The sequence below is a fragment of the Roseiconus nitratireducens genome (assembly GCF_008629675.1).
In the GTDB taxonomy this organism is placed as follows: domain Bacteria; phylum Planctomycetota; class Planctomycetia; order Pirellulales; family Pirellulaceae; genus Stieleria; species Stieleria nitratireducens.
On sequence record NZ_VWOX01000017.1, the window covers coordinates 57,672 to 115,342 of the forward strand.

The 57,671-nt window shown below is 59.3% G+C and carries 40 protein-coding genes (2 of these 40 cut by a window edge); 21 read left to right on the forward strand and 19 right to left on the reverse strand.

Going from position 1 to position 57,671, the window contains the following annotated elements; all coding sequences use genetic code 11:
- Together FYK55_RS23325 and FYK55_RS23330 are read right to left on the reverse strand one after the other, a co-directional pair.
- Positions 1 to 1,323: the 5' portion of a mercuric reductase gene (locus FYK55_RS23325; RefSeq protein WP_150079034.1), read on the reverse strand. Its footprint begins 222 nt before the window's first position; the window shows 1,323 of its 1,545 coding nt (coding positions 1-1,323); the start codon lies at positions 1,321 to 1,323; the stop codon falls past the left edge of the window.
- A 79-nt stretch (positions 1,324 to 1,402) separates the two neighbouring features.
- Positions 1,403 to 2,485 (reverse strand): succinylglutamate desuccinylase/aspartoacylase family protein, encoded by a 1,083-nt coding sequence (locus FYK55_RS23330; RefSeq protein ID WP_150079035.1) that lies wholly within the window; start codon positions 2,483 to 2,485, stop codon positions 1,403 to 1,405.
- A 228-nt stretch (positions 2,486 to 2,713) separates the two neighbouring features.
- Here FYK55_RS23330 and mgtE point away from each other — a divergent pair, with 228 nt between their 5' ends.
- The 10 genes from mgtE (at position 2,714) to FYK55_RS23380 (ending at position 19,945) form a co-directional block, all read left to right on the forward strand.
- Entirely contained in the window at positions 2,714 to 4,090 is a 1,377-nt protein-coding gene (gene mgtE / locus FYK55_RS23335; protein WP_150079036.1) for a magnesium transporter, read from the forward strand.
- Between the two features lie 166 nt (positions 4,091 to 4,256).
- Positions 4,257 to 6,278: a redoxin domain-containing protein gene (locus FYK55_RS23340; RefSeq protein WP_150079037.1), complete on the forward strand. Its 2,022-nt coding sequence runs from the start codon at positions 4,257 to 4,259 to the stop codon at positions 6,276 to 6,278.
- On the forward strand, positions 6,275 to 8,650 hold the full coding sequence (locus tag FYK55_RS23345; RefSeq protein ID WP_150079038.1) for an efflux RND transporter permease subunit: 2,376 nt from the start codon (positions 6,275 to 6,277) through the stop codon (positions 8,648 to 8,650). The genes FYK55_RS23340 and FYK55_RS23345 overlap by 4 nt, the downstream gene beginning before the upstream one ends.
- A 152-nt stretch (positions 8,651 to 8,802) precedes the next feature.
- A complete protein-coding gene (locus FYK55_RS23350; protein WP_150079039.1) occupies positions 8,803 to 11,295 on the forward strand; it encodes a PVC-type heme-binding CxxCH protein in 2,493 nt (830 codons plus the stop codon).
- A 175-nt stretch (positions 11,296 to 11,470) separates the two neighbouring features.
- Positions 11,471 to 12,913, forward strand: a complete 1,443-nt coding sequence (locus FYK55_RS23355; protein ID WP_150079040.1) for a PhoX family protein — start codon at positions 11,471 to 11,473, stop codon at positions 12,911 to 12,913.
- 16 nt (positions 12,914 to 12,929) lie between these two features.
- Positions 12,930 to 14,759 carry an APC family permease gene (locus FYK55_RS23360; RefSeq protein WP_150079041.1) on the forward strand — a complete coding sequence of 610 codons (1,830 nt, stop codon included), beginning with the start codon at positions 12,930 to 12,932 and terminating at the stop codon, positions 14,757 to 14,759.
- A 272-nt stretch (positions 14,760 to 15,031) separates the two neighbouring features.
- Positions 15,032 to 15,673 (forward strand): hypothetical protein, encoded by a 642-nt coding sequence (locus tag FYK55_RS23365; RefSeq protein ID WP_150079042.1) that lies wholly within the window; start codon positions 15,032 to 15,034, stop codon positions 15,671 to 15,673.
- A 99-nt stretch (positions 15,674 to 15,772) separates the two neighbouring features.
- Positions 15,773 to 17,539: a HEAT repeat domain-containing protein gene (locus tag FYK55_RS23370; protein WP_150079043.1), complete on the forward strand. Its 1,767-nt coding sequence runs from the start codon at positions 15,773 to 15,775 to the stop codon at positions 17,537 to 17,539.
- Between the two features lie 220 nt (positions 17,540 to 17,759).
- Positions 17,760 to 19,007, forward strand: coding sequence for an alpha/beta fold hydrolase (locus FYK55_RS23375; RefSeq protein ID WP_150079044.1), 1,248 nt, complete (start codon positions 17,760 to 17,762; stop codon positions 19,005 to 19,007).
- A 284-nt stretch (positions 19,008 to 19,291) separates the two neighbouring features.
- A complete protein-coding gene (locus tag FYK55_RS23380; protein WP_150079045.1) occupies positions 19,292 to 19,945 on the forward strand; it encodes a BON domain-containing protein in 654 nt (217 codons plus the stop codon).
- Positions 19,946 to 20,078: 133 nt separating this feature from the next.
- Here the strand turns inward: FYK55_RS23380 and FYK55_RS23385 are convergent, their stop codons facing one another.
- Positions 20,079 to 21,338, reverse strand: coding sequence for a dockerin type I domain-containing protein (locus tag FYK55_RS23385; protein WP_161604699.1), 1,260 nt, complete (start codon positions 21,336 to 21,338; stop codon positions 20,079 to 20,081).
- 627 nt (positions 21,339 to 21,965) lie between these two features.
- A complete protein-coding gene (locus FYK55_RS23390) occupies positions 21,966 to 22,448 on the reverse strand; it encodes a cytochrome C (protein WP_150079047.1) in 483 nt (160 codons plus the stop codon).
- A gap of 297 nt (positions 22,449 to 22,745) precedes the next feature.
- On the opposite strand from FYK55_RS23390, the gene FYK55_RS23395 reads away from it, so the two are divergent.
- Positions 22,746 to 23,168, forward strand: coding sequence for a CBS domain-containing protein (locus FYK55_RS23395; RefSeq protein WP_150079048.1), 423 nt, complete (start codon positions 22,746 to 22,748; stop codon positions 23,166 to 23,168).
- 43 nt (positions 23,169 to 23,211) lie between these two features.
- On the opposite strand, the gene FYK55_RS23400 is transcribed toward FYK55_RS23395, so the two are convergent.
- The 4 genes from FYK55_RS23400 to FYK55_RS23415 form a co-directional block, all read right to left on the reverse strand.
- The gene (locus FYK55_RS23400) at positions 23,212 to 24,018 is read right to left on the reverse strand and encodes an HpcH/HpaI aldolase family protein (RefSeq protein WP_161604700.1); all 807 of its coding nucleotides are present in this window, start codon (positions 24,016 to 24,018) and stop codon (positions 23,212 to 23,214) included.
- A 101-nt stretch (positions 24,019 to 24,119) separates the two neighbouring features.
- A complete protein-coding gene (locus FYK55_RS23405) occupies positions 24,120 to 24,566 on the reverse strand; it encodes a nucleoside deaminase (RefSeq protein ID WP_150079050.1) in 447 nt (148 codons plus the stop codon).
- A gap of 194 nt (positions 24,567 to 24,760) precedes the next feature.
- Positions 24,761 to 25,597: an alpha/beta hydrolase gene (locus FYK55_RS23410; RefSeq protein ID WP_161604701.1), complete on the reverse strand. Its 837-nt coding sequence runs from the start codon at positions 25,595 to 25,597 to the stop codon at positions 24,761 to 24,763.
- A 143-nt stretch (positions 25,598 to 25,740) separates the two neighbouring features.
- Positions 25,741 to 27,381 (reverse strand): pectate lyase, encoded by a 1,641-nt coding sequence (locus FYK55_RS23415; RefSeq protein WP_161604702.1) that lies wholly within the window; start codon positions 27,379 to 27,381, stop codon positions 25,741 to 25,743.
- Between the two features lie 403 nt (positions 27,382 to 27,784).
- Between FYK55_RS23415 and FYK55_RS23420 the strand changes: the two genes are divergently transcribed.
- Entirely contained in the window at positions 27,785 to 28,795 is a 1,011-nt protein-coding gene (locus tag FYK55_RS23420) for a DUF1214 domain-containing protein (RefSeq protein ID WP_150079053.1), read from the forward strand.
- A gap of 188 nt (positions 28,796 to 28,983) precedes the next feature.
- On the opposite strand, the gene FYK55_RS29815 is transcribed toward FYK55_RS23420, so the two are convergent.
- The 3 genes from FYK55_RS29815 to FYK55_RS23435 form a co-directional block, all read right to left on the reverse strand.
- Positions 28,984 to 30,354, reverse strand: a complete 1,371-nt coding sequence (locus tag FYK55_RS29815; protein ID WP_235908928.1) for a hypothetical protein — start codon at positions 30,352 to 30,354, stop codon at positions 28,984 to 28,986.
- Between the two features lie 106 nt (positions 30,355 to 30,460).
- On the reverse strand, positions 30,461 to 34,003 hold the full coding sequence (locus FYK55_RS23430) for an efflux RND transporter permease subunit (RefSeq protein WP_150079054.1): 3,543 nt from the start codon (positions 34,001 to 34,003) through the stop codon (positions 30,461 to 30,463).
- Positions 34,004 to 34,337: 334 nt separating this feature from the next.
- Positions 34,338 to 36,536: an efflux RND transporter periplasmic adaptor subunit gene (locus FYK55_RS23435; RefSeq protein ID WP_150079055.1), complete on the reverse strand. Its 2,199-nt coding sequence runs from the start codon at positions 36,534 to 36,536 to the stop codon at positions 34,338 to 34,340.
- Positions 36,537 to 37,280: 744 nt separating this feature from the next.
- Here FYK55_RS23435 and FYK55_RS29240 point away from each other — a divergent pair.
- Positions 37,281 to 37,418, forward strand: a complete 138-nt coding sequence (locus tag FYK55_RS29240) for a hypothetical protein (protein WP_161604703.1) — start codon at positions 37,281 to 37,283, stop codon at positions 37,416 to 37,418.
- Positions 37,419 to 37,636: 218 nt separating this feature from the next.
- The gene (locus FYK55_RS23440) at positions 37,637 to 39,241 is read left to right on the forward strand and encodes a TolC family protein (RefSeq protein ID WP_235908930.1); all 1,605 of its coding nucleotides are present in this window, start codon (positions 37,637 to 37,639) and stop codon (positions 39,239 to 39,241) included.
- Between the two features lie 17 nt (positions 39,242 to 39,258).
- Here FYK55_RS23440 and FYK55_RS23445 read toward each other — a convergent pair whose 3' ends face one another.
- The 8 genes from FYK55_RS23445 to FYK55_RS29820 all read right to left on the reverse strand — a co-directional run bounded on the left by FYK55_RS23445 (position 39,259) and on the right by FYK55_RS29820 (position 52,027).
- A complete protein-coding gene (locus tag FYK55_RS23445; RefSeq protein WP_150079057.1) occupies positions 39,259 to 39,813 on the reverse strand; it encodes an RNA polymerase sigma factor in 555 nt (184 codons plus the stop codon).
- A 288-nt stretch (positions 39,814 to 40,101) separates the two neighbouring features.
- Entirely contained in the window at positions 40,102 to 44,154 is a 4,053-nt protein-coding gene (locus tag FYK55_RS23450) for an efflux RND transporter permease subunit (RefSeq protein ID WP_150079058.1), read from the reverse strand.
- A gap of 6 nt (positions 44,155 to 44,160) precedes the next feature.
- Entirely contained in the window at positions 44,161 to 46,503 is a 2,343-nt protein-coding gene (locus FYK55_RS23455) for an efflux RND transporter periplasmic adaptor subunit (RefSeq protein WP_150079096.1), read from the reverse strand.
- A gap of 71 nt (positions 46,504 to 46,574) precedes the next feature.
- Positions 46,575 to 47,459 carry an anti-sigma factor family protein gene (locus FYK55_RS23460; protein WP_150079059.1) on the reverse strand — a complete coding sequence of 295 codons (885 nt, stop codon included), beginning with the start codon at positions 47,457 to 47,459 and terminating at the stop codon, positions 46,575 to 46,577.
- 255 nt (positions 47,460 to 47,714) lie between these two features.
- Positions 47,715 to 48,884: an FAD-dependent oxidoreductase gene (locus FYK55_RS23465; RefSeq protein ID WP_150079060.1), complete on the reverse strand. Its 1,170-nt coding sequence runs from the start codon at positions 48,882 to 48,884 to the stop codon at positions 47,715 to 47,717.
- Positions 48,885 to 48,983: 99 nt separating this feature from the next.
- Positions 48,984 to 50,231: a sulfate reduction electron transfer complex DsrMKJOP subunit DsrP gene (gene dsrP, locus FYK55_RS23470; protein WP_150079061.1), complete on the reverse strand. Its 1,248-nt coding sequence runs from the start codon at positions 50,229 to 50,231 to the stop codon at positions 48,984 to 48,986.
- Positions 50,232 to 50,235: 4 nt separating this feature from the next.
- Positions 50,236 to 51,195 (reverse strand): 4Fe-4S dicluster domain-containing protein, encoded by a 960-nt coding sequence (locus FYK55_RS23475; protein ID WP_150079062.1) that lies wholly within the window; start codon positions 51,193 to 51,195, stop codon positions 50,236 to 50,238.
- Positions 51,182 to 52,027, reverse strand: a complete 846-nt coding sequence (locus FYK55_RS29820; RefSeq protein WP_150079063.1) for a cytochrome c3 family protein — start codon at positions 52,025 to 52,027, stop codon at positions 51,182 to 51,184. Before FYK55_RS29820 ends, FYK55_RS23475 begins: the two co-directional genes overlap by 14 nt.
- A 112-nt stretch (positions 52,028 to 52,139) precedes the next feature.
- Here FYK55_RS29820 and FYK55_RS23485 point away from each other — a divergent pair, with 112 nt between their 5' ends.
- The 7 genes from FYK55_RS23485 to FYK55_RS23515 all read left to right on the forward strand — a co-directional run.
- Positions 52,140 to 52,415 (forward strand): hypothetical protein, encoded by a 276-nt coding sequence (locus FYK55_RS23485; protein ID WP_150079064.1) that lies wholly within the window; start codon positions 52,140 to 52,142, stop codon positions 52,413 to 52,415.
- The gene (locus FYK55_RS23490) at positions 52,412 to 54,850 is read left to right on the forward strand and encodes a molybdopterin-dependent oxidoreductase (RefSeq protein ID WP_150079065.1); all 2,439 of its coding nucleotides are present in this window, start codon (positions 52,412 to 52,414) and stop codon (positions 54,848 to 54,850) included. Before FYK55_RS23485 ends, FYK55_RS23490 begins: the two co-directional genes overlap by 4 nt.
- Complete coding sequence (locus tag FYK55_RS23495) at positions 54,847 to 55,650, forward strand: diheme cytochrome c precursor (protein ID WP_150079066.1); 804 nt, start codon at positions 54,847 to 54,849, stop codon at positions 55,648 to 55,650. Before FYK55_RS23490 ends, FYK55_RS23495 begins: the two co-directional genes overlap by 4 nt.
- 160 nt (positions 55,651 to 55,810) lie before the next feature.
- Positions 55,811 to 56,461 carry a 4Fe-4S dicluster domain-containing protein gene (locus tag FYK55_RS23500; protein WP_235908931.1) on the forward strand — a complete coding sequence of 217 codons (651 nt, stop codon included), beginning with the start codon at positions 55,811 to 55,813 and terminating at the stop codon, positions 56,459 to 56,461.
- On the forward strand, positions 56,458 to 56,790 hold the full coding sequence (locus FYK55_RS23505) for a hypothetical protein (RefSeq protein ID WP_150079068.1): 333 nt from the start codon (positions 56,458 to 56,460) through the stop codon (positions 56,788 to 56,790). The genes FYK55_RS23500 and FYK55_RS23505 overlap by 4 nt, the downstream gene beginning before the upstream one ends.
- A 257-nt stretch (positions 56,791 to 57,047) precedes the next feature.
- Positions 57,048 to 57,341 carry a GYD domain-containing protein gene (locus tag FYK55_RS23510; RefSeq protein WP_150079069.1) on the forward strand — a complete coding sequence of 98 codons (294 nt, stop codon included), beginning with the start codon at positions 57,048 to 57,050 and terminating at the stop codon, positions 57,339 to 57,341.
- Positions 57,338 to 57,671, forward strand: partial view of a cupin domain-containing protein gene (locus FYK55_RS23515; RefSeq protein ID WP_150079070.1) — the 5' portion only. 2 nt of this gene lie beyond the right edge of the window; only the first 334 of its 336 coding nucleotides appear in the window; the start codon lies at positions 57,338 to 57,340; only part of the stop codon is in view: it crosses the right edge, with 1 base visible at position 57,671. The genes FYK55_RS23510 and FYK55_RS23515 overlap by 4 nt, the downstream gene beginning before the upstream one ends.

Below are 57,671 nucleotides of genomic sequence, written 5' to 3' on the forward strand. Positions count from 1 at the left end.
CTTGTCGGTTCCCTGTCTGACGTGCACGCGGACGAAGCCGATGGACTGTCCCTCCAGGACCGCTCGATCCACGTCCGACAGAGGCTGGGTGAAGGTGTCGATCTTGATCCGCTGCTGCGTGGCTTGTTCGGCGGTGATTCCCACGTGAGCCACTTCGGGCGAAGAATAGGTGCACCAGGGAACGAGCAAGGAGCTGAGCTTGGAACGACCATTGAACAATGAGTTGCCGATGACGGTGCGGGCCATGAAATCCGCCGCGTGGGTGAACTGCATTGCACCGATCACATCTCCGGCGGCGTAGATTCTGGGATTCGTGGTTCTGAGCCGATCGTCAACTTTCACACCGCTTTGTGGATCGAACTGGACACCCGCCTGCTCCAATCCCATTCCCTGAACGTTCGGGGTGCGACCGGCACTGACCAGGATCGCGTCGCTTGCCAATTGCTGTTCGGATCCCTCGCATTCGATCCAGGTGATGTCTTCATTCCCCCGACGCTCAAAGCGTTTCACGGTCGCTCGCATTCGGAATTGCACGCCGTCGCGACGTAACTGATCGTGGACCAGCTCGGCCGCTTGGGGATCGTCACGGTGCAGCAACCGGTCGCCCTTTTCGATCAAGGTCACGGCGCTGCCGAACCGGGCCATCGCCTGGGCAAGTTCCACTCCGATCGGGCCTCCCCCGATGACCGTCAATCGTCGCGGAAGCTCGGTCAGCGAGAAGACCGTTTCGTTGGTCAACGGCTGAACCTCGTCCCACCCCGGAATCGGCAACCGTGCGGCTCGCGCGCCGGTCGCGATCAGAGCGCGTTGAAAGACGAGAGTCTGGCCGGCGACACGCACGCGGTCGTTTCCGACGAAAGCGGCACTGCCCAAAAAGACGTCCACGCCCAGATCGCGAAAGCGGGCGGCGGAATCATTCGGGCTGATGTCGGCTCGCAGTTTTCGCATGCGTCGCATGATCGCGGGAAAGTCCACTTGGGTGGATCCATCAACGCGAACCCCAAACTCGTGAGCACCCCGAACGGTCGCTGCGATGCGGGCCGCGGCCAGCAGAGCCTTGGACGGGACACAACCGACGGTCAAACAATCGCCGCCCATCAAGCCACGCTCAATCAACGCGACCTTGGCCCCCATCCCCGCCGCGCCGGCAGCGGCGACCAGGCCCGCAGTCCCGGCACCAATCACCACCAGGTTGTATCGACCCTCGGGAATCGGATTGACCCAATCCGCCGGATGAACCTGGTCCGCCAGTTCCCGGTTGTGCGGATCCAACGGCTGCAGCGCCGGAAACGCTTCCGGGTCGGGATCGGGCGTCGTGCTCATGAAATCGGATGATTGGCCGCAGAGGAAAAAGGCACGATCGGGCGACGGCGAAGGGGCGTCAGGCTTCGTTGGACCGACGTTACGGAGATTCTTCCGGGATCACAAACGGTTCAACCACCTGCACGCTGGTGGAAAGGTGTTCTTGGGCGGTCCGTTGGACGTCGTCTCGCAAAGCGTGTTTCTCGACGCGGCGGGCCGACTTGCGATTGGTCAGCCGTCCCAAGTGCACGACCGGTTCACCGGGCTGGGCGGCCGGCAGTGTGGTCATCCCAATGACGATGCCGGCAAACGGAGAGCGCAGAACGCTGTGGTCTTCGTAAACGAGCGTGCTGTTGGTGGCCAGCGGTTGTCCGGAGGCGACGATGGAACCGGGCGAGACGTGCATGTCGAGAAACCCGCCACGCTCGGCACGAATCCACTTGGTGGTTCGGATTTTGACCTGCTGCTCGGGCTTTTCCAGGTCGCCCTCCATCATGTTCAACTCTTTCAAGATATTGTTCACACCCCGCGTCATGCATTCGACAACGGACGGTTCCACCTTCCAGACCTCGCCGCCTTCGACCACGATCGTCGGACACCCGGCATTGGTGGCTTCGCGGCGAAAGGATCCCTTGGGGCCGCGGCCGTCCAAGATGACGCCGGCGCCGAACGCCTCGGCCAGTCGCATGCATTCGGCGTTTTTGAAGTCCGTGCGAACGTTGGGATAGTTCGTACGGCGAACCGCCGCGGTGTGAAGGTCGATTCCGTAATCGCAGCGGGTCACGATTGCGTCAAAAATCACGCGTGCCATCCGCATCGACATGCTGCCGGAGGCGTTACCCGGAAAGCAACGGTTGAGGTCACGTCGGTCGGGTAAGTAGCGCGAATGCCGCTCAAACCCCAACACGTTCAGCACGGGAACCATCACCAGGGTACCGGCCAGCATCTGCCAATTCTGGTCCGCAATCAGGGACCGAATGGCACCGGTGCCGTTGAGCTCATCGCCGTGGAGCGCGCCGGTCACGAAGACCGTCGGACCGTCCTGCAGGCCCCGAACGACGCGGATCGGGATCGACACGTTCCGGCTGCTGTAACTTTCCGAAATCTCAAGTTCCGTGTTGACCGAACCACCCGCAGCGACTTCCGCGCCGAACCATTCGTGACGCTGGGCGTTCGCTTCCATGGGCTGAGATTCTGCAAAAAATTGGGAATTGCGACACTGGGGTGCTGGCCCACCAGTCTTTATCTTACCGTGCGTCTGCGACCACGCGAAGGCGAGGAGCCGGGGGGCGAGCACGGCCCACTCTCGACGCTTTCGGGACGCCCTGGACGCACTTGCCGGCATCGAGCGATCGCCGGGCAGCACGACCGACAACTGACGATCCACCAAGCTCCCACTGCAGGATGCGACATGTCACAGGAACTTGACGAATCTTCGCCGAACACTTGGGAGGAATTGGTCGATACGGCGCAGCAGCAGGACCCGATTGCGCTGGCCGAAAAGATCGAGTCGTTGTCGCCCAGCGACCAGGCTTTTGCGTTCGCCCACATGACGGACGAGCAGACCGAGCAGGTGCTGGGGACGTTGTCTCCCGATGATGCCGCGGATTTGATCGCCGGCTTGCCGGAGGCTCAGGCCGCCCACGCGATCGCCACGCTGGAAGCCGACGCGGCGGCGGCCATCGTCCGCGAACTGACCAGCGATGAACAGGCGGACCTGATCGGTGACCTCAGCCCGGAGGACGCCGAAGCGATTCTGGGTGAGCTCCCGTCCGACGCGGCTAACGACGTCCGCAATCTGACCCGCTACGCGGACGACGTGGCGGGCGGTTTGATGGTCTCCGAGCTTTTCAAGTTTCCCGTGACGGCGACGATTCGCGATGTCGTGGATCAGCTGGCGGTCGACTCCGAACGCCTGGGGGATCGCAACATTCGCTATGGGTACGTCATCGACGAAGGCGGCCGGCTGGTCGGCGTGTTGCCCATGCAGCAGTTGTTGTTCGTCAAACGGTCGACTCCGATCGTTGACGTGATGATCGGCAACCCGTTGTCCGTTCCCGTCACCATGGACCTGTTCGAATTGATGGATGTCTTCGATCGGCATCGCTTTCTGGGAGTTCCGGTGGTGGATGCAGAGGGGCTGCTGCGGGGCGTCGTTCACCGCGAGGCGGTCGAGCACGCGGTGACGCTGGCCAGCGAAAGCGATTATTTGAAAAGCCAGGGGATCGTCGGCGGTGAAGAACTGCGGAACATGCCGCTGTGGCTGCGCGCCCGGCGACGGCTGAGTTGGTTGAGCATCAATATTTTTTTGAACTTGGGCGCCGCGTCGGTGATTGCGATGTACCAAGACACGTTGCAGGCGGTCATCGCCCTGGCCGTGTTTCTGCCGATCATCAGTGACATGAGCGGCTGCAGTGGGAACCAGGCTGTCGCGGTCAGCATGCGTGAACTGGCCATGGGACTGGTCCGTCCGAACGAGCTGTTTCGGGTGTGGAGCAAGGAAGTCACCGTCGGCCTGGTCAACGGCGCGGCACTCGGGTTGTTGATCGGGATCGTCGCCACCATTTTTGATGGCAATCCGTTTTTAGGTTTGGTCGTCGGTGCCGCCTTGTTCCTGAACACGGTGCTGGCGGTTTCCATCGGCGGCCTGGTCCCCCTGCTGTTGAAGCGATTGGGGTTTGATCCGGCGGTCGCCAGCGGTCCCCTGTTGACCACCATCACTGACATGTGTGGATTCTTTCTGGTGCTCGGCTTCGCCTCGGTCACCCTGAATCGTTTGGTCTCCTGACCGTTCGGTCCGAAAGCCGCTCAGCCACCACCGTCTGGCGACGGTGGCGACGGTGGCGACGAAGGGCCCGCTGCGATGAAATGGGGATCGCGACCGAAATGCACCGCATCGCGATCAGGGAGCACTTTGGTATGATTGGGTTTTGCCGACGGAAATGAGGTTTCGAATGGTTTTCCGAACGACGGGTTTCGCTTGGCTGTTCGCCATCACGGTGGTGCACATCATCGGGCTGTCTTGCGACGTGCAGGCGGCGACTCCCAGCGCCGATCCGGTCTCACACGCCTTCTCCCTGCCCACCGTTGGCGGGGCGACGGTGGACGTGGATTCCGATGACGACGCCGAATTGACGGTGGTTTTCTTCCTAAGCACCGAGTGCCCGCTGGCCAAGCTGTATGCCCCCCGGTTGCAACGGTTGGCCGATGAGTACGCCGATTCGGGCCTGGCCGTCGTCGGCGTCGCCAGTAGCGCCCAGGATTCCGTCGAAGACCTCCGCGCGTTTGCTGACGAGCACGAGATTCGCTATCCGATCGCCAAAGATTACGGCAACGAAGTGGCCGATCAATTCCAGGCCGAGCGAACCGCCGAAGTCGTCTTGTTGGACGATCAATTGCAGGTCCGGTACCGCGGGCGGATCGACAACGATTTTCAACCCGGCGTCAACCGCGCCGGTGAGACGCGACACGATTTGAAGCAGGCAATCGACGAAGCCCTGGCCGGGAAGGAAGTCTCGGTTGCAAAGACGACGCCGGTGGGATGCTTGATCGGCCGCAGTCAGCGAGGCGAAGCCACCACCGATGTCACGTTCGCCAAGGAGGTTTCGCGGATCCTGAATCAACACTGTGTCGAATGTCATCGGCGTGGCGAGATTGGCCCCTTCGAGCTGACCGACTACGACGAAGTGGTCGGTTGGGGGCCAATGATGATGGAGGTCATCGACCAGAAACGGATGCCGCCATGGAATGCCGATCCCGAAGTCGGGAGTTTTCGCAACGCGCGACAGATGCCGCGGCGAGACAAAGAAATCTTGCGGGAATGGGTCGAAGGCGGCATGCCGTTCGGGGACGCAGCCGATTTGCCGGATCCGAGTTCACCGACGCCCGTGGCGACCCAGCGCAACACGCCGTGGCAGCTTGACAGTCCGCCGGACCGCATTCTGGAAATGTCCGATCGACCCTTTCAAGTTCCCGCGGACCAGACGGTTGAATACCAGTACTACGTCGTCGATCCTCAACTGGACCACGACGTCTGGATTGCCGGAGCCCAAGTGATTCCGGGTAACCGCCAGGTGGTCCACCACTGCATCGTCTTCATCCGCCCGCCCGACGGATTCAATGCACGCGGAATCGGCTGGCTGACGGCGTATGTTCCAGGGCAACGGGGGGCGGCATTTCCTGACGGCTACGCCCGCCGCATTCCCGCCGGCTCAAAGTTGGTGTTTCAAATGCACTACACGCCGACCGGCCGTCCCCAGGAAGACCTCACGCGCGTCGGCCTGTGGTTTGCCGAACCGGAAACCGTGTCACACGAAGTCGTGACGTTGACGGCGATCAATCACGATTTCGAGATCCCGCCCCACACGGCCGATCATGTCGTGACCGCCTCGCGGGACGGTTTGCCGGATGACGGGATCTTGCTGGCGGTGGCACCCCACATGCACCTTCGCGGCAAGAGTTTCGAATTGTTCTCGCAGCGTGGTGCGACCAAGGAAAAGCTGTTATCGGTGCCGGCCTACGATTTTAACTGGCAGCACGTGTACGCGTTCGAAGAGCCGGTCCAATTGTCAGCGGTCGACCGGCTGTCGTTTCAAGCCAGCTTTGACAATTCGTCGGACAATTTTGCGAATCCGGATCCGTCGGCACACGTGTTTTGGGGAGACCAGACGGATGAAGAAATGGCGATCGCATTTTTTGAAGTTGCGATCCCTCGCGATGCCCAACGCGGCGGAAAGCGACCGGCATCCACGGGGGAATCCGCCCCCGCAAACCTGAATCAGCAGTCGAAACAGGTGAAGGCGTTTGTCGACGACTACTTTGAAAGGTTCGATCAGAATCGGGACGGCCACGTCGATCGCATGGAGCTTCCCACCAGCGTTGATTCTTTCGGGTTCAAGGACCTGGACCTGGACGGCAATGGAACGCTGACGCGCGCGGAAATCGCAAGGGCAGCATCGGTACGACTGGCTCGATGACGCGCAGACTTGCGAATTTCCTGCGCCGGACCAGCGACCATCCGGTCTGGGTCACCCTGTTCGTTCTGGCGATGACGGCGGTGGCAATCGTCGGTTATGCGCGTCCGCACGCCCGGACATCGGTGACCCAGGTCGTGTCTCGGTCCGACAAGGCAAAAGAGAAGAATCCGCCGGCGGAGGTCGCGAAGCCTGACTCGACAGAAGCTGCGGAGCCGTCTCCGCCGAATAAGATCAGCCTGACGAACTCCGACGTGGTGCTGATCGTCCAGGGAGGCTCGTTCTTCACGCCACGCGCCAGCGAGGCGGTTCGAGATGTCGTCGCATCGCTCCGCGACTTACCCGTCGTGGAGGACTTGTTCTGGCTTGACGACGCGCCGCCGATCAATCTGTTCAGCTTGCGGCAATCAGCATTTCCCAAAAGCTCCGCGTCGCCCCGAAAGTTCCAGCGAGCGGAGGCCCAGGCCCTTGCCAACCCGTTGATCGGCGGCCAACTCCTTTCGTCGGACGGGCGGACGATGCTGATGTTGATCGATCTGGACTGGTTGTTCGTGCAGGACGACCGTCAGTGCACCGAACTGTTGCGCGAGACGGCCGCCCAAGCCGCCTCGACGTATCCGGACGTCGGTCTGTCCTTTCTGGTCGGTGGCCGCGTGCCGACGTTGTTGGCAATCGATGAAACCCGCAATCGGAACCAAACACGGTTCCAGTTGATCGGGTACTCGATGGTTCTGGTGATGGGCTTGATCTTGTTTCGCGGATTGAAAGCCGTGTTAGTGGTCGCGGCGGTTCCCGCCCTGGGAGTTTTCTGGACGCTCGGCTGCCTCCGCTACTTTGACCTGCAGAACAACCCGTTCAATGACGTCGTGCTGCCGGTTTTGATCAGCCTGGTCGCGTTTACCGACAGCGTCCACCTGATGATCGAGATTCGTCGCCGTCGCGCCGCTGGAGATTCGCCGCGTGAGGCATCCTCCGGCGCGATCGGCAAAGTCGGTGTGGCTTGTTTTCTGACGTCGTTGACGACCGCAATCGGTTTGGGGGCGCTCACCCTGGCCAACCACGAGGCGGTCCGCGAGTTCGGACAAAGCTGCGTGATTGGCGTGTTGCTTTCCTTCCTGGCGGTCGTGTTGGTGATCCCGCTGGTGTGTTCGACGCGGCCGATGCAAAACTTGCATTTCGGCCACGGTCACGGCGTCGTCGACCGCAGCCTGGCTCGGATCGGGCTGATCGTTGATTGGACCTTGGGACGTCCGAAGCTGATGAGCTGCGTGGCGATCGTGGGGACATTGCTGTTGTTGGGCATTTCGCTGCAGCTACGTCCTGACGAACGCGTGCTCAGCTACCTGCCGGACGATTCGGAGGCCTCGCGGGCGTTTCAAGTGATGGAGGACACGATGGGCGGGACCTCCGTTTCGCAGGTTCAGATTCGCTGGACCGGCAATGAGGATCCCGACGAGACACTCCAAGTGATCTCTGGGGCCCAGGCGGCGCTGGATCGACATGAACTGATCGGGCACCCGATCTCGTTAAAAAGTTTTTTGGATGTGCTGCCGGGTGACCCGACCGCGTCCGACCGCATGTCGCTAAGCGAATTATTGCCGACGCCGCTGAAGACGGCCTTCTATGATCCCGCCATCAGTGAAGCGGTGATCAACTTTCGCATCCGCGACGTCGGCATCGCCGCCTACGCGCCGGTGTTCGAAAGCGTGCAACAGGATTTGCGTCGGCTGCAGCGGGAACACCCGCATTATCAGATCTGGATGGAAGGCGGTGCCGTCCGACGCTGGCAAAACCTGTATCAGGTCGTGCTGGATCTGATCTACAGCCTGGGAAGTGCGGCGGTGGTCATCTTCGTGGTCTTAACGCTGGCGTTTGGATCGCTGCGAATCGGTCTCATCTCGCTGATCCCAAACTTGTTTCCGCTGGCGTTTACGGGAACCTACTTGTGGCTGACCCATGAGCCACTGGAGATCGCCAGCGTTTGCGCCTTCACCGTTTGCTTGGGCATCGCGGTCGACGATACGATTCACTTCCTGACGCGATACCAAGAGGATTTGCAGGATCACGATCAATTGGATGCCATCCGATCAGCCTTCGTCGGCACCGGGGTGGCGTTGATCATGACCACGATCATTTTGGTCGTCGGGATTTCCACGGTCGTGTTCAGCGGTCTGCGGGAGCAACGGATCTTTGCCACCATGGCCTGCCTGACCATCGGATCGGCACTGGTCGGCGACCTGCTGTTCCTGCCGCCGCTGCTGGCCTTGTTTCGTGGCAAGCGTCGCAAGCCTTCGACTTCCAACGACGCGGCATCCAATGACGCGACGGCGGAGCAGGCGGGATCGCCAGACGAAGTGCCGGCAGAGCACGTTTGAAATCTAGCTGGCGCGTTCCAGCGGCAAATCTCTTGCGTGTTTGTATTCCATTTCGCCGAGTCGGACCGGGACCGTAATGATGCGGAGCATCCTGCTACACTCAACGCGGCACGTTTCTGTCAGCGCTGTCCACGAACCTGGAGTCGCTATCAATGAGATCCTTCCCCGCGCGCTTGTTTCTATTGCTCTGGATCGGGGTACCGTCCGTTTTCGGCACGAATGTCACCATCGCGGAATCGCCGCAACCTCCCAAGGTCTTGCGGGACGGTTGGTCGATTGAATTGGTGGCCGCCGAACCGGATCTGGTGACACCGGTCGCTTGCTGTTTGGATTCTCGGGGAAGGCTGTTGGTGATCGAGTCGCACACGCACTTTCCCCCGGAAGACTATCCGGGGCCAAAGACGGATCGAATCCATGCCTTCGCCGACACGGATTCCGACGGCACGTTGGATCAACAGTCCCTGTTCTACGAGGGCGGGAGAGCGACGATGGGGTTGGTGTTGCTTGCCGACGATTGGATTGTCGTGGCCACACGCAGTGACGTCGCCCGGTTGCGCGATGAGGACGGTGACGGCGTTGCGGATCGGCGGGAGGTGTTGCTGCGGTTGGAAACAAAGGCCGAGTACCCACACAACGGGCTGGCGGGAGTCGCCGTCGGTCCGGACGGCTACCTGTATGTCGGACAAGGAGAAAACTTTGGTGAGCCGTATGAGCTGACGGCAGCCGACGGGTCGCAGCAAGTTGGCGGTGGCGAAGGAGGCAACATCTTTCGATTGCGACCGGACGGATCCGATCTGCAACGCGTTGCCACCGGTTTTTGGAATCCGTTCGGGATGTGCTTCGATTCCAGAGGCCGATTGTGGACCGTCGGAAACGACCCCGATGCGATGCCGCCGTGTCGCCTGCTGCACGTCGTCCCGTCCGGAGATTACGGATTCCAATTCCGGTTTGGCCGTGCCGGCACACATCCGCTGCAAGCCTGGAACGGCGAACTGCCGGGGACCTTGCCGTATGCCGCGGGCACGGGGGAAGCTCCCTGCGCCGTGCTACCGGTCGGCGACCGCTTGTGGGTGACCAGTTGGGGTGACAACCGAATCGAGTCCTACCAGCTATCGCCTCGCGGAGCCAGTTGGAGTAGCCGGACCGAAGTGGTGGTGCAGGGCGACACCAACTTTCGTCCCGTTGGGATGGCGCAGGCGGCGGACGGTTCGATCTACTTCACCGACTGGGTCCGCCGCGACTATGCGGTCCATCAAACCGGCCGACTGTGGCGGTTGGTGCCACCGGATCGATCACAAGCGTTTGAATCATCGATCGCTGCGAAAACGCACCGGGAACATCGTGCGGACGCCTTGCGGTCGTCGGAGTCTGTCTCCCAGCTGATTGCCGCGCTGGATCACCCGGATCCGTTCATCGCTCAAGCAGCAATTGCTGCCCTCGCCGACTCCGACCGTTTGGGTTCCCTGACGCTGCAAAACGTGCCCAGCGATTTGGGGCGATCACGACTGCTTGCCGCCTGGCGGTGGCGATCGATGTGTGATCCGCAGTCGGTGCAGCCGTCACGTCGTGACGCGTTGATTCATGCGGCGCTTTCGACGCACGGGGAGCAGACACGTTTGGTGGCCGTCCGCTGGGCAGCCGAACTTCAGCAACCGCAATGGCTGGAGGCCTTCGAGACGCTGCTTCAAGACGACGATCTGACGCCCCGGTTGTTTTCCGCGTGCGTGGCTGGGATCACGCATGTGCGCGATGAAACGGCCCCACGCGGCGTCCGTGACCCGGCACGCGAGAAACTGCTTGACGAGATCGCGTCCGATGCATCGCGATCCGCCGCGATCCGCGCGCTGGCGGTGCAGATGCTACCGGCCGAGAGCAAGGAACCGACCGACGACGAACTTGGATCTTGGATTCGATCTGACAGCGAGGGCAAGCTCGCCCGAGAGTCGATTCGTTTGTTGGCCGATCGATCCAGCCAGAGCGCGGTGGAAGTTTTGCAATCGGTGATGACGGATTCGGACGTGCCGTCCGATCGGCGTGCCGACGCCGTCGCCGCGCTCGCGGCCGGCGGGCGCACGGAGATCCTGCTGCCCGCGGGAATCGATCAAGACCGCATGCCCGCCGAAGTCCAAACCGAATTGGAACGGGTCAACGCATCCGCTGAATCCGTCACGGGAGAAACGCGCCCGGCGGCTGAAGACATCCAGGCCTGGATGCAATTGGTTGGCAGCGGAGGCAATGCGGACGCGGGCAGGCGGGTCTTCATGCGAGCAGGCTGCCAGAGTTGCCACACCCACTCCGGACGCGGTGCAGCGACCGGTCCCGAGCTGACGTCGCTGGCGGGCCAAAATCGGCAGCGCGTCTTGGAATCGATTCTGAAACCCAGCCGAGAAATCGGACCGCTGTACACGCCATGGAAGATCTTGACCGTCGACGGCGACGTCTTGAACGGGCTGAAAACGCCCACCCCAGGCGTCGGCGGTAAACTGGCCTTCCAAGGCACCGACGGCAAACGGTTTGAAATCGCCTTGGAAGACATCCAATTCCACTCGATGAGCGATCAGTCGATTATGCCCGAGGGACTGGAAAAAACGATCAGCATCAACGAGCTACGCGACCTGCTGGCTTTTCTGACGCCGCAGCCGTGACCCCGAGTGACACGCCGCCACTGCAATTCTTTGCAGACCGTGATGGGACCGATTTCGGTCGGGCAAAACGGAAAGGAACAGCCGGTGAAAGTCAATCGATTACAGATTGATTCTGGCGGGAAATCTGCTCGAATCTCCGGCCCAGGTTCTTTCCCTTCCATCCCCAGGTTGACCGTTGAGATCTTCAAACCGACGTCAGTTTCTGAGTGACAACTTTGCCGCAGCCACTTCGTTTGGGATCGCGGCCGCATGGGCCCAGCTGGGTGGTCGGTTCGCGCATGGCGAATCTGTCAGCCGGTCAACGGCGCTGGTTGAGGTTGCCGACGAAACGACGGGTCTGCCGCTGTTGCGAGTCCCGGAAGGCTTTCGCTATCGCACGTTCGGTTGGACCGGGGATCGGATGAGCGATTCGGCCCCGACGCCGGCCGCCCACGACGGCATGGGCGTGGTGTCGGTGGAAGGGGACGTCGTGACGCTGTGCCGCAACCATGAGATCAGCGACGACGGGCCCTGCCTGTCACATCCCGGGGGCAAACCGTTTGACGCCTATGCCCGCGGTGGTTGCACCAACCTGCGATTCGATCTGGCCAAAGGAGAATGGCTGGACAGCTGGGTCAGTCTGTCGGGGACCAGCCGCAACTGTGCCGGGGGAATCACCCCCTGGGGCACCTGGCTGACGTGCGAAGAAACGGTGCTGGGTCCCAATGACCGCGATCCCTACAAGCTGCAGCAGAAACGACGCTTTCAAAAGGAGCACGGTTGGGTCTTTGAAGTTTCTCCGGAGCGGTCGGCGAATACGGGCACACCGCAACCCATCCCGGAAATGGGACGCTTTGTCCATGAAGCGGTGGCCATCGATCGCAAGACCGGGATTGTCTACGAGACCGAAGACCGCGGCACGGCGGGGTTTTATCGCTATGTTCCTGACGTTCCGGGAAAACTTGCCGCCGGCGGCCGGTTGGAAATGGCCGAGGTGGTCGGGCAACCGGATCTGCGCGGCGGCTTCGCTAGCGGGACAACCTTTGACGTTCGCTGGCACACGATTGATGACCCGACCCGAGCTCACTCGCCGGGCAGCGAATCGCAAGTCTCCAAAGACAACCCCGTGCTCGGTGATGAGCTGGGTGTTTTCAAACAGGGCCAAGCCAAAGGTGGGTCGATGTTCTCACGTTTGGAAGGTTGCTGGTATGGCAACGGACTGGTGTACTTCGATGCGACCAGCGGAGGCGCCGCATCGGCCGGCCAAATCTGGCAGTACGATCCCGCCCACGAAACGTTGACGCTGCTCTTTGAATCGCCCAGTAAGCCGGAACTGAACATGCCCGACAACCTGTGCGTCAGCCCGAGAGGCGGGCTGGTGCTGTGCGAAGACAATGACTACGGGGCCAACGAGTATCCGCAACGGATGTTTGCGTTATCACAGGACGGGCAACTCTCTTTGCTGGCGGAGAACAACGTCCGGCTGAGAGGCGAACGCAACGGAATGGAAGGCGACTTTCGCACCAAGGAATGGGCCGGGGCAACATTCAGCCCGGACGGAAAATGGCTGTTTGTGAACATCCAGACGCCCGGAATCACGTTTGCGATCACCGGCCCCTGGGATCAGACCTTGGTGTGAATTGAGGAGTTTAACTTTGTCAGACAGCGACGCGCCAACGGAAACCAAACCGCATCGGCTCGGTCAGCTTGCCTCCACCGCAATCTGCGGAAATGACATCACGTCGTCCTGTCTGTACGTGTCCGCGCTTGCGATCAGCTATGCCGGACGGTGGGCTCCGGTTTGCTTGTTGCTGGTGGCGGCGACGCTGTATCTCTTTCGGTCGATCTACGCCGAGGTGGTTGGGGCAATGCCGCTTAACGGCGGGGCCTACAACGCATTGCTGAACACGACCAGCAAGTATCGGGCGTCGATTGCCGCTTGCCTGACCGTGCTTTCCTACATGGCGACCGCCGTCATCTCGTCCAACGAGGCGATGCACTATTTGGAATCGATGTGGGAAGCGCTGCCGATCATTCCGGCAACCATCTGCCTGCTGGCGTTCTTCATGGTGCTGACGGCGATCGGGATCACCGAATCGGCTGTCGTGGCGATCGGGATCTTCCTGTTTCACATGACGTCGATGGGCCTGCTGTTGATCCTGGGCGCCTTCGCGATCTTTACCGTCGGGACCGACGTCCTGATGCAGAACCTTGCGTCGCCAGTTCCGGGCGGCGTGGCGCAAGCATTGTTTTTCGGATTCAGTGCCGCGATGTTGGGCATTTCCGGATTTGAATCATCCGCCAACTTCGTCGAAGAACAGCAAGACGGCGTCTTCCCGAAGACGCTCCGAAACATGTGGCTGGCGGTCACGGTGTTGAACCCGGGGATGGCCATTCTGGCACTGGCGCTGGTGCCCGTCGCGGAGGTCCAGCAGGTCTACCAGACCACCTTGTTGTCACACATGGGCGACGTCGCAGCGGGAAATTGGTTTTCCTGGTTGATCAGCGTCGATGCGGTCTTGGTGCTCAGCGGTGCCACCTTGACCAGTTACGTCGGGGTCACCGGTTTGGTCAAACGGATGACGCTGGACCGCTGTCTGCCCAGTTTTCTGTTGGCGGAGAGTCGATTCGGCACGCCCCACCGGATCATCATCCTATTCTTCATCCTGTCGGTTTCGGTGCTATTGATCACCGGCGGCGACCTGCAGTCCTTGGCGGCCGTTTACACGCTGTCCTTTTTGTCGGTGATGGCGTTGTTCGCCATCGGCAACTTGCTGTTGAAGGTCAAACGCGCTCGGCTTCCGCGGCCGATCCGCGCCAGCTACCTCACGGTGCTGGTCGCCCTGACCGCCGTCGTCATTGCGCTGCTGGGCAACGCGCGGCTGAACAAAGCCTACCTGATCGTATTCCTGGAATACCTGGTGCCGGCCGTGGTGATCGTGACAATCATGTTGATGCGTGATCCGATCTTGGAACTGATTGTGTTCTTCGTCGACGAGGTGCGCAACAAAGTGCGTCGCCAGAAGCATGAAGCGATCAAGCAGAACGATCGCCCGACCGCGGCTTGGTGGACCCGGATCGCCAGACGCGTCAATCAATTGGACGAGAAAGTGCACAAGCTGCTGGACCGGATCCGGGCGCAACAGTTCGTCTTCTTCACCCGCGGCGACAACGTGGAGAACCTGAACCGTGTGATGCTGTACATCAAGGAAAATGAACACACCAACCGCGTCAAATTCGTGCACGTCCACCAGCCCCAATCGGAATTACCCCCGCGGTTGTCAGAACACATCCGTTTTCTGGACGAAGTGTACCCCGACATCGATATCGAGTTCGTGGCGATCGAAGGCGAGTTCACTCCGGAATTGATTGAACAACTTTCGGAGCAGTGGGACATTCCGACGAACTTGATGTTCATCGGTTCGCCCACCGGCCATCTGAACTACCGGGTCGCTGATCTGTGCGGTGCTCGGCTGATCATCTGAGCCGCCGCCGCACACACCGTGCGGTTATCGTGCCGCTGTGATTTCACGCTCCTATTCCAGAGAAAGTCGAACGTCTTCGAGAGAAGCACCGATCACGATCGGTTGAGATCGGATGCTGGACGCGAACCGGGCGGCCGCGAGGTCGACGGACCGGGCCGATTTGACAGGCTTGTTGCAGGCATTTATCGTTTCTAGAATGCTGACCGGTCGCCAGCGCGCCGGTACAGCGGCCCCTGATCGCTGCCCTTCTCTCTACAACGGGTTCTGTGGGTATGATTCGCTCTCTGTTACTAGCGTCGCTTTGGATCTTGCCGTTGGCGGATCAGGCATTCTGTCAGTGGTACGGTGGTGGGTACTACGGAGGTGGCTATGCCGGCGGCGGGTATCACCATGCGTCGACGGCGGCCGAGGGCTATGCCCGCGGCATGGCCGATGTGATCCGCTCGCAGGGCGAAGCGAACCTGGCGAACGCCCAAGCGCTCAGCGGCTACGAAGACGCCCGGGCCAAGTACATCGACAACCGCAACAAGGCGACGGCTGCATATTACGAGCGTCGCAAGCTTCGCGACCAATACAAGGCAGCGGAAAAGGAAGAGCGAGCGTATTATCGCGCTCGGAGAACGTCGGAGCTGACGCCGTTGACCGCCGAGGAACTGGATCCTTCCAGCGGAAAGATCACTTGGCCTGAATTGCTGCAGGATCCGCAGTACGACCAGTACCGCGAAGTCTTTGACAAAATCTTTGCCCAGCGTGCCGCCGACGGAATCGCCACCAACAATGACTACGTGATCGCGGTGAATACCTCCAAGGAATGGCGACAGGTGTTGACCGAGAAACGCGACGAGTACGTGTTCAACACGTTGCGTGACTCGATCCTGTTCATCCGCCGACTCGAGAACGATCTGAGCCTCTGATCGGAACGTGAGTGGCAAGCCGTCGGACGGCCTGCTCTGTTTCGCTTCCGAACGGATTCGCCCCGCCCTTCCCGATGCGCACTAAGAGATACTCCCGGCATGTCGCCTCAAATGATCGTCCGCCGTCGCTGGATCGCCGCCCCGTTGTTGGCCCTTTTCTGCGCCGCACCCGTCCATGCTGACCAGCTGAACCCGCAGCAACTGTTGCAAGACCTGAAGCAGGGTACCGCGACCGAAAAATGCATTGCCGCCGACGGCGTCACCACCTGTGAAGCCCCGTCCTCATTGTTCGCCGACGCCCTGTTGGCTGGATTGTCGGACAAGGACCCCGAGGTCCGCTGGCACTGCGCCCGTACGATCGGAACCTTGGGGCTGGATGACGCCGCGATCCGACGCCAACTGACTGCTTTGCTGGCCGATGAGAACGCCGTGGTGAAAGCTCAAGCGGCACGCACGTTGGCCCGCTTGGGGAACCCCTCAGAGGAAACGATCCGAGGCCTGGTCAAGCTGGCGACCGATTCGGACGCTCGAGTGGCTCGTGTCGCCGTCGCGTCGATTCGGCAGCTGCAGGTTGACCGCAAACTGGTCGTCGAAGCGCTGGTCGACGTCTTGGACCACGAAGACCAGTCGGTTGCCATGCATGGGGTCGACACCATGGTCGAGATGGGCGAGCAGGCCGTTCCGTTCTTGCAGGAAGCACTCGCCAACGACCGAGCCGCCTATTGGGCCGCAATCGCTGTAGAGCAGATCGGACCGCCCGCGAAGGAGACGCTTCCCAGCCTGGTCAAACTGATTCGGTCAGACTCCGATCCCCAACTCCGGATCCAGGCGATGCTGGCGGTTGCCTCGTTAGGTGAAGCCGACGAACCGGCGTGCCAGGCACTGACGACGGTTCTGAACGACTCCGGATCACAAGACGTGACCCGCGCCGCCGCCGCGTACGCCATCGGTACCACTGGGTGCACCGGCGCGACGGACTCGCTGCGAACCGCCGCGGGCGATGACGACGAATTACTATCAATGGTCGCTGCTTGGGCCCTGGCAAAACAGTCACCCGACAATCCTCAGGCGATGCAGACGGCTGTCGAAAAGCTGATCGCCGGGCTGAAAAGTGACAAAGCCATCATCCGATCGGCTGCGGCCAGGGGATTGCATAAGCTGGAAGCACCGCCCGAGTTGGTGGGGCCGGCATTGATCGCCGCATCGAACGATCCCGATCCCTCCGTGTTCGCGAACGTGATTGACGCCCTTGCCAGTCTGGGGCCTGAGGTTTTGGATCACGCCGTCCCCGCGTTGCAAAAGCCGGAATACCGCGAGGTTGCCATCGCCGTGTTGACCAAACTCGGTCCCGAAGCCGCGCCGGTGGCAAATGATCTGGTCAGCGCCTTCAACGACGACACGCCCGAATTCAATGCCGAATTGCAGTTGGCTTTAGCGGAAATCGGCGCAGCGACGCCTGAAGTCATCCGTCGACTGACGCAGTCGCTGAGTTCTGATCAGGAATCCGTTCGCAATAGCGCGATCTACGCCCTCGGCCGACTCGGTCCCAAAGCGTCCGATGCGACCGGAGCATTGCAGAAGCTGGTTTCGTCCAGTGACGCGTTCGATTCAACTTCTGCCGCCTGGGCGCTGGCCTACATTCACCCCGACGATCCGGAAGTGGCCAAGCTGGTGGTTCCGGCGTTGATTCGCAGTCTGGGCGCCGACCGCGAGATCATCCGCTTTCAGGCCGCCGATGCCCTCGGCAAGTTGGGGGCTGAAGCCAAGCCGGCGGTCCCGGCTTTGAAGAAACGGCTCGCCTCGGAAGAGTCCGCAATGGTTGTCAAACAGGCAATCGCTGAGGCTCTTGAGGCGATCGGGCAATAGCGGGGCGTCGCGCCGAGCGCTCGCGACGCCTCGCTTGAAGCCCAGCCGGAACGGACGCCTGCTGTTGGCGGCCCCGCCGTTGCCAACCTCCCCGACGCAGCTTCCACATTTGCGATCCCCTGGCAAGCACCATCTCCGGATGGTGTCACTGTTCCACAGACAGTGAAGCCCCGCGTCAGCCTGCTTTTCTACTTTTCTCGTTTTCCGCCGGAGGTGGATCGTGCATCCACAAAGCATTCGCCTGATCGTGGTCGTCGCGCTGTTCGGTTCTTTGGCGACAGGGATGCGCCCGGCGACGGCGCAACCGGACGGGGGCGCACCCTTTCAACCGCCGGTCGAATCACCGGAGGTCCAAGACGACGGATCCGTCGTCTTTCGAATCCGCGCCGACAAGGCTGAAACGGTGCAATTGGCCAGCAGCGACTTGTTTGCCTTCGGACAATCCGCCGAACTGAAAACCAATGACGCGGGCATTTGGGAAACCACGTTGAAAGAGACACCCGCGGGAGCCTATCGCTATCGTTTTGATATCGACGGCGTATCCGTGATTGATCCGGCGAACAACTCGACCAGCGAGGTCAATGCCGGCGTCTGGAGCTTGTTGCACATCCCCGGGGCAACCTGGATGGATGCCGGGAAAGAACGCCACGGGGCGGTTGCGGAAGTGCACTACTTCTCGACGCCGCTGGATCGAATGCGCCGCATGCACGTCTACACTCCGCCCGGCTACGCGATGGACCCGCAGCAAGATTATCCGGTGCTGTATTTGCTGCACGGGGCCATGGATTGTGACGATTCCTGGTCGACAGTGGGCCGTGCCGGCTACATTCTGGACCAGCTGATCGCCCGCGGAGAGGCGGAACCGATGATCGTGGTGATGCCCGCCGGGCATACCGGTCCATTCCGATTCGGACGCAATTCCATTCCGATCGATGAGTTTTCCGAAGACTTCACCCAGGCGATTCGGCCTTACATTGAAGCGAACTATCGGGTTCGATCCGGCCGCGCCAATCGAGCCATCGCCGGATTGTCGATGGGCGGCGCCCAAACGTTGAACATCGCTTTCGAAAACCTCGCAGACTACGCCTTTGTTGGTGTGTTCAGTTCGGGCGTGTTTGGAATCACGGGCCGCGGCCCGGGCAGCCCCAACGGGGACCGCCCCAGTTGGCGAGAGCAGCACCAGACCAGCCTGGAGGATTCGGAACTCAAACAGGGATTGAAGAAAGTCTGGTTCGCAACCGGCCGTGACGACTTCCTGTTGGAAACGTCTCGTGCCACCGTCGACATGTTGAAGGAAAACGGTTTTGACGTGGACTTCGAAGAAACCGACGGCGGTCACACCTGGACGAACTGGCGCGAGTACCTGCATACGTTCGCCCAGTATCTGTTCCGCGACGATCCGGAGATTGTCCAGCTGCCGGAATCGTCCGCCCAGCCGGCGAGTGCCGAGCAGCCACAAGCACCGTAGGAACCTTGTCCGCCCTCAGTCGCGCGTGGACGCACACGTTCGCTGATTGGAGTGTCTCATCAGCACAGCCTGACAGCTCGCTGTGGCTGCCGACATCGATCCTCGCTCAGCCTTTCATCGCATGGATGCGGCAATGCTTTCGATCCAGGAGTTTCGCGGCCGATTTCGATCGTCTGGCCGGCCAAACCAAAAGCCGGGGCATTCGGGTACGCCATTTGCCTTGCAAGGGAGCCGGCGTTGCTTCAGTCCGTTCCCGGAATCAGTGGCTGCGGGAGTACCCATCGATGTTCAGAAAAACCGACTCTGAGATCCAAAGAGACGTCATGGAAGCCTTGAAGGCGGAACCCCGATTGTCGCCAGAACGGATCGGCGTCGCGGTTCACGAAGGCGTGGTGACGCTCAGCGGGCAGGTTTCAAATTACGCCCAAAAGAGCGCGGCGGAGAAGGCGGCTTTGCGGGTCCGCGGTGTCCGCGGCGTGGCGGAAGAAATCGACGTCCACCTGGAATCGTCCGAGAAACGCGGCGATGTGGAAATTGCCGAGGCCGCTGTGCGGGCTCTTCGCTGGCACATTTGGGCTCCCGATCACCTGCAGGTCAAGGTCGAAGACGGCTGGGTCACGCTGTCGGGCGAAGTCGACTTCTATTACCAACGGAATTCCGCCGTCGAATCGGTACGCTACCTGACGGGAGTTCGCGGCGTGACCAATGCGATCACGATCAAGCAACGGGTCGAAGTTCAGGACATCAAGGATGCGATCGAGCAATCCTTGGTTCGGGACGCCGAGTTGGAGGCGAATCAGATCAATGTCGATGCCGACGGCGGCACGGTGACCTTGCGAGGCCACGTTCACTCGGCCTGGGAGCGCACCGCAGCTTCCAAGGCAGCCTGGCGGATACCCGGCGTGTGCGCCGTCAAAAATGAGCTGGAAGTTACCTGACGCTTCAGCAAGCCCTGTCACCACGCTCGCCAGAGCGTGGATCGCAGAGCGTGCGGGACCGCCACCGTCTGGCGACGGTAGCTACGAATCCCACGAACTAGCCACGCTCACCCGGCTTCGCTGCCTGCATCACCTACGAATTGATTTCACGGGCGATCTGGTTGATGACCTGCAACGCATCGATTGGCGAAATCCGTGTGTCGCCGCTGACATCGTAGTAAGGCGCCATCCGAGTTCCGGTCGGGGGCAACCGGGGATCGGTCACCTGAGCCAGGCGATTGATGATTTGCAACGCATCGACGGGGGACACGTTGCCGTCCCCACTGACGTCATAGCGGTTCCAGGGATGTTGCCAATCCGCCGGCAGCGCTTCGATGTCCAGGCTGACCGCGTACTGCGTACCGGTTGGTTCGCCGACCGATCGCACCAGCAGCAGCACCTGCTTCCCATCCTCGCTCAATTCCATGTCGATCAAATCCAACGCCGTTTCGTCGACCCCCAGTTGCCCGACCAATCGCAGGTAGTCATCCAGGTCCGCCAATTGGCCCGTACGTGCGTCAAACAATTGGGTGCCCGACGGCGTCGAAACGGCCGCATAAAAATCGACGACGTGCGTGACTTCAGCCGCTTCAGGCAGATCGAATTCTTTCAGGATCGTTCCGTCACGCCCCCACAGGACACCCACCTTGTCGGCACCGCCTTCGCCGCGGGCAACCGCTCCGCCGACGATCCCGTATTTTGAGACCGTCATCGCCTTGCCGGAGAGATCGCCGGCCGAAAGCGTCAACGGCATCGCGACCCAATCGCCGGCCACCAACGTCCAGGCCATTGGCAGATTGCCGGCGACCCCCGCGATTCGTTCCCCATTGATGTCCAGTGCGGCTCCTCCGTTGGCCTCGGCCGGCAACGACAGCGCCGAGACCTGTTCGCCGTCAATCACGATCGGGAGGAAATCGTCTTCGCCCACGGCGCGTCCTGACGAATCGACGGCGTGAATCACCCCGGCCGAATCTGCCCCGTCGGAAGCGATCGGAAGCAAGGCAGCCTGTTGGTCGATCCAACGCGCCGGCGCGATGGGTCCGACCGGCGTCTCAGCGCTGGGCAATGCCGAACCGACCACGTGCAAATCGCCCAGCTCCGTCACCGCCGCGTCGGTCACCACAAAAGGAGCTTCCAACAACATGGATGCCGGAAAGTCGGTCAGTGCCACTGACGACGGATCGGTGGTTTGCGAGTTGACTTTTGCCGTTCCGGCTTGTTGGCCGCCAACATAGGCAAGACAGACATCGGACCCATTGGTCCCCTGCGCGACCGCAGCGAACTGAACCTCCGAGGGCAACTCTGCAATCCAGGACGCCAACAGATTCCGACTTTCCAGAGACTGGACGGTCAACCGACGTCGGCGACCGCGGCGCTCCGATTGCCTGTGTGGATGCAAAGAATGACGGACCTTCATCGTTCAAACGATCATCTGGGGGAGGGAGCAAAACGCCGGCACAACGGAGCGCAATCCGGTTGTACCCCGTCGTTGCGAGATCCAACAGCCTAGCGCAGAGACCTATCTTGGTTCAAACTGGGGGGAAACAAAAGAGACCGAGGCGAAACGCCGGCAAACACGCGTCAGATTTCCGCCATTCAGGCTGGCGGGGCGCGAGAAAAACGCCTGTTTCCACGATCCGGTTGGAAAGTGCTCGCACGTGCGACTGCCACCGTCTGGCGACGGTGGCTACGACTTGCTCGATACGTCGCCACGTTCGCCAGAACGTGGATCGTGTGGGAAAACCGCCGTGACACTCGCCAGAGCGTGGAACGTTCATCGCCACCGTCTGGCGACGGTAGATACAAATGGCTCGATACGTGGCCACGTTCGCCAGAACGTGGATCGCGTGCGAAAACCGCCGTGACACCCGCCAGAGCGTGGAACGTTCATCGCCACCGTCTGGCGACGGTAGCTACGAATGGCACGATACGTGGCCACGTTCGCCAGAGCGTGGATCGCGTGCGAAAACCGATGTGACCTTCAATAGTACGGGACGTAGGGCGTCTGGTCCGGAATCCGGACCCGATAATGCTGCTGCAGGAACGTGACCAGGTCAATCAACTCGGTCACCGTCATCACATCGTTGTACAGCCGCATTTGCGATTCTCCCTCATCAGTTTTTACGGTGTCATCCGGATACCCGGCGGCGAACCGGTGCGAAGGGTTGATGATGGACGTGACCAAGTCCCCGTAGGTCTCGACATATGCCTTTTCACCCCCGAGGACCACGGCCTCTTCTCGCCGTTTTGCCGATTCCTCTCCAGCCGCTTGATCGCTTTCCGCGGATTCCGCATCAAAAGTGACTCCTTCAACACGATGACAGGCATTGCACTGCAGGCGAACGAAAGTCGCCTTTCCGGCCTGGGCGTCTCCATCAGGCAAAGTGAATCCCTTACCAGACTTCGGGTCCGGAGCGCATCCGGCGACCATCGCGAGAACGGTCAAAGCAATGAAACGATTCATAGAATGCTCCGGCAGTGACGTCGATCGAACCGGTCTTGTGCGACAGGCACGCTGCAACCCGATGCAGCATCGCCTGTCTCTGGTGCAACGCTGTCTCTGGATGCAAAACCGGTTCCAAATGTCCAACGAGCCTTGACGGTGCGACCTCGTCTCAACCGTGGCCAATTTCGCACGGTAGTCGCCCATGGAGCGCACCCAGGCGGATCGTTTGCGAGTTCAACTCACGTTCCGACTGTGGCATCGCGTTTGCAGTTTTTCGACCGGCTGTTGTTGCCCCGATCAAGCGAGGGAATTGAAATGTCTGTCGGTCGAATCTGCACGCGCGAAGTGGATCTTGCTGAGACTGGCGAATCGGTTCAGGACGCCGCAAATCGAATGGGTGAGCGGAGGGTCGGATCGCTGGTCGTCATCGACGATGATCGCTCACCCGTCGGGATCGTGACCGACCGCGATATCGCGATTCGAGTGGCGGGTCGCGGCCTGGACCCGGCGATGACGGAAGTCGCCGCAATCATGACGGAGTTGCCGGAAAGTGTCCGCGAAGACACCCCCATCGAGACTGCGATCCGAATCATGCGGTCGGGCCCCTACCGTCGACTACCGGTCGTTGACGACCAGGAACACCTGTTGGGCTTGATCACCCTGGACGACGTCCTTGACCTGTTGTGCGAGGAGTTCGAGGAGATCGGCGAACTGCTACGAAAAGAAGGGCCTCGGTAGTGTCCCCGGAGCGATGCGAGACGATGCCCCGCGCCGGATCGCTTCAACTTTTGCTGCCGTCGGTGCCGGTTCCGCCGCGTAGTGAGTTCAAAAACTGTTGCATCCCCGCAATGACCGCGCCGGAGTCTGATCCGTAGGCCATCAGCCGAAATCCGAGATCCTTATGCTGTTGCACCAATCCGGCTTTGGTCAAAATCCCCGCCGCCTTGCCATGCTTTTGACAGGCCGCCACGACTCTCTGCAAGGCAGCGACCATCTCGGGATGATCAAACTGTCCGGGATACCCCAGGTTGACCGATAAATCCAACGGTCCAACGAATAAAACGTCGACGCCGTCCACCGCCGCGATCGATTCCGCCTCGGCCACCGCCTCCGGAGTCTCTATCTGAACCACGACCAAACTGCATTCGTTCGATTCCTGAAAGTACTCCTTCCAGGTGCGGCCATAGTCGGTCGCCCGAATGACCCCGGCCACCCCGCGTCGCCCGGCCGGCGGATACTTCATGCTCGCGACCGCTTGCGATGCTTGCTCGGCCGAACTGACGTAAGGGAACATCACTCCGGCGGCTCCACTATCCATCACGAACTTCACCGCGTCAGGATCAACCGAGCGAATCCGGACGATGGGTGCCGACCGTGAGCCCCGGCAGGCTTGCAGCAGATTCCGCAGGTCTGACCAGGATCCGGAGCCATGCTCCAGATCGATCAGCAACCAGTCAAAATCACAGTCAGCAGCGATTTCGGCCGTCATGGCCGACCCGAGATTCAGAAAGGTGCCGGCCAACATTTCCGTTTTCAGGCGTTGCTTGTCGATCCATTGCATCATTGAATTCTCGTAGGAGGAAGCCACCGAGAATCGACTGCTCGGTGCGGCGGCACCGTTTTACCAGAACGATGTCGGCTCGCGGACCGTGCTCCACAATGGAAACCGGAGGCCCCGAAGCGCCGCCCTCAGTCGACTCCGATGTCCTCGTTCCAGAGAGCCGGTCGTTCTTGGATGAATTGTCTCATCAAAGCAATGCACCGAGAGTCATCCAGAATCGTCAGCTTCACACCACGTTCTCCCAGGTACTCCTCCGGTCCTTGAAAGGTCTGATTCTCGCCGACCACGATTCTGGGAATTTTATAAAGCAACGCCGCACCGCTACACATGTCACAAGGCGAAAGCGTTGAATACAGGGTTGCCCTCGCATAGTCTTTCGCATGCAGTCGCCCCGCTTTTTCTAAACAATCCATTTCGGCATGAAGGATCGCACTGCCTTGTTGCACCCTGCGATTGTGACCGCGAGCGACAATCTGGTCATCAATCACCAGAACCGATCCGATCGGGATTCCGCCGTCCCGGAGCGAAATTTCGGCCTCTTCAATGGCAACAGCAAGAAACGGGTCGTCGTTCATTGTGACGGGAATGCGTTTGAGTCGTTGGATTTCGTACTGACCGGTAGGGCATGCTGTGCATGCCAGCGCTGTTTCCGTCGACTTGCGCCGACGGCAGGGGGGCCGCGTTGCTTCGCAACTGCAGTTCGTGCCGATTGGTTTCGCTCTCCTTTTCAAGAAAGGCAAGCGCCGGTGAGGGGAGGATCGCCCCATTTCTACAGCCGACGCTTGAAGAAATCCGTCATTGTCTCCAACGGAAGCTTCCCCTCGGGTGCGACGCGGTGTCCTCCCGTCTCGAAGATCTTGAGCTCGGACGAAACCCCGGCCTGACGCATGGCGCGATGCATTTCAGCCGATTGAATCCAGGGCACGGTCGAATCATTCTTGGAATGACAGAACAGAATCGGCGGGTCTTCCGAATCGACATGAGCGATCGGCGAGGCTTCCCGCCAATCCGCCTGCGAGGGCGAGAACGCCGCGCCAATCCATTCTCCGTTGCTCTCAATCTTTTTCCGGTAATCGGGTTGCAGTTCCAACTGGTCCGCGTCGCTGAACCGGCTGACGAAGTCGTAAACGCCCGCAAGACCGACCGCCGCCTGGATTCTGCTCTCGTCGTCCTCCGCATCGCTCGTTACCGCCAGCAAAGCAGCGAGCGTTCCACCGGCGGAACGGCCAACGGCACCGATTCGATCCGGATCGATCCCATACTTCGCCCCATTTCGGCGCACGAATCGAACGGAGTCTTTCACATCGGCTAGCGTCTCGCGAAAGTGATGCTGCGGTCGCCCCCGGTAGGAGATGAGCGCAGAACAAAAACCTCGCGACGCCAAATGCTCGGCGATTGGTCGAAATCGCTGTCCGTTCTGCGGCCGAAACCCGCCGCCTTGAATCACGATGACACAAGGTTGGGCCGACGTCGCTTTCGGAAGGTACAAATCCAGAGTCAACGACGGGTCGGCCTGCGAAAATGACAACCCTTTGACCACCCGATATCCCTGGGCATGCCCGTCACGGGGTACACCGATTGCAACCGCCGATGTCAAGCACACCATCAGCGTTGTCGCCGAAACGTGCCCGGATCGCGTGACAGCTGATCTCCAAAGCCGATTCATATTCACCACGCTCCTTGCTACCTGGCATAAAACTTCTGGAAGCTGGGGATTCGATTGATCGACGACTTCGCTTCCTGAGCGAACTAGCGGTGGGCGTCGGCCGATGTCGACTTCAGGATCTGCTGGTCAGCGTCACTCAATTGATCGATTGGCACGGTCACGATTTTCCCGTCGGCGCGCCTCAGTTTCGCGATTGCGTCCTGAACCTGGATCAGTTCGGCTTCGATCGAAAACTTTCCGGTCCGGTCGTGCCATGTCCGCGACTGGGACGTCGAATCAGCGCGTTCAACATTCAACACGTAATTGGCTAAACGCGACAGGTTTTGACTGAAAACGGCACTGGCCAGATACGGTGATCCGGGCGTCATTTTGGCTTGCCCAATCAGCCGCTCTCCACCGTACACGCTGACCCAGCGACCCTGATCGTCCAGTTGATCCAGAATGGATTCCAGCTCTTCCCGAGTAGGAATACCTTCCTTGGTCATCGCGACGGAGGCCCCTGCCGCGCTGTGTCGTTTGTACTGGTCGCGAAGCAAATCGATCCGGCTTGCCGTCTTCCACCCGTAATGACTCGGCAGATTTGAATCATCATGTGTCAGAGAGTAAGTGTCTCCGCGACGCGTCATGTAAAGGGGTCGATTCGTTTTCAATTCGTAGTAGCGTGCCAGGCGACCGTCGGGAAGCTGCGACCGCTCCAGCCAATCCAAAGCACTTGGAATCGGCTGGAGGTACTTGCGGTCGCCCGTCACCGTGTGAATCGTCAGCAACGTTTCGATGACTTCTTGGGTTTCGTCCCCGGAGACCCCCGGGGGCTCAAACTTTCGAGCCCAAATGGGCTGCATTTCTTGATTGTATTGCTGTGCCCATCCCGGCTGAGGCTCCGGCATTTGAGCCAACAACAGAAAGTCACCCAGCTTCCGAAGCGCCTTCTTGGGGCGAGGATCATCGTAGGCTCGATCCGCCTCGATCAATGTCCTCGCAACGTAGCCCGTCACGTTGTCGTTCAGCGTGTACATTTCCCAGTACGCTTTGACCCGACCTTCGGTGCGCCAATCATGATCGGGGTAGCGAGCGGGTTTGACCGGACGTGCTTCGACCGGTCCGTCCCAGACTTGCGGGAATCCGCCGTTGGGGAACTGAGCTGCCAGAAGTGCATCCAGCCCGATGATTGCCGACTGGTGAATGTCATCGGCTTTTAAGCCCAACGCCTTGTCGGTGGCAATCATGAACTGAAGTGCCGCCTGCGTTTGGCCATCGTCCAAAGACGAGTAATTCTTTCCATTCCCTCGACCGTTTCGATACTTCGCGGAGCGCTCGCCCCGCGGATTGAAATCGATGCAATTGGTCCAACCGCCGCTTTCAAGTTGCCCATAGGCCAGCGCCCGTGCTGCATCGACCGCCGCTTGCAGGAAGAAGGCATCGTCGGTCGCCTGGTAGGCTTTCAGATAGGCCATTCCCACGGTCGGAGTTCCCGGAGGCTGGACCCAGATCTGATCTGGCGTCGCTCTTCCCTCGCCCCATCGCTCCTTCAGATCCAACGAATAGTGATAAACGTATCCGCCGTGGGTGGCAACATTGTTGTAGTAATAGGCGGCGGCCCGCTTCATCGCCTCCGTCGCCTCGGCCTTCAGGGTCGATCCTGCGGACGCCGTCTCCTGAGCCTCCGCGATGCCGATCGCAAGGCTTGCCAAGATTCCTGAACAGAAGATGGCGTTTCGGAGCATCGTGACCCTCTCGATCGAACATTCAAAACGCGAATGCCGAGCAATTCGCTTCGGCCGGTAACGTAGCGGGCAACATTGTACATGAGCGTCGCTCGGGAAGTGCATCGATGGCAACCCGCCCCGCTAATCTGCGCCAGCGTGTCAGGGCACGCAGCGATTCTTGCGACCAAAACGGGTCAACCTTTCTCGGTAGAATTCGGTCCGGCAAAACTCCTTTCGTTGAACGCGGCGTGTGAAACCACGGATCAGTTCGTCGCTCCGGAGCTACCTTGACGAGGAACATCACCATCCGTCCCTGACCGCGTCACGCGTTTTGCTGCAGAAGCGATCCGCCAGAAGATAGAATTTGGGGATGTGGATGATTGATTTGCCGCTTTAACCAATCGTTTTCCCGGAGAGTGTCATGATTGTTCTACGATTGACAACTGCTTTCTTTGTCTGCCTTGTGTGCATTCCCGCGTTCGCCGGCAAGCCGGTCAATGTGCTGAACTACACGCGTGCCGAGACGGACCTGCAATTTCAAAGCTACGCAGCCAAGATGGGCGGTGTCGGAAAACTGGCGCACATGCGCGAGCCGTATTCCGTCAAAGACCAGACGACCATTCGCGGCAATCGAGACACGCTCTACTCGTTCGGCGTGTACGACCTGGTTTCTCCGGTGACGATTGTCATGCCAGATTCCAAGGGTCGGTTTCAGTCGCTGCTCGTGATCGATGAGGACGAATACAACCCGGTTCTTAAAAACGGCTCCGGGGAACTGACATTGACGCTCGATTCCGTCGGCACGCGGTACGCAATGCTGTTGTTCCGCACGTTCGCAGACCCGAACAACCCGGACGACATGATGAAGGCCCACGCACTCCAGGATGCGATCCAGGTCAAGCAAGCGTCGGCGGGTACCCTGCAGCTTCCTGACTGGGACAAGCAATCACTGCTCGCGACCCGCCAGCAATTGAACCAAATGGCTGCGACTTTGACAGACTTTTCCGACGCTTTCGGACGCCGTGGCGAAGTGGATCCGATTGAGCATTTGATCGGGTCCGCCGCGGGCTGGGGCGGGAATCCGCAACGTGGGGCAATGTACTTCAACGTCGCCCCCGAAAAGAATGACGGCAACACCGCTTACACGTTGACCATGCCCAAAGACGTTCCGGTGGAAGCGTTTTGGTCAGTCACGGTGTACAACAAAGACGGTTTCTTCACGCCGAATGACCAGAACGCGTACTCCTACAACAGCGTCACTGCGAAACGTGAGGATGACGGCACGGTGGTCATTCATTTTGGCGGTGACTCGAAAGCGAGCAATCACCTGCCCATCACCGACGGCTGGAACTACGTCGTCCGTTGCTACTTGCCGGGTTGGCAAATCATCGAAGGAAACTGGGCACCGCCGGCACCTCAAATCGCCAAATGATATCCCCCCGCATTCCCGGATTCAATTGAACAGGAATCACCGGCAAGCCGCCCTGAGTTCCGTAAGGAGCTTCTTCAGAAAAAGGGCAGGGGCGGCGTGTTGACTTCATCGCCGGAGCGAATCCGCCCAGACACCGCCCCCGCGGGTCGGAAGGCGAAGCGACCTTCGCCTTGGCTTTTGATCGTCCACTACCGGATCATCGGTGCGGAGACACCTTGGCCGTTCAGAATGGCCAGGTACTTGTCGGGGTCGGCTGCAATCCGCTTGGCACAACCGGGACAGCAGATGTAAATCGCTTTGCCATTGGCATTCACCTTGTAGGGGCCACCCATGGCATTCAGCGGCTCGTCCATCACCGGGCATTTCTTCTGGGCCGCAATGTACGGCGCGTCCGCCGCGGAAACTTTGTAAATGCCTTCGCGGACCTGTTCGGTTCCCGAAGGCACACTGCCGCCGGATCGGTTTCCATCAACCATTGCCATGTACTTTGCGGGTTCCGCTTCGACTTTCTTGATACAGCCGCGGCAACAGAGAAAGATCGGCTTGCCACCCACCATCAATTTGACCGGACCACCCATGCTGCCCAATGGTTCATCCATCACCGGACAGGTTTTCTGCGCTGCGATCAAAGGCGCGTCTGCTGGCGTGGTGCGCACGACCGACACGGTCATCTGCCCGGAATGTTTCTCCGCTTTGGAATCCGATCCCGACGAACTGTCGCCGTAAACCATCGCCAGGTACTTGGCCGGCTCTGCCTGCACCTTTTTGATGCAGCCTTTGCAACACAAGTAGATCGGCTTGTCGCCTACTGTCACCTTGATCGGAGTCCCCATTCCACCGAGCGGCTCATCCATGACGGGGCATACCTTTTGTTTGGCGATTGCCGGAGCATCGGCAGCCGTCGCCACCGCGACGTGGATTTCGGGTCGTCCCGAGGTGTACCTCGCGGGATCGGCTTTGACGGCATCGACGCAGCCGGCACAGCACACGAAGATTGTCCGACCTTGGACCTCAACGCCGACCGGTTCCCCCATACTTCCCAACGGTTTGCCGCTCACCGGGCAAATTTTCTGCCTCGCGATTGCCCCGGCTGCCAATTGGGCGTCACTGGCCGGCACGGTTGCGACTTCGTTGAATCGAACGCCTGCTGCACCGATGCCGACAAGCTGGGCGTCGACCTCAATCTGTCGACCGGCAATTTGAGACAGATTTACGGGAGCGAGAAGTCCGCCCTTCCCGTCGGGCAACAAGTCGTAGCGGTATCGTTTCGCGTTTCCTTCGACCCGCAGGATTGCTGCACCGCGGCCGCGATCCACTGAAACAGGTGCTCCCTGCCGGTCAAATGCAAACATTTGAATGCCGCTTTGGTCAACGACCGTCTCGATTTGTAAATCGCCGGCAACTTTAATGCTGCCACCGTGGGGGCCCACTCGAGCCGACGAAGGTTCCGCGTGGGCGGAGGACATGGTGTGGTTGTGGCCGGCGTGCTGCCCTTGCGCGGGCAGAACGCTTGCGGTCACAATCGCGATCCATACGGTGAGGATTGGGGAGTAACGCATACTTTCTCCTTCGGTAAACAAGCCGGGCACTCCGTTATGCCCGTCGTTGATGTGTGTCAGATTGGATGCCTTGGGAAAGCCGTTCTTCACGACCTTCAAAAAACTTTTATGCGGCGATCGAGAGTTCCTCCTCTGATTGGAGTTCGCCTTCGTTCCAAAGTGGATCCTTGAATCCCAAACGCAACTTGGTTTCCAGGTAAGCCGCGTACAGCGTCGGAACAATGAATGATGTGAATGGTTCGGCAAGCATGCCCCCGAACACCGGAAGCGCCATGGCTCTGGCGACATCGGCCCCGCGTCCGGACGCAAGCAGAACTGGAACCAGTGCCGCCAGGGTGGTGACCGTCGTCATCATGCAGGGGCGGATTCGCTTCAATCCCGCTTGATAGATGGTTTCCCGAAGATCCTGCACCGAGTCGATCTTCGTCCGGCTCAATCGCTGATGAATGTAGGTCGCCATCACCACACCGTCGTCAACGGCCAGTCCGAACAGCGCAATGAATCCGACCCAGACCGCCGTGTTCAATTCCACCTCCATCCAAGCCACGGCAATCATCCCGCCGGCAAAAGCCACGGGAATGCCGGTGAAGACGGCCAGGGAGATCGGAAGGTTGCGAAATTCGAAATAGATCAGCAACAAGTTGATGAAGATGACCAAGGGAATGATCCACATCAGCCGCCGATTGGCTTCGATTTGATTTCGAAAACTTCCCACTGCTTCCAGCGAGTACCCTGGCGGCAAAGAAAGGCGATCCGGATTCCCCGGTGAAGAGCTCTGTGCAACTCGCAATTGCTCCTCGATCGCTTCGACGCTTTCAAGGTCGCCGGCAGCGCCGTTGGTCATGAACGAAACGTGCGCGACAAGTCGTCCGTTCTCGCTATTGATGGCTCCCGGCCCCCAAGTGGTTTCAAGCGATGCCAGCTTTTCCAGCGGTACCACCGCCCCGCTGTGGGTGACGACCGGAAGTCGTTTCAGACCGTCAATTTGTTCACGGAGATCCCGATGGTAGCGCAACCGGACGGGATACCGCTCCCGTCCTTCGACGGTTTTGATCAGATTCATTCCACCCAGAGCCGTCTCGATCACCTGGTTGACCATCGCCGCACTCATCCCGTAGCGCGACGCCGCCTTGCGATCGACCGTGAACTCCACGTAAGGCTTCCCCAAGACGATGTCGGGGTTGACCGTACCGGCATTGATGTAAGGTGATTTCTTTAGTTCACCGGCGACATCCATCGCCGCCCTCGACAACTCATCCAGATCGTTCCCATAGACTCGAATCGCCATCGGAGCCTTGATCCCCGATTGCAGCATCACCACGCGGCCCTCGATCGGTTGCAAAGCCGACGCCGGCGTCACCCCCGGAAGCGTGGCAACACGATTGATCTCGTCCCAGACGTCACGAGCGGTCACGCCGGGGCGCCACTCGCTTTCCGGCTTCAGCATCACGTACGTTTCAACCATTGCCGCTGGAGCAGGATCCAATGCGGATTCGACGCGTCCTATCTTGCCAAGAACGTCTTTGACTTCCGGGATTTGGCCGATCAGGACATCCTGAGTCTGCAACACCTGCATCGCCTGCGAGAAACTCGCCGCGGGATAGAGTGTCGGCATGTAGAACCAGCTTCCTTCGTCCAGCGCAATCCAGTCGTCGCTTTGCAGCCCGGTGAAAGTGTGCTTCGCATCGACGTAACCGGGGAATTCGTTCAGGTCCGCGCCGAATACGGCGGCCACGCGTTCAACAGGCTTGAGCACCGTGGGAAGTCCGATCCACGCTCCCAAGCCAAGCAGCAACAGCAACGTCGGAAAGGAGAGTGCAACGACTTTGTGATTCAACGCGTGCCGAAGTCGTGCTGCGTAGACCCACCGGACAAGTCGGCTGGACGGAATTTCTTCGATCGGCTTGATCCGTTCGCGCATCAGCTGCCAACCCGCAATGCTGCCCAGGGCAGCTGCCAAGGTCGTCACGGCCCACGGCGGAATCGCCAGGTAGCCCGCCAAACGCGGCCCCCACATAAAATGCGACAAGCCGGCGAACAGTGTCGCCAGCGCAACAGCGGCAATCGCTGCGACCAGACGGGTGCCGCGGGCGCTCTTCAACATCAGGCGACACAATGCCGGGACGATTGTGACCGCGGTGATCATCGCCGCGGCAATTGCAAACGTCTTCGTGTAAGCCAAAGGCGAGAACAGCTTGTAATCCCGGCCCGTCAAAAAGAACACGGGCAGGAAGCTGACGATGGTCGTCGCGACCGCTGTGACGACCGCTGGTGCCACTTCGATCGCCGCATTGTGAACCACCTCGGTCCGGCTGGGCTGATCCCCGGACCTTGCGTCTGATTCCGTTTCCCAATCCGAAAGGTGTTGGTAGATGTTTTCGCTGACGATGATCCCCATGTCGACCATGGTCCCGATGGCGATCGCGATCCCCGCCAGTGACATGATGTTGGCATCGACGCCAACAAAACGCATAGCGATAAACGACATCAACACGGCTGCGGGAAGACAAATCGCAACGACAAAACTGCTGCGAATGTGCAACAGGAAAAGCAGGATGATGATCGCCGTGATGATGATCTCGTCGCGAAGCGCGTGTGTCAGCGTGGCCATCGTTTCATCGATCAAACCGCTGCGATCATAGACGCCGTTGATCGTCACTCCGCCCAACGAAGGGGTGATCGCCGCGATCTTGTCTTTGACCCGGTCGATCACCACACGCGGATTCTCCCCGTAGCGCATCACGACGACTCCACCAACAGCTTCCGCGCCGTTGTAGTCCAAAGCTCCCCGACGAAAATCAGGCCCGATCTGGACCGCCGCGACGTCTTTGACGTGGACGGGGACCCCATCACGTTGCAGGATCACCGTCTCCTCGATGTCCTCAATGGCCTTCTCGACGCCGCCGTCCGACCCCAGAAAGCCTTTGCTGCGGACGATGAACTCCATCCCGGTCGTTTCCACCGTTTTGGCGCCCACATCCAGATTGGATCCCCGGATCGCCATCGCCAGCTGATCCAGTGTCACGGCGTGGAACCGCAGCTTGTCCGGGTCGACTTCGACTTGATATTGGCGAACATAGCCTCCAATCGACGCGACTTCGCTCACGCCCTCAACGGCTTGCAGTTCGTATTTGACGACAAAGTCTTGAAGACTACGAAGCTCGGCCAGCGTCATGCCGGATTCCGCGGGCTGACCCTCACGCGTCTGAGGCGGGACCAGCGTGTAATAGTAGATCTGCCCGAGTCCCGTCGCGTCCGGCCCAAGTTGCGGGACAACACCGTCGGGAAGCTGGGAAGCCGCCGTTCCCAACTGTTCCGAAACGCGACTCCTGGCCCAGTAGAAATCAATCTCGTCCTTGAACGTCACCTGAACGAAACTGTAGCCGAACATGCTTTTCCCGCGAACCGATTCGGCCCCGGGCACGGCAAGCAGAGAAACACTCAGCGGATACGTGACTTGATCTTCAATGTCCTTGGGTGAGCGTCCCGGCCAAGGTGTCAGAACGATCACCTGGTTTTCGCCCACGTTCGGAATCGCGTCGATCGGAACCGACTTGAAACTGAACCAACCGGCAACACTGATCGCGATGGTCAGCAGCACAACCAGCCAAGGTTCTTTGGTGCAAAAACGGATCAGGAGGCTAAGCATCGTTTCCTCCCAGTACAAAGGTCGCGTGTGCAGCTTTGCTTCACCCTCCCTCCGGGAGGGTCGCGGAGGAGCTTGCGACGACGCGGGGAGGGCATGTCCGGCGCGATTGATTTCAGCGGGTTCTTGAAGACACCCTCCCCAAAGGCTCGTACCTCGCCTTTGACCCTCCCGGAGGGAGGGTAAATTCCAGAAAAGCACGTCATTTCCTGGCTCGGAAAGCTGCACGGCGTCCAAGCGGGAGCATGAAGTGACTTGGGTAGATACCAGCGCCCTCTGGAAAGGCAAATGGAGCAACGCGACCGCTGAAGGGAAGACGCGAATCGAATTCGTGCATTCATCTCAGTTCTCCCAATTCCGGCACTCCCAACTCCGCCACGAGCTCACCGCACCGCAGCATTTCGCTTCCCCAATACGGATTGGCCAGCTCCCCTTCGGGCTGCATCCAGTCCCCGCCACCGCCGGGGACCATCGGGCAATAGAAGTGAACCAGTCTTTCCGCGGTCTGGGGACCTCGCGCAACCATTGCCGCCAGCAGCAGGGCACGGCTGACGGTGCGATAAGCGGCGCGGGCCGTCTCCAAAGAGCCATCCATTCGCCCCGCCGCCCGTCGCGCCGCGGCGAATCGACGTTGTGCCTCATCGGGCACTGCCGACGACATCTCCAATTCACGCATGCCTTCGATCATGTGGTTCAGCGCGACCGGCGGCGGCGTCTGGTCGGAAGCCATCGCGGATTGAATCTCAAAGTAGGCGTTGTACGTTTCATCAAACCTCGCACCGATTTCACCGGCCAGCAGCTGCGGGCTGGTCGCCGGCAGTTCCAGCGGACCCGGCGGAAATTCGGTTGCCTTGCTCGGATCCAGAAGGGACGGATTGCCCGCGAGCTGCATTTGCGAATCGATCAAGAAGTTCCCACCGGTTGCCACGGTTTCGCCGGCACTGAGCCCTTCCACGATGACGGCTTCGCGTTTGCTCATCGGCCCCACGGTGACTCGCCGAATCTCGAACCGCCCAGGCTCCGTCTCGACATAGATCACCGCGTGTTGGCCGGCCATCAGCACGGCATCTCGCGGCACCGTGACCACGCGTTGCTCAGGAAGAGGTTCCGTGGAATAGCCCAACTGCGACGTGGGCACCAACGGCATTCCGCAAAGCGGGCAATCGCCCGGCTGGTCCCGGATGACCTGAGGGTGCATCGGGCTGATGTACTTGCCGGCCAACGCCGGATCGTAAATTCGAGTCGTCGGCAGCGCTGGCACGGTCACCGTGGCGGTTGCGTAGTCCCCGGGCCGCAATTGACCGTCGAAGTTCAGGATTTCGACGCGGACACTGACGGTTCGTGTTTTCGGGTCGACCGTCGGATCAATGAACGCCACCCGTCCGGTGAAGACTTCGCCCGGCTTTGATTCGATTTCCGCTTCGATCTGTTGACCGAAGCGGATTGCGGCCGCGTCGTCCGGAAACAAGTCGAGCATCAGCCAGACGGTACTCAAATCGGCAACACGAAAAATCTTCTGTCCGGTTTTGACGTAATCTCCCTCGACGGCAGCTTTCTCGATGACCGTTCCGCTCTGCGTTGACTTGATGTGAATCCGCGATTGAGGCTTCCCGGTCTCGACGAGCTCGTCGATCTGTTGATCGGTCATTCCCAATTCGGAAAGGTTGTCCCTCGCCACAGCCGAAAGATCGCTGCTGTCGATTTGAAACCTTCCGACCTTTCCTTTGTTCTGAAGGCTGGTGATGAATTCTGTCTGCGCCGTAAACAGTTGGGGGCTGTAGATCAGTGCCAAGTCGTCACCCTCGTTGACCTTGACCCCAACGTAGTTCGCAAACATCTTCTCCAGCCGACCGTCGATGTACGCGGAGATCGTTGACAACCGACTTTCATCGAACTCAATCATCCCGATGGTGCGAATCGTTCGGTTCAATTCCCCCAGCTTCGATACGCCGGTCTGAATCCCAACCAGGCGGCGCGCCGCCGGCTCAATCGAAACGGAGATTCCGTCTCCACCCGAGTCAGCGGTGGCCTCAACCAGTTCCATCGCACACACCGGGCACCGCCCCGATTCGGTCGACGGTGGCGTGCACATCATTGGACAGATGTAACGTGTCTCCGATGAATCGCCCGACTTCTTTGATGCGGTGCCGCTTCCACCGTCACCGGGACTCAGCCAGCCGGTTTTCTGAGCAAGCCCCAAAAGAAACAGGCTGATCGCGACGACAGCGATCACCGCAACAGACTGGATCGCGGTTCGAACCAGCCATCGACGGCCGTGCAGCGACTCGCGAACTTTGGAATCGGGCGGTGAAGCCAACCGGTCGGCTCCACTTGAATGAGCTGATTCGCCCGGCACGGTTTCAGACACGCTCGCTTCGCTCGATGAACCCTGCGCTTCGCTCGCTGAACCCCGCGCTTCGCTCGACGGTTCGGCAGGTTCCCCTTCCTGCTTCGAGAATCCTTCGACGGACGACTGCTTTCGCGGGTCGACGCCGGCGCTGAGACTCTCGGGATTCGAATTCGATTTCTCAGTCATGGTTTCTAATTGCCAAATGTGCTGATTCCATTCACTTCGTCTAACAGGGGATCCCAAAAAATGCGGGAAGACTTCACCAGGAAAGCAACGCGATCAGGTGAAAGGACATTGCATTGCGCGGTTCAACGCCAAACCTGGTCGCCGCTCGATTCAATCCGGAGGCGCGTCGCGACGCTCGTCAGAGCGCGAATTCTTCGCCGTCTGATGACGGCAGCGACCTAAAGCGCGGATTTGCAACCGGCGCCCAGCGCATGCGATAGAGAGCCAGACAGTGTCCCTTTCGGACCGGTCGGCTAAGTAACGCTACAACCGCCAAACACAAAGATAGCGCTGTGAATCCAGCGGCAGGTGTTCCCAGAAATCAAAGACGCCAGATCCCAGGGCGTTGCTTGCGCCCCGGTGATGAGGCACTGGTGGGCTGTGGCAACACGCCCATTCCTGAACGTCCGCTTCTCTGCTCAATGGAGTGCGAGGCGAAACTGGCCCGCATGGCTGAGATCGCAGAGAACACAAACAGACGCCAGCCAGGGCAGGGGCATTCGCGCCAGCGACCCAAGTGGAATGGATGTCGTCCGACTCAGGCTCGTCCGCCTCAGGAACGAGCTCCGAAAGCTCTCCGAAAATTGGATCGACTTCCGCCGCCGGCTCCGCACTAGGCGAATCGCCTCGACAGCAGGCGGGCTCGTCTTCTTTTTGACCGCCGCTGCAACATCCACAGAGTTCGCCGGGCGATGAAACCTCGCAGTGGCCACAACCCTCGCATTGATGATCCGCATCGGCAGCCACTGGTGCCGCCTGGCACCCCGCCAGCGCAGCACCAACCGAAAACGGCTGGATGATGGTCGCCGCGATCAGGCAAAGGCTGACGAGAATGCGAATTAAGCGAGAGTTGGCCACGTCGTTGTTCCGAAAACGATACCCGTACCCGGTATACGAACTGTATCGACAATGCGCCCACCGAGTTCAGCAGGAATGTGCGGATTGGGCAAGATGTAGCACAAACATTCTGTACAAGCCAACCTGGATTTGCCATGGATCGGCCACCCAAAACGCGAATTTCGAGAGCTGGCCGTCACAGCTGGCTCCTGCTCGGCCTGCTGGTGCCTCCTTTTGCCTGTGGCACCACCGGCTGTACCGCTCCGGGTGGCGGGAACGAATTTCAAAGCATTTCCGCGGCCAACACCGATTTGACGGCCGACAGCGATTTGGTCGCAAATCATCCGGGGCTCAGTCGCGTTGGAGCCAGCAGCCCGGACGGCGAGGTCGCCGTGCCAGAGGAAAACGCCGCACCGTTCATGACTGAAGTGGCGCCGGCGACTTACGAAGATGGATTCCTGACGCCCCCCACCGCTGACCTCCCCGAATCAGATCCCCAGACCAAGGCAACCGAGTTCGGAACATTGGTCAGCCAGGAAGCGCCGATCCCGACTCTTGATGCCCCCGGCGATGAACAGCCGATCTCAGCCGCCGGTCAAAACGAGCCATCCAACATGGTCCGTGCCGAAGGACAGCCGATCGAAGCCTTGGTCAGCCAAGCCCTTGCAAGCCATCCTCGGATCCAAGCGGCCCGACAGCGCGTCGCCGCCGCCACCAATGTGATCCCTCAAGCCAGAGCGCTGCCTGACCCGAGCTTCAGCAACACCTTTTGGCCCCTGCACGACCAGGCGTTGCAAACCGCTGCCGGCCGGATCGGAAATCAAATGTCGCTGAATCAGCAGATTCCGTATCCGGAGAAACTGCGATCCAAAGCCAGGGTCGCCAGTCGCGAAGTCCAAATCGCTCAGGCCGAAGTGGAGGCGATTGAGCGGGAGATCACGGAATCGGTTCGTCTGGCCTACTACGAAGTTTGGTTCAACACGCGAGCCATCGAAATCCTGGAAGAAACCAAGTTGCTGGTTGACGATCTGACTGAGGTTGCCGAGGCTCGCTACAAAGCAGGCGGTTCCCAACAAGATGTGCTTCGCGCCCAACTTGAGAACGATCGCCTGGATGACCAGCTGGTCAACCTGCGAAAACAGAAGGCGGTCGCGCAAGCTGACCTGGCCGCGTTACTGCAGCAGCCCGTGGGTCTGATTCCCGAAACGACCGCGGAGTTGGACGCCTCAGCAAGCCCGACGGATATCCAATCGCTGATCGCGCTGGCCGAACAGTGCAATCCATCTCTGCGAGGACTGAGCTGGGAGATTCAACGCGATCGAGAAAAGCAGCAACTCGCCTGCCTGCAGCAGTACCCCGACTTCAACGTTGGCGTGCATTGGGGGCTGGTCAATGACAACAACGATGTGATTAGCCCCGTCGCCAACGGCCACGACAACCTCAGCTTCACCTTTGGCACCACACTTCCGATCTGGCGAGAAAAAATCAACGCCGGCATCCGCGAAGCAGGGCATCGAACCGCCAGCACCACACGTCGTCTGGAAGCTACACGCGACGAGATCTATGGGAAACTTCGTCGGTTGATGGCCCAGGCCGATGCCTTGATCGAGCAGCGAGACATCTATCGGGAGCGAATCGTTCCCCGAACCGAAGACACGCTCAAGCTGGCCATCGCCGACTATCGCGGCGAACGCACGGACTTCTTCACGCTGATCGAAACCTACCGTGAACTGTTGATGTTCGAAACTCAATTGGCTCGAATCGAAGCCAGCCTGGCCGGTTCCGTCGCCCAGATTGACCGTACCGTGGGCTGTCCATTCAGCGAGTGAGGGCGATCGCAACCGAATCAACGGTCTTCGGCTTTGAGCAGTTTTGCTAGCTCCCGCCTTGCCCGATTGAGCCGCGATCCGACGGTGCCCTCGGGGATGCCGGCCGCTTCGGCGATTTCTTTGTAGGACAGTCCGCCGTCTTCCTTCAAGCTGATGATTGTGCTCAGCTCGGGGTCGAGTTGCCGGAGCGCCGCCTGCAAACGTTCCGCGATTTCTTTCTGCTCGATCGTCGGTTCACTTCGCGTCGTGGGTTCAATCTCGATCGGAACGGTCTTGCGGACGCGTTGTCGCCGGAGATGCTGCAAGGCTTCGTTCCTGGCAATGCGATACAGCCAAGTTTCGAACTTTGCCGTCCCCTGGAATTGCTCCAGTTTCGTGAACGCCTGGACGTAGACTTGCTGGGTCAGGTCCTCTCCCTCTTGTCTTCCGACCATGCGGACCAGCAACCGGAAAACGAGATCGCAAGTCCTTTCGTAGATTTCGCGTTGGGCCGAGCGATCACCACCGGCCGCGGACTGAACCAGCGCAGGTGAGACGAATGAGTCGGCAGGCTGCTGACGGTTGGGATCCATTCACGCCATTCTATCGATACCCTCCGGGGGTAAATAGCGGGCGACGGATACTGACAGCCCACCATGAAACGCGTGCGTTGCACGTTGGTCATTGGTCGAACTGCACGGAGAAGCCAACCAATCCTTGCTGGCGGTCGCCAACTTGACGCTCGCCAACTTGACGCTCAATGCTTGCTGTGACGAAAGGCAAAGTGAAAACCGCCCCTCCCCGCCAAAGTAGATGGCATCAGCGCAAGTGCGAACACTCGAGATCAACCTGCACCATCCCGCCTGCTTTGCCGAACGTTCCTACAGCATCTCACCACCGACCTCCGATGCGCGTGGGGCGAACTTCTCATCCTCGATCCCCAGCTTCAATTTCCATTCCATGACGGAGCAATACAGCACCGGTACGACCAGCATGGTGATGATCTCGATGGCCATCCCGCCGAAACTGGGAATGGCCATTGGCACCATGATATCACTCCCACGCCCCTGCGACGTCAGCACCGGAATCAACGCCAGCAGCGTCGTTGCCGTCGTCATCAGGCAGGGCCGTACCCGTCGCAAGCCCGCCGCGACGGTGGCTTCTCTGGCATGACTGGCATCGGTGATGCGTTCTTTGCGGAAACTTTCGTCCAAGTACGACGCGATGACGACCCCATCGTCGCTGGCGATTCCAAAGAGTGCCAGGAATCCGACCCAGACGGCAACACTCAGGTTGATCGTCCCGACTTGAAACAGCTCCCGCATGCTTGTTCCGAACAGATCGAAGTTTAGAAACCAATCGGTACCGTAAAGCCACAGCATGATGAAGCCGCCGGCCCACGCGATCAAAATCCCGCTGAAGACAAGGCTGGTGGTAATCGCGGAGCGAAACTGAAGATACAGAATCAAAAAAATGATTCCGAGCGAAAGCGGCAGCACGACCGCCAGTGTCTTCTGCGATCGAATCTGATTCTCATAGTTCCCTGCAAAGGTGTAGCTGACTCCGGCCGGCAACATCAGCTCACCGCTGGCAATCTTTTCTTGCAGGAACGCTTGCGCGTCCTCAACCACATCCACTTCTGCTGCGCCGGTGACTTTGTCAAACAAGACATAACCGAGCAGGAACGTGTCTTCACTTTTGATGACCTGGGGGCCGCGCACGTAACGGATCTTCGATAGTTGGCCCAGAGGGATCTGCTGACCTGTCGGCGTCGGAACAATGATTTTCTCGATCGACTCGATGTCGTCACGCAGCTCTCGGGCGTACCGCACCCGCACCGGAAACCGCTCCCGGCCTTCGACGGTCGTCGTGATTTGCCGACCGCCGATCGCGACCTCAATCACATCCTGAACGTCCCGGATATGGAGCCCGTAACGCATGATCGCATCACGATCAATGTCGATCTCCAAATAGGGCTTTCCAACAATTCGATCGGCGATCACGGCGGATGATTGCACGGTGGGCACCTGCTTGAGCAAGGCTTCCATCTGCAGCGCCACCGACTCAATCGTTGCCAGATCCGGTCCTTTGATCTTCATCCCCATCGGTGCCCGCATTCCGCTTTGCAGCATCACGATGCGTGCGGCAATTGGCTGCAACTTCGGTGCCGACGTGGTTCCGGGGATCTCCGCGGCACGCGTGATCTCTTGCCAGATGTCGTCGGCGGACCGAATCGTATCGCGCCACTGCCGGTAGGGCCGACCGTCTTGGTCTTCGATCAATTCCCCCCGTTCGTCACGGACAAAATCGCCCGCCTGTTCGTCGTAGCGAAAGTACAGTCGGTTGCCGTCCTTGTCCGTTCTGTATTCCGATTTGTAGGTGATATAAGTTTCGATCATCGACACGGGTGCCGGATCAAGCGGCGTGTCGGCACGACCAATCTTCCCGACGACGGACTCGACTTCAGGAATGGACGCCAGCAATTGGTTTTGCAACTGCAAAACGTCCATCGCTTCCCCAATCGAGGCGTGCGGCATGGTCGTGGGCATGTAAAGAAACGAGCCTTCATCAAGGGGAGGCATGAACTCCTTGCCCAATCCCGGAAATATCGACGACGCAGATTTCCAGGGCCCAGATTCGCGAACGGACGACGGCGAGATCCCCACCACGCCGACGGCTCTGGGGACGAACCCGAACAGCGTGCTGAATCCCAGCCACGAGCAGCCCCCTAACAGCAAAAACAAAGCGGGGATGCAGAGGAACAACATCTTGTTCCGCAAGCTCCAACGAAGCAGCGGCTCATACAGGTACCGCTGAAACAGACTGAAGAAACCAAGCAGCCCGCCGATCAGCAGAGCGACGAACAGCAGATTCAGCATCAATCCCTGCTGCGGCCCCAAGGGCAGCCATTCGGATGCCAGCAACACTGCGACGATGAACACGGCCAGGCCACTGGCCGCCACCGTGACGAATCGATTCCACGCCGAAGGGATCCTGTCTTCCACGCCCTTGTGCACCGCGATGCCAACCACGATCGCCCCGATCCACCAGGTCAACAAGAAAGCCGCCAGCAATCCGGCCAGGATCAACGCACCCAACAGGATCCACTTGGCCACCACTCGATACCGGAGATTCACTGGCTGTTTCTTGCTTCGCCATCCCATCAGAACGTGTGCGGCAGGCGGAATGATGGTCAATGCAACCACGACCGATGACAACAACGCAAACGTTTTTGTAAACGCCAACGGGCGAAACAGCTTTCCTTCCGCCCCGATCATCGTGAACACGGGCAAGAAACTGACGACCGTCGTGGTCACCGCGGTGACGACGGCCCCGGCGACCTCATTGGACGCCTTGAACACCGTCACCAAGCGATCCTCCGTTTCGGGAGCTTCGTCCAGGTATTTTAAGATGTTTTCCGTCAAGATGATGCCCATATCCACCATCGTTCCGATGGCGATCGCGATGCCGGAAAGCGCAACGATGTTCGCGTCCACCCCAAACGTTTTCATGGCGATGAAGCACATCAAAACGGCTAACGGCAACAGTGCACTGATCAGAAACGAACTTCGCAGGTGAACGACCATCACCAGGATGACGATGATCGTGACAAGGATTTCCTCGTACAACGCGGTATTCAGTGTCCCCAGCGTTTCATAAATCAAACCGGTGCGGTCGTAGAACGGAACGATCGTCACCTGACTGGTGGTGATCCACTCAGGCCACCTCTCACGGGGGACCCCACGCAGCAATCCCAGGTATTCGTCAGGTTGTTCAACCGGCGAGACCTCTGCGTAGCGCTGACCATACCGAGCCGCCCATTGGAGCACTTCCCGTTCGGTCACCGAAGTCCAATCGATCACCACCTTGGTGGGCAATCCGGGGGCGACTTCCTCAATCCTCTGTTTCACATTCTTGATGGCCGCAAGAGGGTTGAAACCGTAGCGAACCACGGCGATTCCGCCGACCGATTCCGCGCCCTCCTTATCCAGAGCGCCCCGCCGTAGCGCGGGTCCCAACGTCACATCCGCAACGTCATCGATCGTGATTGGAACGTTGTCAGAAACCTTAACGACCGTCTTCTCAATGTCTGCGACCTGTTCGATGAAACCGAGACCGCGGATCACATACTCCACTTTGTTCAGTTCAATTGTCCGCGCTCCGACGTCAACGTTGGACATTCGGACGGCGTTGAAGACGGCATCCAGCGTCACGCCTGAGGCCCGCATCGCATCGGGATCCACGTCGATCTGGTACTCCTGAACAAAACCGCCAATCGACGCGACTTCGCTAATGCCTTCCGCCGATGCGAGCGAGTAACGGACGTAGTAGTCCTGGATGGTTCGCAATTCGCGGAGATCCCATCCGCCAGTCGGCTTGCCGTCTGGATCACGTCCTTCAAGCGTGTACAGATAGATTTGCCCCAGCGCGGTGGCGTCCGGTCCAAGCGTCGGCTGCACACCCTCGGGCAACGTCCCCGCCGGCAGGCTGTTCAGCTTTTCCAGGACGCGAGTCCGTGACCAGTAAAAGTCGGCTTCGTCATTGAAAATGACATAGATTGAGGAAAAGCCGAACATCGAATAGCTGCGAATGGTCTTCACCTCGGGAATCCCCAACAGCGCGACCGTCAGCGGGTACCCGATTTGATCCTCGACATCCTGAGGACTCCGACCCATCCATTGGGTAAAGACGATTTGCTGGTTCTCGCCGATATCTGGAATGGCATCGACGGGAACGGGATCACGGGGAAACGCACCGGTCTCCCAGTCGAAAGGAGCCACCATTGCTCCCCAACCGATCGTCGCCAAGACGAGCAGCAAGACGACAAGTTTGTTGTTCAGGCAAAACCAGATGATTGATCCGAGGACCCCGCGTCGCTCGAATGTTGGATCGCTTTCGGGTGGGGAGATGACTTCGCCGGAAGTGTTGCTCATGATGCGTCAGTGCGTCGATTTCGGTTTCGGCTGAAGTTGTTCGACCTTGTCGGCACACTTCAGCATCGAAGCGCCATAGTAAGGATTGCGAACAGCATCATCGGTTTGCAACCAGGAAGCCCCCCGACCGTCGAAGGCCATCGGGCAATGCAGCAGATACAGTTTCTGCTGAGCGGAAGATCCAAAAGTTCGCTCAATCGAGATCATCGACTCGGACAACAACGCGAACGCGGATCGCATCGCATCAATGTCGGCTGCCTTGTTCAGCCGGGCGATGATCTCGGACAGATCGCGTTTCTCTGCGTTCCAGAGTTTTCCAGCCTCCGACTCCTGGGAGACGATTTCCCAGGCACCGACTCGGTCGTGCAACTGCGCCGCGACCGACGTCGCCGCCTTGTTTTCATCGCTGGCAAGAGCGTCTGCGAGTTGGAAATACAGCGGAAGCAAACTGTCAATCTGCTTGGCTACGTCGTCCGGCACGTCCAGGCCCGCCGGCACAGGGATCTCGGGCTCGGCACTGGGCGATGGAAAACCGAACTGCGTGCTCAGTTGATCGATATGCTGCCGAGTCAACTGATAGACGCGATCCGCCTCTTCCAAGGAAGCGACGTCGGCACCTTCGATGGAATCGTTGTGAAGCAGCATCGAAATCTCTTGCCACATCGCCCCCGCGTCACCCTGCATCGGTTTCGCCGAAACATCGGTCACTCGGTTGCCGAACTCGGCGAATGACTGTCGGATGGTCGGCAGCTCTGATTCTGCGATGGCCGATCGGATAGAACCATAGGCGTCAAGCACGGCCTGAATCTCCTGTTTGCTTTTCGGGGGCAGATGTGCCGCATGGCCAGACATCGCCGACATTGTTTCACCGCCGGATTCCTTCATGCCGCCGTGATGATGTCCGCCGCCCCCACCGCCCTGCGGAGTCATCATGGATGGTTTGGCGGCGATCTGCAGGGCGCTGTCCAACTTGAAGTTTCCGTTGGTGACGACCAGATCGCCCTCAGAAAGTCCCGATTTGACCAAGTAGAAGTCCCCTGCCCGCGGGCCGACGACGATTTCTCGACCTTCGTAGGTTGGTTTTTCCGCTCCCGGGACTTGGACGTACACGATCGCGCGGGTCCCCGTCAGCAAGACGGCCGAGGTTGGAACGACCAGCGGCTTGGCGGATTCCTTCGGCTCCGCGGTGACGTACCCCAACGACTCCGCACGAACGAGCGGCATGCCGCAAATGTCGCAGGTGCCTGGCTGATCCTTGACAATCTCCGGGTGCATCGGACTGATCCACTTACCGGCGAGGGCCGGGTCCAGGACGCGTCCGCCGGCGGCCACCTGTGATCGTACCACCGCGCGGACAAACATCTCCGGCTTGAGGCGGCTGTCGGAATTGTCGACGTTCACGCGGACTTTGACCGTCCGTGTCGTTTCGTTCAAGATCGGGTCGATGAACGCGATGCGACCGTGAAACGTTTCGCCAGGATACGCCTCGGTGGTGAACTCAACGTCTTGGCCGTATCGCAACCAGGTCAGGTCGGATTCGTAGGCATCCAGCATCACCCACAGGTGGGTCAAGTCCGCGACCGAGTAGATTCGATCACCCGTTTGGACACGATCCCCTTCCTGACGCAGCTTCTGAACAACGACGCCGCCAACCGGAGAATTGATGGTGACGGTTTCCGAGGCGGTCCCACGCTGTTCGATTTCTTGAATCTGCTCCGGTGTCAAACCCAGCCGCCGCAACTTTTCCCGTGCCGACTCCAGCAAATTGAGTGGTTCGATAAATCGCGACGACGGACGCGGCTGGTCCCGGTCGAGCGCCGCGAGGAGTTCTTGCTGGGCGGTGTAAAGTTGCTCGCTGTAGATCTCGACCATGTGGTCGCCTTCATTGACTTCGATTCCGGTAAAGTCAACGAACATGCGTTCCAACCGACCGGGAACCCATGCGGTGATGTGCGCCAACCGCGTCTCGTCATAGGAGATCTTGCCCACCATGCGGACCTTGGCAGGTACGTACTTGCGAACCACCGGCGTGACTTCGACGTTCATCAACTTCTTGACATCGTTGCTGATCGAAATTGTCCGTACTCCGCCGGCGGACTCTTTGACGGGCACCAGATCCATTCCGCAGATCGGGCAGTCGCCCGGACCACTGCGCCGAATCTGCGGGTGCATCGAGCACGTCCAGATGGTCGGTTTGCTCAACGCAGAAGCTTCCGTTTTCGACGAATTGACGGCCGTGTGGGATTCGGAAGGCTTGATCCACCAGGCCGCGATGAATCCGAGCAGAACCAGCAGCAACGACTGGACGGCCCAAAGCTTGTTTCGATGTTCACGGATAAAGTTGCGCATCATTTCCAACCGTTATCTGATTCTTTGAGTGGAACCTTGGGAGCCTCGGTGCATTCCGGTTCCGGGAAACCCTACGACCGCTTCAACGCATTGACCAACATCGTCACTTCGCCTTGATCGCGCGCCCCCACCGCGGTGATGCTGCGGCTGCCCTCCTTCCAGGTCGCAGCAATGTTGGAATCAAGTTCGATCAAGCAACAGTCTTTGTCCCCACACGTCGCCATGCTGCGATTGCGATCTCCGAACCAGCCCGCTGCGTCGTCATCGTGCTCGAAAAGCACCAGCGTCGATCCGTCGCTGCGCCGGCACACGGCCTTGAAACAGGTGCAGCAGGGCATTTCCACCACGCTGGAGGACGCCAGTTCGTACCCGCCCGGGAGTCCACGAGAGATCAGGGGTTGGTATCCGACGAGTGCCTCGGCCTGATCGGGCGACACAGCCTGGCCGTCATATTTCGTCAGCAAGAATCGCTCCGCCTGGTCCGGATCGGAGGAGAGTTTCGCGACATAGTCGTTCATCGTCCGCTGAAACTCCAGCATGTGCTCCGCGTTCATCGCCATGCCGGCCATCGACGTCTCCTCGTCCTGGCCCGCTTCGGACGGTTGGGCAATTCTGTCCCGCTGGTTCTTCGGGGCGCTCGCCCAGAAGCCAACCGCGACCAGCAGCAAAGCGGCAATCGCCGCCGCGGCCGCGGTGGTCGTGCTCCACCACCAGGGTCCAGCTGGTAACCTGCGGGGCAGCATTCGACTTTCGACCGACTCCCACGGGGGCGGCGTCTCGGCTGGCACCGATTCTCGAAACAACTGGCCCAGTTGGCGAAAGCTTTGCCATTCAGCGTCGCATGCGGGGCACTGGCTCAGATGTTCCTCGATCTGATGACGTTCCGCGGTTCCGAGCTCTCCGTCCAGATAAGCGGACAACTGGTCTTGGACGGATTGGCATGGGTGGGGTGCCATAACATCGGCCTCCGAGGAAACGAATTTTCTACATCCAATTTGATGCCCCGGCCGATGGTTTCTTCAAGAAAATCAGCTGCCTCGAAAAAAATTTTGCTCGATCGTGAAGAATGCTACCCAATCGGCATCCAAACCGGAGAAACCGTTCGCGAGTCATTTTGTCAGCCAGTTGAAATGACGGGCTGCGGGTCGGCTGACCGCTCTCAATAGCGTCGCCAGGGCGGCACGGGCTTTCCGGCAACGGAACCAACCGAATCAATTTGATTCGAGAGGCAGTCCGGCACTCCACGCCGCGGCCATTCCCGATGCCATGTTTGCGTAGTCGGTTTGCTCGGCCTGCCGGTCACGTCGTTCGCATATGTCGGGATCACTCGAAAACAACGTCTTTGCGAGCTGTCGTCCCGCCTGCATGATTCGGGTTGTTTTTTCCAGCCGCCTCCGCGTGAACGCTGCCATGGCGGTCTCGGGGCTGCACGGAGCAGCAGCAAATTCCCGAGCCAACCACCAGGCGTCTTCCAACGCTTGCGCGACGCCCTGCCCGGATGTTGGCAGGGCGGCATGGGCCGCATCACCGATCATGATCACGTTATCCCGATGCCAGGTCGACACCGAGTCGTGATCGTACAGCGGCAAATGTCGAACATTCGACTCTGACGCGTTAGCGATCACCTCGGAAATTGCTGACGGCCAACCATCGAAAACGTTTCTCAGTTGATCCAAGCGTTGGCCGTCACACTCTGAATGGCAGGTTGTGGAAGCAACACCTCCCGCCCAGTATGCCGTGTTCTCGGAGACGGGGACGATTCCGAAGCGCGCACCGACTCCCCAATAATCGAGGATCTCCATTTGGTGGAATCGCGGCCGCTCGAAACGGTGAATTCCAATCCAGTTGGTGAATCCCTGAAAGACGGGACGAGTACCTGGCGCCACAAACTGACGGGCAATCGATTCCATCCTTCCGTCCGCTCCGACAACGATCTCGCACGTGATCGCGGTCCCGTCAGCGAATCGAACTTTCAGACCGGATGGACCACGCTCGATCGAAACAGCGTGGGCCCCATATTGGACGGGGATCTCGCGGCTCGTGACCCGCCGCAAGAGCGTCTGCATCAGGTTGGACCGCAAGACAGACAGACTCGGATAACCAATCGCTTCGTCAATCCTCGCAATGTTGAGCAGCCCAAGCTCTTGTCCGTCCTTCGATCGCCGACGCATCGCGGAGACTCTTCCCGCAACCGATCGCAGCTCTTCCAGCATGCCAAGCTGCTCCAGGACAAACGATGCGTTGGGCCAGCAGATGACGCCCGCCCCAAGGTGGCGCACGGAACTTCGCCGCTCGTAGAGAGCAACCGACATTCCCAGCTGATCGAGAGAAATCGCGGTCGCCAATCCGGCAACCCCACCACCAATGATAGCGACATTCACAACTGGCTCTCCCGATAGAAAATGGACCAAAGCATTTCAGGACACGATCTCGTTCCGACTGCCGTCGTTCCCTGACATCTCGGCCACCGTGCGCGCCCGTCAGCGATCAGCGGGTTGCTTCAGAGTGGGCAGAGCCGTCTTGATTGCGATCGTGAAAATCATCAGCCCGAAGGCCCAGATGCCGACGGTCACCTTCCATTCAAGTTGGCTAGGAATGTATTCAACGATCTCGTGCAGCGTGCTAGGCACGAATCCCGGAATGATCAAGCCCATGCCTTTCTCGATCCACGCCCCCACAAACGCCATGCAGCATGCCGCGATCAACAACGGACGCCGGCGAAATTGCAGCAAGCCGGGCCACAGGAAAAGCAGCGCCGCCGTAACGTTCAAACCGATTGCCGTCCACGTCCAGGGGACGAGCGCGGTCTTTCCGTGCAGGCCAAAGAACAGGTATTTCGCGGCGCTGACGTGACTGCCCCCGGTGTAGAATTCGGTGAACAATTCAGATGCGACCATCAACAGGTTCACCAAAATCGTGACGCGAATGATCTTCGTCAATGTCGCAATTGGTTGGTCCAGGCCACCGACGCCTGCCAGCTTCTTGATCAGAACCATCGCGACGATGATGAAGGCGGGCCCGGAGACGAAGGCCGAGGCGAGAAAACGCGGGGCCAGCAGTGCCGTGTTCCAGAACGGCCGTCCGCCCAGACCGCAATACAGGAACGCGGTGACGGTGTGGATCGAGATTGCCCACACGATTGAGACCATCACGAAGGGGATGTACCACGCCGGATTTGGCTCGCGGCCGAGGAACCGCATGTAAAGCAAGTAGCCGCAGATGTGCAGATTCAACAGCAGGTAGCCGTTCAAGACGATGACATCCCAGGTCAGCATTGAAATCGGAAAGTTGAACTTGCCAATAATCGGAAACAGGTGCCAGAACCGGTCGGGGCGGCCCAGGTCGGCGACGACGAACATCAGACACATCACGATCGCCGCGATCGCCAGCAATTCGCCGATAATGACCACGTCGTGCATCTTCCGGTCGTGATACAAGTACGCCGGAATCACCATCATCACACCTCCGGCCGCCAGTCCCACCATGAAAGTGAAGTTGGCAATGTAGAGCCCCCAGCTGACCTGATCGGTCATATTCGTCCCGATCATGCCGCCGGCAACTTGGTTCGCCCACGCGTTAGCGCCCACCAGAAACACGGCCGTCAGCATCGTCATCCAAGCGTAAAACGCGAACGATCCCTCCGTCGCCAACCACAAGGAGCGCCCGATGAACTTGGGATAGCTCGAGACGTGGGATCGATTCTCCGTCGCTGCGGTGATGCTGCTCATGCGATCAATCGAAGTAGTAAAAGAATGCCGGCTTGGTGCCGAGTTCTTCTTTCAGGATGTAGACGCGTTTGTTTTCCAGAATCCAACGGATGTTCGAGCTTGGATCAAGAATGTTGCCGAAGACACGGGCACCGGTGGGACACGCTTCCAGGCATGCCGGCAATCTGCCGCGACGCGTTCGGTGGAGGCAGTACGTGCATTTCTCGACAACGCCGGTGGGACGGATCCGATTGCTCAAGTAGCTCTGATCGGGATTGACTTCGTCGGCCGGCACCTCCGGCTTTTTCCAATTGAAACGGCGGGCGTGATAGGGACAGGCCGCTTCGCAATACCGGCAGCCAATGCACCAGTTGTAGTCCACAACCACAATCCCGTCTTCTTCTTTCCAGGTCGCCTTGACCGGACAGACGTCGACACACGGCGGCTCGTCACATTGCTGGCACTGGACCGGAAGGTAAAACTTGTCCCCTTTCGGTACGACGCCTGAATAGGAGGTCGTCCCCTGCTCCATGTCCAGGGTGCCTTTCGGCATTTCCAGCACGCGAATGTATGACTGGTTCGTGTCGCGATCGTGATTGTTCTCTTTGTGGCACGCTTCGACACATTTCCCGTTGCCGTTACAAACGCTCAAGTTGATCGCGTAGACAAACTTGGTGCCGGGGATGGGTCGATCATCCGCGATCGTGACGTCTGCGTCGTATTCTTCTTTCGCTTCGGCTTCCAATCGAGCCAGGACGCCTTCTTTCTGCTCCGGCGACAGTTCGGTGTAATGTGTTTGCAGGAACTCGGCCGCCGAAGAATTCTTCGAAGCCTGTCGCAGGGGTGAGACCGCAGCGACGAACGCGCCGGCTCCGAGTGTCGCAAAGGCCCCCTTCACCGCGGCGCGACGCGAAAAGTTTTCAATAACGGGTAGCGACCGGTTACGCTGGTCCGGGTCGGATGAACCGCTTTCAGTCGTGGTCATGGATGTCAACTCCTTGTCGCTCCGGAGCTCCGTGATCGGTTCCCGCAAAGCGATCTTTCGGCTTGAACCCAACGATCATCTTTGGAAAAGCCGGTGAGTGCGGATCGTGGCAATCGATGCAATTGTTCTTCAACTGTGGGCCCCGCGTCAAATCCCAGTAGCCGTTCATGCCCCCATGAGCACCGTGGGCGAACGCGGTCGCCTGTGGCCCGTGACACTGAGAGCAAAGATCCATGACGTCTTCATAGGCGACCGATGTGCCGTCCGCCAGGCGAAGTTCATCCGACGCCTCAGGGTGGTGACAGGCGTAGCACGCGATCTTGCCGTGGCTGAACACCATCCCTTGATGAAATTCATCCAAGGTATCCGCCGAGACGTTCTGAAGATTCGCCTTGCGAACAGCGTGACAGGTCGAACAGGCCACGCTGCCGGTGCGTCCTTGCGGGTCGACCCCATCCATCTCGATCCGGGGTGGACCGTCTGGTTGACGAACGACGACGCGATACGTCTCGTCACCCGAAGCGCCCGGTGATCCGCCACCGCCTGATCCTTCGCTGCCTGATCCTTCGCTGCCTGATCCTTCGCTGCCTGATCCTTCGCTGCCTGATCCTTCGCTGCCTGATCCTTCGCTGCCTGATCCTTCGCTGCCTGATCCTTCGCTGCCTGATCCTTCGCTGCGCAATTCGGTGCGGAGCGTCGGTGAAACTTGAGATGCATTGCGGGGGCTGCTATGAAGAAGACTCCGGCTTTCGGAGCGGGGTACCTCGATCACCGACACCACCAAAATCACGCAAACGAATCCGGCGAAAAACAGAAAGGCGATTCGCGACATTGTTTTCTGTCTCAAACGAGGTTTTCCCGACACGCCCCAATATATACATTTGCGTACAGATTCACGAAACCTCGTCTTCCTGAATTCCCAGCCTTTTCGGATACCAACCACCGTGCCCATCAGCGGACTCGTCATCACCTTTGATTCCGCGGTCCACGACCAACCGGAAGCGATTGAATTCCTGCGGCACGTCTCCGAAATTGAGATGGGTCAGGCCGCCGGCAATAAGCTGGCGATTGTGATCGAGTCGAAATCCAAACGACGAGATCAAGAGATCTGGAATGCGATCCGCGCGTTGACCGGGGTCATTGACTTGGCCGTCGCGCTGGTCGCATTTGATGAAGATAACGAACTCGAGAACAACAATCCAATCAGGAACCAGACATGATGGATTCCAAACGTCGCCGTTTCTTGAAGTCCGCAGCGATGGCTGCGGCGGGATCGTTGGTCACGAGCAACGGGTCCTTGCCGATCGTTCACGCCGATCAAGCCGTTGACGATTTACCCACCGGCGACGGCCTGGTCTGGAACAAGGCCCCCTGTCGATTCTGCGGCACGGGCTGCCATGTGCAAGTCGGCGTTGAAGCCGGCCGTGTCGTTGCGATTGCCGGCGACAAAGCCGCTGATGTCAATAAAGGCTTATTGTGCGTCAAAGGCTATCACGTCGGCGGCATCTTGTACGGCAAAGATCGCCTGACGAAGCCGCTGCTTCGCAAACAAGGTAAACTGACCGAGATCGGCTGGGATGAAGCAATCGAAATCATCGCCCAACGCATCTTGGACTCGCCCGAAACCTTCGCGTTCTACGGCAGCGGGCAATGGACGATTCCCGAAGGCTACGCCGCGCAGAAGTTCATGAAGGGCGGGCTGGGCAACAACCACATCGATCCCAACGCCCGCCTGTGCATGGCGTCGGCCGTGACGGGATTTATCGCCACCTACGGCGTCGACGAACCGGCAGGCTGCTACCAGGACCTCGACGAGTGCGACATTCTGATCACGTGGGGAAACAACCCCGCGGAGATGCATCCGGTGCTGTTCTCGCGCGTCACCGACCGGCGCTCGCGCGGCGAACAGGTGACGATCATCGACATCGGCACACGGCGTACCCGCACGACCGACGCCGCCAACGAGTATCTGGAAATGAAGCCGCACGGCGACGTCGCAATCGCCTTGGGCATCATGCACTTGCTGATCGAAAACGACAATTACGACAAGTCATTCGTCGAAAAGCACTGCAATTTCCGCGGAGCGGAGGCGGTGAAACCGACATTGCAGGGCGAACAGATCAGCGAAACCGAGTTCCGCAAACGAATTGCCAAGTACACGCCGGGGCACGTCGAGCAGCTTTCCGGAATCCCGGCCGATAAGATTCGGATGCTGGCTGACCTTTTTGGCAATCCTGGCATCCGCATCACGAGCTTGTGGTGCATGGGAATGAATCAACACACGATGGGCACGGCGATTAATTCGCTCGTCCACGGGGTGCATTTATTGTCCGGTCATTTTGGCCGTCCCGGAGACGCGCCGACCAGCCTCACTGGCCAGCCTTCGGCGTGCGGAACGGTTCGCGAGGTAGGCACACTCGCGCACGCGCTACCCGGGGGGCGGTTGGTCGCCAAGCCAGAGCATCGCCAACAATGTGAAGGCTATTGGAACCTGAAGCCCGGCAGCATCAATGAGACGCCCGGCTACCACACGGTGAAGATGTTTGAACAATTCACCAAGCCGACTTCCGAAGGCGGCGACATCACGACCCTGTTCGTGCAAGTCACCAATCCCGGCCAAACCCTTCCGAATCTCAATGCGCTTTTCAATGACAAGAAGAACCTGGAAGACAAGTTCCTGATCGTCAGCGAAGTCTACCCGACCGCCACGACGCAACTCGCCGACTTGATTCTTCCGGCCGCCATGTGGGTCGAAAAGAACGGAGTGTTCGGCAACAGTGAACGACGCACCCAGCAGTGGTTCAAGATGGTCGATCCCCCTGGGGAAGCTCGTGACGATTGCTGGATGACAATTGCCGTTGCCCACAAGTTGTTCGAGATGGGCCACGAGGGAATGAGAGATCAGGACGGCGAGTTTATCTTTGCGGTCAAAGATGACGAGGGAAACGAAATCCCGATTTGGGAGTTCGAGCACTATTACGACACCAATGTTGATAAGCATCTGTTTGAGGAGTACCGTCAGTTCACCACGATGAAACATAAAAACCTCGCCCCCTACGACGAATACGTCAAGGCTCGAGGGTTGCGCTGGCCCGTGGTGGAACAGGACGACGGCTCTTGGCGAGAAACACGGTTTCGCTTTGCCGCGTTCGACGATCCGTTTGTCAGCGAAGGTCAAGACTTTGATTTTTACCATTCCTCAACCGAAGACGGACGCGCGCAAATCTGGTTCCACGATTACGCCCCGCCGCCGGAACAGCCTGACGACGAATTCCCGTACTGGCTGTGCACCGGACGTGTTCTGGAACATTGGCACACCGGCACAATGACGCGGCGACTGGCTCCCCTGAATCGAGCCATGCCGACGGCCTACGTGGAAATGCATGCGGACGACGCCAAAGCCGCCAATATTCGCCAAGGTGAAACGGTCTTGATCGAGTCACGCCGCGGAAGCTGCGAATTGCCGGTTTGGATCGACGGCCGCGGACGTCCGCCGCGGGGGACAATCTTTGTTCCGTTCTTCGATGAAACAAAACTCATCAACCGTTGCACGCTGGAACTCCATGACCCCTTCAGCAAACAGCCCGATTACAAGAAGTGTGCGGCTCGGGTGGTGAAGATGGCTGCCAAGAGCGTGGCGGAGGTGCAGCAATGATCCAGCGGTGGGCACCCATCTTCTTTTCCTGCGTGATCGCGGTCGCGGTGATCGGTTATTTCGTTGGCATCATGGATGGGGTGCCGCAACCGGACGGCATGGACCAGACGGCGTTGGTTGCAAAGTTCGACAAACGGGCAATCGAAGCGAACCCCAAGTTGATCCCCGCGGTGACCTACGCTGAAATTGCCAGCACTTCGATGGGGCCAACCAAAACGTGGCAAGCCGTACCGCAAACGCTACCGCAGCCCGTTTACGATCTGTACGCTAAGATCGAACCCAGCGAAAAGGAAAAGGAGGCGTCGAGCAAGTTGCGAGCCTCGCGTCGAGCTTTCAACGGCGCACCACCGATCATTCCCCACCCGGTTGAGAACACGACCGACGCGGCTTGCTACGCGTGTCATCATCACGGCGTCAAGATGGCTGGCCTGAAAGCAAGCGTGATGTCACATCCCTTCTTGGGGAATTGCGTTCAGTGCCACGCCCCGATGGCGCCCGCGCCGTTCCAAAATGTCGATGCTTCGGTCGACTCCGATTTCGTCGGAATCCCCGCACCTCAGGAGGGCGAGCGAGCCTACCCGGGCGCGCCGCCGACCATCCCCCATTCGCGATGGATGCGCGAGAACTGCCACGCATGCCACGGAGGCCCCTACGGTTGGGCCGGCCTGGAGTCGACTCACCCTTGGCGGACCAACTGCACCCAGTGCCACGCGCCGTCGGCGATCCTCGACCAGATGCCAACAACTGATGCGGTGCCAATGCTGCCACCGCTGGAGGTTGCAACGAAAAAAGGGCGTTGATTTGAAAAACTCTCCCGCAAGCCGCCCCGCTGCAGAGCAAAAGGAAGCGTGGAATTCCTCCTCGCCTCGACACATCCTTGCCCGGGCTATCCGCCTTGTCGTCATCGCGCTATCCCGTCGATTTCGGGCGCGACCGACTTCGGCCAGTCGCAGAGATCTGTTGCAGGCTCGCCTGTGGAAGCTCATCCCTCCGTCACGTTATCCACCGCTTGTCACGCGTCTGCCACTTTCGAACCGTGAAGAACCGCCGCGGCAAAAACCACTGACCATTGCCGGCATCAGCATCGAACCGGTCCCGCCGACCGACCTGGGCAGCAAGCCAGTCGCCCGATCCGTTCCGGTGCATCGCCCGCCCGGCGCTATCGATGAATTTCAGTTTCTTGCCGGCTGCACCCGATGTGGCGACTGCATCAATGCCTGCCCCTACGATGCGATCACCAAGGCCCCCGACCGCCTGGGAAACATCGCGGGCACACCGGTCATTGTGGCGGACTCTTCGGCTTGCCGGATGTGTCACGACTTTCCCTGCATCGCTTCCTGTGGGCCTGGTGTGTTGATTGATTCCATCGCGCCGATCATGGGAACCGCTCGGGTGACCGAACATCTTTGCCTGGCCCATCACCACACCACGTGCACCGTTTGCAGTGAGCGCTGCCCCGTGGACGATGCTATCATGGTCGTGGATGGCAAGCCGACGGTGAATGAGGATCACTGCACAGGCTGTGGTGTCTGTCGCTACGTCTGCCCGGCTCCCGAAAACGCCATTTTGTTGATGCCCGCGTTCCGACGCCCTGGATTGCCTCACGCATGAACCTCGAGAAACTCAATCTGGACAACCTTGATCTCAACAAATCCCTTCCGGAGATCCTTCAAGCGGAGTGGTCAAAAGACCAAGTGCTGCAGCTGTTCGACGATTTGCGTGACGGGGCAATCGTTGAACATGTCCAACTGAGATCAAGCAACACCGACGGAGCCGTCAAGCTTGCCGGAGCCAAACGCGCCTTTTTCGCCGGTGAAGCCCACGCGATTCAGATCCGCTATGTCTTTGAAAATGAAACCTGGTGCGACACGATCATGCCAGGTGATCCCACCACGAAGATTATTCGCAACCGAATACCAACGGGCGACTCTCCGGATTGAGCCACACGGCCAGCTCGGCACGGAAAGATTCGCTTGCTTTTTGGCTTGCCCACGCCGCGTGAGACATACATTCGGGAGCAGGAAATGTGGTTCGAGCTAGTTTTTACTGCATTGCCCGCCACCCCCTCGAGCCATCCCGGATCCGGTTTGCGTAGTTCGAGGCCCTCATGCAGCGACAGATTCTCTAGCGATACCAAGTCCCATCCGTCCCAGATCTGATCGCCACCTTACTCATCGCGTCCGATGCGGAGGAATCCATGATTCGATATCTGACCTTGATAACTCTTACGGACCAAGGTGTTCGCGACATCGGCGATTCGGTCCAACGCGCCTCGGTGTTTGCTGAATCCGTCCGCAACGCTGGAGGCAAGCTGCTCTCACAAACATGGACCGTGGGGCAGTACGACGGTTGTGTCGTTTTTGAAGCACCAGACGAGTTGACCGGAGCCTCCCTGCTTCTCAATCTTGAAAAGGGTGGAAACGTGCGGACGCTTTCGATGCGATGCTACGACCGTCAAGAATTCGAACAGATTTTGCAGGTGAGTCCGTGAGCGCGTTATCGAATTGCTTCGTCGATCTGGCTGCTGAAGTCGTGATTCAAGAAGGCGGCACCATCAGTAGAACTCTGCATCAGGACGGCGGCCTGAAGGTCGTGTTGTTCGGATTTGATGCCGGGCAAGAATTGTCCGAGCACACCGCGTCGGTTCCCGCGATCATGCACTTTATCGATGGCGAAGCGGAGGTGACCGTTGGCGATCATGCGTCGAAAGCGTCAGCCAACAGCTTCTATCATTTGCAGGCAAACGTGCCGCACAGCATCACAGCGATTCGACCGACAAAGATGCTGCTCCTGCTACTCAAGGCCGCGAAATCGAGCTCAT

What these genes read in the sequence shown, in the direction of transcription:
- FYK55_RS23330 (WP_150079035.1), bottom strand. Translation starts at nt 2,485, where the DNA reads ATGGAAGCGAACGCCCAGCGTCACGAATGGTTCGGCGCGGAAGTCGCT.
- mgtE (WP_150079036.1), top strand. Translation starts at nt 2,714, where the DNA reads ATGTCACAGGAACTTGACGAATCTTCGCCGAACACTTGGGAGGAATTG.
- FYK55_RS23340 (WP_150079037.1), top strand. Translation starts at nt 4,257, where the DNA reads ATGGTTTTCCGAACGACGGGTTTCGCTTGGCTGTTCGCCATCACGGTG.
- FYK55_RS23345 (WP_150079038.1), top strand. Translation starts at nt 6,275, where the DNA reads ATGACGCGCAGACTTGCGAATTTCCTGCGCCGGACCAGCGACCATCCG.
- FYK55_RS23350 (WP_150079039.1), top strand. Translation starts at nt 8,803, where the DNA reads ATGAGATCCTTCCCCGCGCGCTTGTTTCTATTGCTCTGGATCGGGGTA.
- FYK55_RS23365 (WP_150079042.1), top strand. Translation starts at nt 15,032, where the DNA reads ATGATTCGCTCTCTGTTACTAGCGTCGCTTTGGATCTTGCCGTTGGCG.
- FYK55_RS23370 (WP_150079043.1), top strand. Translation starts at nt 15,773, where the DNA reads ATGTCGCCTCAAATGATCGTCCGCCGTCGCTGGATCGCCGCCCCGTTG.
- FYK55_RS23380 (WP_150079045.1), top strand. Translation starts at nt 19,292, where the DNA reads ATGTTCAGAAAAACCGACTCTGAGATCCAAAGAGACGTCATGGAAGCC.
- FYK55_RS23390 (WP_150079047.1), bottom strand. Translation starts at nt 22,448, where the DNA reads ATGAATCGTTTCATTGCTTTGACCGTTCTCGCGATGGTCGCCGGATGC.
- FYK55_RS23395 (WP_150079048.1), top strand. Translation starts at nt 22,746, where the DNA reads ATGTCTGTCGGTCGAATCTGCACGCGCGAAGTGGATCTTGCTGAGACT.
- FYK55_RS23405 (WP_150079050.1), bottom strand. Translation starts at nt 24,566, where the DNA reads ATGAACGACGACCCGTTTCTTGCTGTTGCCATTGAAGAGGCCGAAATT.
- FYK55_RS23410 (WP_161604701.1), bottom strand. Translation starts at nt 25,597, where the DNA reads ATGGTGTGCTTGACATCGGCGGTTGCAATCGGTGTACCCCGTGACGGG.
- FYK55_RS23415 (WP_161604702.1), bottom strand. Translation starts at nt 27,381, where the DNA reads ATGCTCCGAAACGCCATCTTCTGTTCAGGAATCTTGGCAAGCCTTGCG.
- FYK55_RS23420 (WP_150079053.1), top strand. Translation starts at nt 27,785, where the DNA reads ATGATTGTTCTACGATTGACAACTGCTTTCTTTGTCTGCCTTGTGTGC.
- FYK55_RS29815 (WP_235908928.1), bottom strand. Translation starts at nt 30,354, where the DNA reads ATGCGTTACTCCCCAATCCTCACCGTATGGATCGCGATTGTGACCGCA.
- FYK55_RS23430 (WP_150079054.1), bottom strand. Translation starts at nt 34,003, where the DNA reads ATGCTTAGCCTCCTGATCCGTTTTTGCACCAAAGAACCTTGGCTGGTT.
- FYK55_RS23435 (WP_150079055.1), bottom strand. Translation starts at nt 36,536, where the DNA reads ATGACTGAGAAATCGAATTCGAATCCCGAGAGTCTCAGCGCCGGCGTC.
- FYK55_RS23445 (WP_150079057.1), bottom strand. Translation starts at nt 39,813, where the DNA reads ATGGATCCCAACCGTCAGCAGCCTGCCGACTCATTCGTCTCACCTGCG.
- FYK55_RS23450 (WP_150079058.1), bottom strand. Translation starts at nt 44,154, where the DNA reads ATGAGCAACACTTCCGGCGAAGTCATCTCCCCACCCGAAAGCGATCCA.
- FYK55_RS23455 (WP_150079096.1), bottom strand. Translation starts at nt 46,503, where the DNA reads ATGCGCAACTTTATCCGTGAACATCGAAACAAGCTTTGGGCCGTCCAG.
- FYK55_RS23460 (WP_150079059.1), bottom strand. Translation starts at nt 47,459, where the DNA reads ATGGCACCCCACCCATGCCAATCCGTCCAAGACCAGTTGTCCGCTTAT.
- dsrP (WP_150079061.1), bottom strand. Translation starts at nt 50,231, where the DNA reads ATGAGCAGCATCACCGCAGCGACGGAGAATCGATCCCACGTCTCGAGC.
- FYK55_RS23475 (WP_150079062.1), bottom strand. Translation starts at nt 51,195, where the DNA reads ATGACCACGACTGAAAGCGGTTCATCCGACCCGGACCAGCGTAACCGG.
- FYK55_RS29820 (WP_150079063.1), bottom strand. Translation starts at nt 52,027, where the DNA reads ATGTCGCGAATCGCCTTTCTGTTTTTCGCCGGATTCGTTTGCGTGATT.
- FYK55_RS23490 (WP_150079065.1), top strand. Translation starts at nt 52,412, where the DNA reads ATGATGGATTCCAAACGTCGCCGTTTCTTGAAGTCCGCAGCGATGGCT.
- FYK55_RS23495 (WP_150079066.1), top strand. Translation starts at nt 54,847, where the DNA reads ATGATCCAGCGGTGGGCACCCATCTTCTTTTCCTGCGTGATCGCGGTC.
- FYK55_RS23505 (WP_150079068.1), top strand. Translation starts at nt 56,458, where the DNA reads ATGAACCTCGAGAAACTCAATCTGGACAACCTTGATCTCAACAAATCC.
- FYK55_RS23510 (WP_150079069.1), top strand. Translation starts at nt 57,048, where the DNA reads ATGATTCGATATCTGACCTTGATAACTCTTACGGACCAAGGTGTTCGC.